The sequence below is a fragment of the Streptomyces sp. NPDC058464 genome (genome assembly GCF_042721035.1).
Lineage (GTDB): Bacteria > Actinomycetota > Actinomycetes > Streptomycetales > Streptomycetaceae > Streptomyces.
Genome location: NZ_JBHXMA010000064.1, coordinates 1 through 44,693, shown reverse-complemented (window position 1 = coordinate 44,693; position 44,693 = coordinate 1). Strand labels below are relative to the sequence as shown.

At 71.1% G+C, this 44,693-nt stretch carries 44 protein-coding genes; 15 read left to right on the top strand and 29 right to left on the bottom strand.

All coding sequences use genetic code 11. From position 1 onward, the window contains the following. The 3 genes from ACFWPQ_RS47565 to ACFWPQ_RS47555 all read right to left on the bottom strand — a co-directional run. On the bottom strand, nt 1-210 hold a 210-nt coding region (locus ACFWPQ_RS47565; RefSeq protein WP_384050219.1), incomplete at its 3' end, for a DUF2637 domain-containing protein. A gap of 72 nt (nt 211-282) precedes the next feature. After that, complete coding sequence (locus tag ACFWPQ_RS47560; RefSeq protein ID WP_361282456.1) at nt 283-1,182, bottom strand: DUF3558 family protein; 900 nt, start codon at nt 1,180-1,182, stop codon at nt 283-285. A gap of 117 nt (nt 1,183-1,299) precedes the next feature. Next, complete coding sequence (locus tag ACFWPQ_RS47555; protein ID WP_384050215.1) at nt 1,300-2,178, bottom strand: DUF3558 domain-containing protein; 879 nt, start codon at nt 2,176-2,178, stop codon at nt 1,300-1,302. 227 nt (nt 2,179-2,405) lie between these two features. On the opposite strand from ACFWPQ_RS47555, the gene ACFWPQ_RS47550 reads away from it, so the two are divergent. After that, nucleotides 2,406-3,599: an RtcB family protein gene (locus ACFWPQ_RS47550; protein ID WP_384050212.1), complete on the top strand. Its 1,194-nt coding sequence runs from the start codon at nt 2,406-2,408 to the stop codon at nt 3,597-3,599. On the opposite strand, the gene ACFWPQ_RS47545 is transcribed toward ACFWPQ_RS47550, so the two are convergent. The 6 genes from ACFWPQ_RS47545 to ACFWPQ_RS47520 form a co-directional block, all read right to left on the bottom strand. Continuing rightward, on the bottom strand, nt 3,509-4,474 hold the full coding sequence (locus ACFWPQ_RS47545; protein WP_384050209.1) for an LAGLIDADG family homing endonuclease: 966 nt from the start codon (nt 4,472-4,474) through the stop codon (nt 3,509-3,511). The two genes, ACFWPQ_RS47550 and ACFWPQ_RS47545, sit on opposite strands and share 91 nt — an antisense overlap. Nucleotides 4,475-4,774: 300 nt before the next feature. Further along, entirely contained in the window at nt 4,775-5,518 is a 744-nt protein-coding gene (locus ACFWPQ_RS47540; protein WP_384050206.1) for a phosphotransferase, read from the bottom strand. Nucleotides 5,519-5,542: 24 nt separating this feature from the next. Continuing rightward, complete coding sequence (locus tag ACFWPQ_RS47535) at nt 5,543-6,301, bottom strand: tyrosine-protein phosphatase (RefSeq protein ID WP_384050203.1); 759 nt, start codon at nt 6,299-6,301, stop codon at nt 5,543-5,545. An 11-nt stretch (nt 6,302-6,312) separates the two neighbouring features. After that, nucleotides 6,313-6,495 carry a hypothetical protein gene (locus tag ACFWPQ_RS47530; protein ID WP_384050200.1) on the bottom strand — a complete coding sequence of 61 codons (183 nt, stop codon included), beginning with the start codon at nt 6,493-6,495 and terminating at the stop codon, nt 6,313-6,315. Next, nucleotides 6,495-7,253, bottom strand: coding sequence for an SDR family NAD(P)-dependent oxidoreductase (locus ACFWPQ_RS47525; RefSeq protein ID WP_384050197.1), 759 nt, complete (start codon nt 7,251-7,253; stop codon nt 6,495-6,497). The genes ACFWPQ_RS47530 and ACFWPQ_RS47525 overlap by 1 nt, the downstream gene beginning before the upstream one ends. 160 nt (nt 7,254-7,413) lie before the next feature. Beyond that, entirely contained in the window at nt 7,414-7,746 is a 333-nt protein-coding gene (locus tag ACFWPQ_RS47520) for a YnfA family protein (protein WP_384050194.1), read from the bottom strand. 132 nt (nt 7,747-7,878) lie between these two features. Here ACFWPQ_RS47520 and ACFWPQ_RS47515 point away from each other — a divergent pair, with 132 nt between their 5' ends. Continuing rightward, nucleotides 7,879-8,343 carry a hypothetical protein gene (locus tag ACFWPQ_RS47515; protein ID WP_384050191.1) on the top strand — a complete coding sequence of 155 codons (465 nt, stop codon included), beginning with the start codon at nt 7,879-7,881 and terminating at the stop codon, nt 8,341-8,343. A 73-nt stretch (nt 8,344-8,416) separates the two neighbouring features. On the opposite strand, the gene ACFWPQ_RS47510 is transcribed toward ACFWPQ_RS47515, so the two are convergent. The 3 genes from ACFWPQ_RS47510 to ACFWPQ_RS47500 all read right to left on the bottom strand — a co-directional run bounded on the left by ACFWPQ_RS47510 (nt 8,417) and on the right by ACFWPQ_RS47500 (nt 11,360). Next, a complete protein-coding gene (locus ACFWPQ_RS47510) occupies nt 8,417-9,112 on the bottom strand; it encodes a type 1 glutamine amidotransferase domain-containing protein (protein ID WP_384050188.1) in 696 nt (231 codons plus the stop codon). Nucleotides 9,113-9,315: 203 nt separating this feature from the next. Continuing rightward, nucleotides 9,316-10,173, bottom strand: coding sequence for an alpha/beta fold hydrolase (locus ACFWPQ_RS47505; protein ID WP_384050185.1), 858 nt, complete (start codon nt 10,171-10,173; stop codon nt 9,316-9,318). Between the two features lie 146 nt (nt 10,174-10,319). Next, a complete protein-coding gene (locus ACFWPQ_RS47500; RefSeq protein ID WP_384050182.1) occupies nt 10,320-11,360 on the bottom strand; it encodes a thaumatin family protein in 1,041 nt (346 codons plus the stop codon). Between the two features lie 173 nt (nt 11,361-11,533). Between ACFWPQ_RS47500 and ACFWPQ_RS47495 the strand changes: the two genes are divergently transcribed. Next, nucleotides 11,534-13,498, top strand: a complete 1,965-nt coding sequence (locus ACFWPQ_RS47495) for a sigma-70 family RNA polymerase sigma factor (protein WP_384050179.1) — start codon at nt 11,534-11,536, stop codon at nt 13,496-13,498. Between the two features lie 43 nt (nt 13,499-13,541). Here the strand turns inward: ACFWPQ_RS47495 and ACFWPQ_RS47490 are convergent, their stop codons facing one another. Continuing rightward, a complete protein-coding gene (locus tag ACFWPQ_RS47490; RefSeq protein WP_384050176.1) occupies nt 13,542-14,576 on the bottom strand; it encodes a thaumatin family protein in 1,035 nt (344 codons plus the stop codon). Nucleotides 14,577-14,852: 276 nt separating this feature from the next. Here ACFWPQ_RS47490 and ACFWPQ_RS47485 point away from each other — a divergent pair, with 276 nt between their 5' ends. The 6 genes from ACFWPQ_RS47485 (at nt 14,853) to ACFWPQ_RS47460 (ending at nt 19,737) form a co-directional block, all read left to right on the top strand. Continuing rightward, a complete protein-coding gene (locus ACFWPQ_RS47485; protein ID WP_384050174.1) occupies nt 14,853-15,983 on the top strand; it encodes an LLM class flavin-dependent oxidoreductase in 1,131 nt (376 codons plus the stop codon). Beyond that, a complete protein-coding gene (locus ACFWPQ_RS47480; protein ID WP_384050171.1) occupies nt 15,980-16,576 on the top strand; it encodes an FMN reductase in 597 nt (198 codons plus the stop codon). Before ACFWPQ_RS47485 ends, ACFWPQ_RS47480 begins: the two co-directional genes overlap by 4 nt. A gap of 278 nt (nt 16,577-16,854) precedes the next feature. Next, entirely contained in the window at nt 16,855-17,616 is a 762-nt protein-coding gene (locus ACFWPQ_RS47475) for a response regulator transcription factor (RefSeq protein ID WP_384050168.1), read from the top strand. Nucleotides 17,617-17,673: 57 nt separating this feature from the next. Next, complete coding sequence (locus tag ACFWPQ_RS47470; protein WP_384050226.1) at nt 17,674-19,092, top strand: ATP-binding protein; 1,419 nt, start codon at nt 17,674-17,676, stop codon at nt 19,090-19,092. A 181-nt stretch (nt 19,093-19,273) separates the two neighbouring features. After that, complete coding sequence (locus ACFWPQ_RS47465) at nt 19,274-19,432, top strand: hypothetical protein (protein ID WP_384050165.1); 159 nt, start codon at nt 19,274-19,276, stop codon at nt 19,430-19,432. Between the two features lie 8 nt (nt 19,433-19,440). Then, nucleotides 19,441-19,737 carry a hypothetical protein gene (locus tag ACFWPQ_RS47460; RefSeq protein WP_384050162.1) on the top strand — a complete coding sequence of 99 codons (297 nt, stop codon included), beginning with the start codon at nt 19,441-19,443 and terminating at the stop codon, nt 19,735-19,737. Nucleotides 19,738-19,754: 17 nt separating this feature from the next. On the opposite strand, the gene ACFWPQ_RS47455 is transcribed toward ACFWPQ_RS47460, so the two are convergent. Together ACFWPQ_RS47455 and ACFWPQ_RS47450 are read right to left on the bottom strand one after the other, a co-directional pair. Further along, a complete protein-coding gene (locus ACFWPQ_RS47455; protein WP_384050160.1) occupies nt 19,755-21,554 on the bottom strand; it encodes a phosphatidylglycerol lysyltransferase domain-containing protein in 1,800 nt (599 codons plus the stop codon). A 131-nt stretch (nt 21,555-21,685) separates the two neighbouring features. Beyond that, a complete protein-coding gene (locus ACFWPQ_RS47450; protein WP_361282498.1) occupies nt 21,686-21,967 on the bottom strand; it encodes a hypothetical protein in 282 nt (93 codons plus the stop codon). A gap of 77 nt (nt 21,968-22,044) precedes the next feature. On the opposite strand from ACFWPQ_RS47450, the gene ACFWPQ_RS47445 reads away from it, so the two are divergent. Beyond that, entirely contained in the window at nt 22,045-22,875 is an 831-nt protein-coding gene (locus ACFWPQ_RS47445) for a M55 family metallopeptidase (protein ID WP_384050157.1), read from the top strand. 15 nt (nt 22,876-22,890) lie between these two features. Here ACFWPQ_RS47445 and pstB read toward each other — a convergent pair whose 3' ends face one another. From pstB to ACFWPQ_RS47400, 9 genes are all read right to left on the bottom strand, one after another. After that, complete coding sequence (gene pstB, locus ACFWPQ_RS47440; protein WP_384050222.1) at nt 22,891-23,679, bottom strand: phosphate ABC transporter ATP-binding protein PstB; 789 nt, start codon at nt 23,677-23,679, stop codon at nt 22,891-22,893. Nucleotides 23,680-23,849: 170 nt separating this feature from the next. Continuing rightward, nucleotides 23,850-24,764: a sortase gene (locus ACFWPQ_RS47435; RefSeq protein ID WP_384050154.1), complete on the bottom strand. Its 915-nt coding sequence runs from the start codon at nt 24,762-24,764 to the stop codon at nt 23,850-23,852. 77 nt (nt 24,765-24,841) lie between these two features. After that, nucleotides 24,842-26,833, bottom strand: coding sequence for an Ig-like domain repeat protein (locus tag ACFWPQ_RS47430; RefSeq protein ID WP_384050151.1), 1,992 nt, complete (start codon nt 26,831-26,833; stop codon nt 24,842-24,844). A 132-nt stretch (nt 26,834-26,965) separates the two neighbouring features. Beyond that, the gene (locus ACFWPQ_RS47425; RefSeq protein ID WP_384050148.1) at nt 26,966-29,581 is read right to left on the bottom strand and encodes a hypothetical protein; all 2,616 of its coding nucleotides are present in this window, start codon (nt 29,579-29,581) and stop codon (nt 26,966-26,968) included. Then, nucleotides 29,578-31,266, bottom strand: a complete 1,689-nt coding sequence (pstS, locus tag ACFWPQ_RS47420; protein WP_384050146.1) for a phosphate ABC transporter substrate-binding protein PstS — start codon at nt 31,264-31,266, stop codon at nt 29,578-29,580. The genes ACFWPQ_RS47425 and pstS overlap by 4 nt, the downstream gene beginning before the upstream one ends. Next, entirely contained in the window at nt 31,266-32,726 is a 1,461-nt protein-coding gene (gene pstA, locus ACFWPQ_RS47415; protein WP_384050143.1) for a phosphate ABC transporter permease PstA, read from the bottom strand. Before pstA ends, pstS begins: the two co-directional genes overlap by 1 nt. Nucleotides 32,727-32,728: 2 nt before the next feature. Then, nucleotides 32,729-33,703 (bottom strand): phosphate ABC transporter permease subunit PstC, encoded by a 975-nt coding sequence (pstC, locus tag ACFWPQ_RS47410; RefSeq protein WP_384050140.1) that lies wholly within the window; start codon nt 33,701-33,703, stop codon nt 32,729-32,731. Nucleotides 33,704-34,065: 362 nt separating this feature from the next. Beyond that, the gene (locus ACFWPQ_RS47405; protein WP_384050137.1) at nt 34,066-34,746 is read right to left on the bottom strand and encodes a hypothetical protein; all 681 of its coding nucleotides are present in this window, start codon (nt 34,744-34,746) and stop codon (nt 34,066-34,068) included. Nucleotides 34,747-34,901: 155 nt separating this feature from the next. Then, nucleotides 34,902-35,471: a hypothetical protein gene (locus ACFWPQ_RS47400; protein ID WP_384050135.1), complete on the bottom strand. Its 570-nt coding sequence runs from the start codon at nt 35,469-35,471 to the stop codon at nt 34,902-34,904. 155 nt (nt 35,472-35,626) lie between these two features. Between ACFWPQ_RS47400 and ACFWPQ_RS47395 the strand changes: the two genes are divergently transcribed. Beyond that, nucleotides 35,627-36,613: a cytochrome c oxidase assembly protein gene (locus ACFWPQ_RS47395; protein WP_384050132.1), complete on the top strand. Its 987-nt coding sequence runs from the start codon at nt 35,627-35,629 to the stop codon at nt 36,611-36,613. 151 nt (nt 36,614-36,764) lie between these two features. On the opposite strand, the gene ACFWPQ_RS47390 is transcribed toward ACFWPQ_RS47395, so the two are convergent. After that, nucleotides 36,765-37,676 (bottom strand): AraC family transcriptional regulator, encoded by a 912-nt coding sequence (locus ACFWPQ_RS47390; RefSeq protein WP_384050129.1) that lies wholly within the window; start codon nt 37,674-37,676, stop codon nt 36,765-36,767. A 98-nt stretch (nt 37,677-37,774) separates the two neighbouring features. Here ACFWPQ_RS47390 and ACFWPQ_RS47385 point away from each other — a divergent pair, with 98 nt between their 5' ends. Beyond that, entirely contained in the window at nt 37,775-38,533 is a 759-nt protein-coding gene (locus tag ACFWPQ_RS47385) for a nuclear transport factor 2 family protein (RefSeq protein ID WP_384050126.1), read from the top strand. Between the two features lie 50 nt (nt 38,534-38,583). On the opposite strand, the gene ACFWPQ_RS47380 is transcribed toward ACFWPQ_RS47385, so the two are convergent. Then, the gene (locus ACFWPQ_RS47380) at nt 38,584-39,006 is read right to left on the bottom strand and encodes a molybdopterin-binding protein (RefSeq protein WP_384050124.1); all 423 of its coding nucleotides are present in this window, start codon (nt 39,004-39,006) and stop codon (nt 38,584-38,586) included. A 96-nt stretch (nt 39,007-39,102) separates the two neighbouring features. Continuing rightward, entirely contained in the window at nt 39,103-40,386 is a 1,284-nt protein-coding gene (eno, locus tag ACFWPQ_RS47375; protein ID WP_384050121.1) for a phosphopyruvate hydratase, read from the bottom strand. 100 nt (nt 40,387-40,486) lie between these two features. Between eno and ACFWPQ_RS47370 the strand changes: the two genes are divergently transcribed. Next, nucleotides 40,487-41,404 carry a winged helix-turn-helix transcriptional regulator gene (locus ACFWPQ_RS47370; protein ID WP_384050118.1) on the top strand — a complete coding sequence of 306 codons (918 nt, stop codon included), beginning with the start codon at nt 40,487-40,489 and terminating at the stop codon, nt 41,402-41,404. A 52-nt stretch (nt 41,405-41,456) separates the two neighbouring features. Here the strand turns inward: ACFWPQ_RS47370 and ACFWPQ_RS47365 are convergent, their stop codons facing one another. Beyond that, on the bottom strand, nt 41,457-42,101 hold the full coding sequence (locus tag ACFWPQ_RS47365) for a molybdopterin-dependent oxidoreductase (protein ID WP_384050116.1): 645 nt from the start codon (nt 42,099-42,101) through the stop codon (nt 41,457-41,459). A gap of 135 nt (nt 42,102-42,236) precedes the next feature. On the opposite strand from ACFWPQ_RS47365, the gene ACFWPQ_RS47360 reads away from it, so the two are divergent. Together ACFWPQ_RS47360 and ACFWPQ_RS47355 are read left to right on the top strand one after the other, a co-directional pair. Beyond that, nucleotides 42,237-42,926, top strand: coding sequence for a M24 family metallopeptidase (locus ACFWPQ_RS47360; RefSeq protein WP_384050113.1), 690 nt, complete (start codon nt 42,237-42,239; stop codon nt 42,924-42,926). A gap of 118 nt (nt 42,927-43,044) precedes the next feature. After that, complete coding sequence (locus ACFWPQ_RS47355) at nt 43,045-43,833, top strand: SAM-dependent methyltransferase (RefSeq protein ID WP_384050111.1); 789 nt, start codon at nt 43,045-43,047, stop codon at nt 43,831-43,833. Nucleotides 43,834-43,933: 100 nt separating this feature from the next. Here ACFWPQ_RS47355 and ACFWPQ_RS47350 read toward each other — a convergent pair. Continuing rightward, a partial coding sequence (locus ACFWPQ_RS47350) for a tetratricopeptide repeat protein (protein WP_384050108.1) occupies nt 43,934-44,693 on the bottom strand: 760 nt, incomplete at its 5' end.

Genomic DNA, 44,693 nt, shown 5'->3' with positions numbered 1-44,693 from the left:
CAACAGGTCCAGGGCGAGCAGGACGCAGATGCCCGCGTCGATGCCGATCGGGAACACATAGGAGAAGTTCCCGAAGCCCTTCTTGATGGCCAGCTCACGGACGGCCGCGTACGAGCCGGCGAAGCCGATACCGGCGATGATCATCGCGCCGGTCACGACCACACCGATGAGAACGCGGTGCATCCGAGTCAGCTGTATTGGCGCGGCCACCCGTACTCCCCTCCCCTTGCGTGTTGTTGCGCGCAACAGGGTGGCACATCAGTGCGGCGCACGTATGGCCGGTCAGCTCTTCTTGGACGACGACTTCGATGCGGAGGCACTCGCCGAGGGCGACCCGGACGCCGACTTCGAGGGCGTCGCCGCAGGTGAACTCTGCGACGTACCCGAGCCGTTGGCCGTCGTGACGGACGCCACCGCCTCCTTGGCCGCCTTCTCCGCCACCTTCGTCAGAGTGTCCGCGTCCGGCGTCTTCTCGCCCGCCAGACCCGCACCGTTGTAGTCGAGGGTGACGACGACGTTCGCGACGCGTGCCACGACCGTCTGCTGCTTGAAGGCGCCCTCCTTCTTCTTCAGGTCGTAGCGCACGACCGTCGCCTGGTCGCCGACTCCGGCCACCGGCTCCGACTTGGTGTTCTTGGCGCCACTCACCGACTGGGCACCCTGCACCTGGCTCGCGTAGTACGCCTCGGCCTGCTTCTCGCCGGAACCACGGCTGGTGTCCGAGTCGAAGCGGAGGAAGGAGATGTTCAGCCAGCGGAACTGGGAACCCTTCACACCGTTGTTGTCCAGGCTGCTCCAGGAACAGCTGCCGCGCGTGGCCACGTCGTCCGACGTGCCCTCCTTGCCCGACTTCGCGCCCTTCGGCACCAGTGCGGTGAGCGTCGTCTTCGACAGCACCGCGCACGGCTCCGGCAGCTTCTGGTACTTGGCCGCCTGGACCGTGGGCGAAGCGGCCACCGAACCGTCCGCCGCGGTCACCGGATCCGAGCCGCCACCCGTCCCCTGCGCGGCACTGTCCGAGCCGGAGGAGCAGGCCGTCGCGAACAGCGCCACGGCGGGGACGGCGGCCGCGCAGACGAGGACGCGGCGCAGGCGCCCTGCCCGTCGCTGTGCGTTCCGATCGTTCCGGGCGCGCTGGTCGTCTGACTGGACTGCTACTCGCTGCATGGTTCCTTCACTCATACGTTCGGGGTTCCTGCGGTCGGATCGGGTCCGAGGGGCCACGGTACGCGGTGAGGGAGCTGTGCGGTTTCGGTTCGCGCCCTTTGCGGGTGGGGTGCAGAGGGTGTGCCAGGGCCCTCAGCCGTTGAGGGCCTCGGCCAGTTGTGCGGCCAGATTCTGCGCCCTGTCCTGCATTTCCTTGCTGTCCGGGACGGTCCCGGTGGCCATCGGCTGCTCCTCGTACACGATCGTCACGACGACGTTGGACGTGCGGAACACCACAGTCACCGTCCGCTGTTCGGCCGTCGAACCCGAGCCGCTGAGCTGGTCGTCGAGATACGCCTCGTCGCCGAGGTCGGAGAGCGTACGGGGCTGGAGACCCGACGGGGTGGTGGAGGACGACGCGGAGGCGGAGGCGGAGTCCGAGGAGGACGGGTCGCCGGATCCGGCGGTCGAGGCGGAGACGGACGCTGACGCGGATGCCGACGCGGACGCTGACGGGGAGCCCGATGCCGACCCGGACGGTGACCCCGACGGCGACTCCGACTCGGTGGCGCTCGGGGGCGCGGACTCCGGGATGTCGGCCGCCGCCTCCAGCTGCGTGTAGATCGTCTGCGCCTCGCTGTCGTCGCTGACCGCGTTGTCGTACGACACCACGCGCTCGAAGTCGACGGACAGCCGGTCCGTGGCGTCGGTGGACTCGATCTTCCAGTGGCAGCCGACCTTGCGGTCCGTGTCGTAGGTGAGCGTGGCCTCGCCCGCGTACGCCTTCTCGCGCTGCTCGGCGTCGGTGATCTGGGCGATGCCCGGGAGCAGCGAGTCGAGGGTGTCGTGGCTGACCGCGCTGCACGCCTCCGGGAGGGTGCGGTACTTGCCGGGCTGGGCGGCGACGGTGGACGTACCGGTGTCCGCGTTCTTGTCGCTGGTGTCCTCGCCACCGCTGGAACCGCTCGTGCAGCCGGCCAGCAGGGCCGCGAGAAGGGCGGCGATGCCGGTTACGTACGCCTTCCGCTGCACGGTCAGGCTCCTTCCGTTCACTGGTCCGCTCGGTCCTGCTCCAGTGTCCCCGCTGGTTAATCGCTTGCCGCAGCGGGGCGCCCCCTGGAGACAATGTGTATCGCACGCACTGCTGTGAACGCCGGTCCGCTGTCTGGTTTCTGGGTCTCTGGCGCCGCATTTGCGTTTTGTGTGATTAAAGCTCTTTGTATCTTTTGGTTTGTTGCCCGCGGGGGAATGAGGAAGACATGTCGTACGTGGAGATACCGGGCGCGAAGGTGCCCATCCGGATGTGGACCGACCCGGCGACCGTCGAGGACGTGGCGCTCCAGCAGCTGCGCAACGTCGCGACCCTGCCGTGGATCAAGGGCCTGGCGGTGATGCCGGACGTCCACTACGGGAAGGGTGCGACGGTCGGATCAGTCATCGCGATGCAGGGCGCGGTGTGCCCGGCGGCGGTCGGGGTCGACATCGGCTGCGGCATGTCGGCGGTGAAGACGTCCCTGACGGCGAACGACCTGCCGGGGGACCTGGCGCGGCTGCGGTCGAAGATCGAGCAGGCGATTCCGGTGGGGCGGGGGATGCATGCGGATCCGGTGGAGCCGGGGGACTTCCACGGGCTGGCCATGGTCGGCTGGGAGGGGTTCTGGGGGCGGTTCGACGGGGTTGCGGAGGCGGTGAAGTTCCGGGAGGAGCGGGCCGTGAAGCAGATGGGGACGCTCGGGTCCGGAAATCACATGATCGAATTGTGCCTTGATCAGTCAAACTCGGTCTGGCTCATGCTGCACTCCGGTTCTCGCAACATCGGGAAGGAGCTGGCCGAGTATCACATCGGTGTCGCGCAGAAGCTTCCGCACAACCAGGGACTGGTTGACCGGGACCTGGCGGTGTTCGTCTCGGACACTCCGCAGATGGCGGCTTACAGGAACGATCTCTACTGGGCTCAGGAGTACGCCAAGTACAACCGCATGCTCATGATGGCGCTCCTGAAGGACGTCGTCCGCAAGGAGTTCAAGAAGGCTAAGCCGACATTCGAGCCGGAGATCTCCTGTCACCACAACTACATCGCCGAGGAACGCTACGAGGGCATGGACTTGCTCGTCACCCGCAAGGGGGCGATCCGGGCCGGCTCCGGCGAGCTCGGGATCATTCCTGGCTCGATGGGCACCAGCTCGTACATCGTGAAGGGGCTCGGGAACGAGAGGGCCTTCAACTCGGCGTCGCATGGTGCCGGTCGGCGCATGAGCCGTAACGCGGCAAAGCGCCGCTTCACGACCAGGGACCTGGAAGAGCAGACGCGTGGTGTGGAGTGCCGTAAGGACTCCGGGGTGCTGGATGAGATTCCGGGCGCCTACAAGAACATCGACCAGGTGATGGAGCAGCAGCGCGACCTGGTTGAGGTCGTGGCGAAGTTGAAGCAGTTCGTGTGCGTGAAGGGATAGGACGGTGATGGGCGCGATGATTGCGCGCCGCGCCCATCATGTGCCGCACAGTCCGGCAGCGGCACTACGCCATGCAACAGCTTCCAGCGGCGGTTCTGGCAAGGACTTTTGGAGTAGCCAAGTTCCGCTGCCGCGTGGGCGATGGTTGGTGCCTTGAGTAGGATCCGGTCCATTTCGCGAGTCCACTCGATGCGTGGCGGCCTGCGATCCATGCCTGACGGGCGCACCCAGGTCACAAGGGAATTCGCGGCCGCTCGTTTTCTGTCCAGTGAGAGACAGCCGGGGTAATAGAGGTCGGCTGCCAACTCCTGCGCACTTTCGTTTGTGTAGAGGACGTTGTAGATGCCGTCGCGCGCGTTGCGCTTGAGGCTGCGCTCGGCTCCCGTCACGTCCTTGCTGTACTCGCGCAGATAGGCCGCGACGCTGCTGCTGGCCGTGGTGAGCGAGACGAAGGGAAGACCCTTGCTGGTGAAGCCGACTGACCCGTCTGCGTCGATCAGGCCTCGCAGATAGTCGCGGCGGGAGAACTCGACGGTCGGCGGCGCGATCGTCTTGGACTTGCGGCCGTACGGAAGCCCGAGTTCGTTGATCCTGGTCCTGGCTTCCAGGGAGCACATGCTCCAGAGGGCGGTGGTGTGGGTCTCGGCGAAGTTGGTCGAGCGGGTGCGTTCGGTGATGCTGCTGTAGTAGGGGGTCAGCTTCTGGAATGTGCACAGGAGATCGACATCCCGTGCGCTGATCTCGATGGTCAGGCGGCCCTTTCGGCCCACTCGCTTTGCCAGGTGCCCATCCGCCTGCAAGAACCCGAACATGTACGCGTACTCCGGGACCGTGAGGTCCATGAACTGCTGGGCGTTAGGCTCGCATTCAGCCACAGGGAAGCTCCACTTCCATGCTGGTCAGGCCCTCGGCTGGGCTGCATCCCTGCCGAGGGCCGTCGATTTGATGGTGTGGTGCGAGTCTGGGTCGGGTGTTCAGGCGGCGTTCGGGTGATCGACGATGTTCACCCTTGTGAGTTTTCGAGCCGCAGCACTTCCTCCCTGAGGATGTGGCGGGCCGGGCGGAAGCCGGTGCCGAGGGTGAACGCTGCCTGCATGACGTCGGCGTGGGGGATGCCGAGGGCTCGCCGACCCACCGCGACCGCCCCATGATCCGGCGTGACCCTCCCCGCGCGATCACCGCAGCGCGCGTTCCAAAGCAGTCTGGTGGTCGGAAACCCACTGGTAGGCCCGTTGGACTTCCCTCACCACCCCGGCGTCACGAAGTCGGATCATGGCGGCATCTCCCGCGTCGGCCGCGGTCTCGATGCCCCGCCAGCACCGGTCCTGCCACCACAGGACCGTGACCACGAGACGTTGACGTTGCCGGTCGGACAACTCGTAGGTGTCGGCGATCAGCCTCATGCGCCGGGACGCCTCACCGACGTCGGCCACGGCGGGGCCGAGACCGAGGTACTGCCAGCAGACATGAGCGATGTCATGGATCCGGGCGCCCGGTGCCGCCAGGTCCCAGTCGATGAACGCCGCCGGCCGAAGCGCGCCACCGGCCGGCCGGTACACCGTGTTCTTGGGCGACAGGTCGTTGTGACAGACGACCTCGTGGTCTCCGGCCAGCCGGGTGCCGGCCGTCAGGTCGTGGAACTCGCGCACGAGCCGGGCGACCGCGCCCAGGCTCTCGTCCGACGCCACGGAAGCAGGTTGTCCCGCTTCCCACGCCACATGGCCGTCGAGGTAACTGAGCACTTCGCGGCCCTTGTCGTCCACGCCGAGATACCGCGGAGCTCCGTTCCAGCCACCGGCTTCGAGCAGGTTCAGCAGATCTCCCACGAACTCCGTGTGAGCAGACGCAGGGCGGCGCACCGTGTCGCCGACACGGACGACGGCATTGACGAAACCTCCGGGCAGGGGCGACTCGGGCATCGCTCCATCCTGCCCGAGCCGCGGTCAGGTGGTGGGGCGGGGTTCGAGGAGGGTCGTGCGGAGGGTTTCCCGGAGCGCGTTCGCGTCCAGGCCGACTGCTCGTGTCACGTACTCCTCGGTCGAGCCGTAGCGGGCGTTCAGCGCGGACAGGAACAGGAGCATCGCCGATGCCGGGGCGCGGCCGAAGCCCAGCCAGGTCGGCTCGCGGCCCTCGTTCCGCGCCTTCCAGTCGGCCAGCAGGGCGGGCGTCGCCCGTTCCGTGAGGGTGAAGTCCTCGACGACCGTCGGTTCGGGTACTCCGGCCAACGTCAGGATCAGCGCCGCCAGTTGGCCGGTGCGGTCCTTGCCGGACGCGCAGTGGAAGACCAGGGGGGTGTCCGATTCCGCCGACAGGGCCACCAGCTCCAGTGCCCTGCGGATCTCCGTCACCCCGTCCTCCGCCACCTCCATGTAGCGCTCGGCCAGGTACGGGCCGGGGTCGATGTCGGGGGCCAGGGCCGCCTGGTCGTAGGGGCGGTGCTCGATGCTGAGGTTGTGGTACGTGAAGGAGGGGTGGGACGGGACACGGCCCCGGCCCTCGGCCTCCCAGGGGTGGCGGAGGTCGACGACCGTGCGGATGCCCAGGGACAGGAAGCGGTCCCAGTCCCGCGTGCCCTCGCGCAGCTTGCCCAGCGAGTCGGCGCGGTAGAGCCGGCCGGGGCGGATGCGGCGGCCGTCGGCGGTCGGGTAGCCGCCCAGGTCACGGAAGTTGTGCAGCCCGTCGAACGGTATGTGTCTGTCCACGGGCCGCGAGCCTACTTCGCGTGCCGTACCGCGTAGATCATCACGAACGCGATGAGGTGGATGCCGAAGAGGAAGTAGGCCAGGAAGTACCAGACCTGGCGTTCGTTCTTCGTTTCCTGTTCCAGGCGGCGCTCTTCCAGCCGGCGTTCCAGGGCGGCCGTCGGGTCGTCGTCCGGTGTCGCGGAGTCCGGCATCACAGTTCCCGGTGGACCTTGGTGTTGGAGGCCTGGGCGCGGGGGCGGACGACCAGGAGGTCGATGTTGACGTGGCTGGGGCGGGTCACCGTCCAGGTGATGGTGTCGGCGACGTCGTCGGCGGTGAGGGGCTCGGCGACGCCCTGGTAGACCTTCGCGGCCCGCTCCTCGTCGCCGCCGAAGCGGGTCAGGGCGAACTCGTCGGTCCTGACCATGCCGGGGGCGATCTCGATGACACGGACCGGCTTGCCGACGATCTCCAGGCGGAGGGTCTCGGCGAGGACGTGCGCGCCGTGCTTGGCGGCGACGTAGCCGGCGCCGCCCTCGTAGGTGGCGTGGCCGGCGGTGGAGGAGACGACGACCACCGTGCCGTCGCCGCTCGCCTCCAGCTTGGGGAGCAGGGCCTGGGTGAGGTTCAGGGTGCCGATGACGTTCGTCTCGTACATCGTGCGCCAGTCGGCGGGGTCGCCGGTGGCCACCGGGTCGGCACCGAGCGCTCCGCCGGCGTTGTTCACGAGGACGGCGACCGCCTTGAAGGCCGTCGCGAACTCGTCGACCGCGGCGCGGTCCGTCACGTCGAGGGGGTAGGCGGTGGCCTGGTGGCCGGCCTCGTTGATCTCCTTGGCCAGCGCCTCGATGCGGTCCGCCCTGCGGGCGGTGAGGACGACGCGGTAGCCGGCCTCGGCGAGCCGGCGGGCGGTGGCGGCGCCGATGCCGCTGCTGGCGCCGGTGACGACCGCGATGCGGGACGGGGCCATGGGGGTTCTCCTCAGCAGGTGGGTCACGTATACGGGTGTGTCGCGGCAAGGATATGTGCGGTGATTCGTCGGCTGCGGGCCGGTGGGGGTTGTTCGCGCCCACGCGGCGGAGCCGCATATCGATACAGCCCCGCGCCCCTTTCGGGGCGCGAACCTCACGTCAGTTTCTGGGCGCCCACATGATCACGGCCATGCCTGCGAGGCAGATCGTCGCCCCGGTGAGGTCCCAGCGGTCCGGGCGGTAGCCGTCGGCGACGACGCCCCACAGGATCGAGCCGGCGACGAAGATGCCGCCGTAGGCCGCCAGGATGCGGCCGAAGTGGGCGTCGGGCTGGAAGGTGGCGACGAAGCCGTAGGCGCCGAGGGAGAGGATGCCGCCGGCGACCCAGAGCCAGCCGCGGTGCTCGCGTACGCCCTGCCAGACCAGCCAGGCGCCGCCGATCTCGAAGAACGCGGCGACGACGAACAGGGCGGCGGAGCGGAGGATCAGCATGCGTGCAGGGTGCCACGCCCGGCGGTGTCACCTGATGGGGGGCGCCTGGGGCGGGGCACGGGTGGCATATATCCGTATGTATGCCGGAGCGTGGATACCGGGGACGGACGGGACGGGACGGGTGGTGTGGCGATGCGTCGTGGTGGGTTCGCAGTGGTCGGTGCCGTGGCGGTGGGCGCGTTGGTCGTGGGCGGCGGCGGTACCGCCTGGGCCGGGAACGCCGATCTGGAGGTGCACGGGTCCGCCGTGCTGAGCGGGGACCTGCTGGAGGTCCGGGTGTCCTCGCTCAACCACGGGCCGGACGGTGTGACGGCTGCCAGTGTGCGGCTGGTCTCGTCGGCGGCGCTGGCGGACACCCAGGAGCTGCCGGGCGGGTGCGCGCGCACCGGTGACCGGGAGGTGGTGTGCGACACAGGGCCGCTGGCGGTCGAGGTGCCCGGCACGGAGCTGGTGGTTCCGGTACGGCTGCTGGGTCAGCCGTCGGAGATGAGGCTGGAGGTGGACGTGGCGTGGGGCGGCGGTGCGGTGGACCAGGACCGTACGAACGACAGGCAGCGGGTGCTGGTGCTGGCGACGGGGGATGCGTACGCGTTCTGATCCGGGTCGGTCGATCGGGTCGATCGGGTCGATCGGATCTATCGGGTCGATCCGGTCGATCGATCGACCGGGCTCATGGCAGTGCCGCGACGAGTTCCTGGGCGAGCGGGCCGGAGGACGCGGGGTTCTGCCCGGTGAAGAGGTTGCGGTCCACGACCGTGTAGGGCTCCCAGGCGGGCCCCCGCGAATACTCGGTGGGCAGCTTCTTCAGCTCGTCCTCCAGCAGCCACTTGGCCTTGTCGGCGAAACCGACACCGGCCTCCTCCTCGTTGCAGAAGCCGGTCAGCCGGTAGTTCGCGAAGGGGGTGTCACCGTTCGCGTCCCGGGTGGCGAGGATGGCGGCGGGGGCGTGGCAGACGATGCCGAGCGGACGGCCGGAGGCGAGGGCCTCGCGCAGCAGCGCGCCGGAGTCCGGGTCGCCCGAGAGGTCCTCCATCGGGCCGTGGCCGCCGGGGTAGTAGACCGCGTCGTAGTCCTCCAGGCGGATGTCGGTGATAGGGACGGCGTACCGCAGCTCCTCGGCCTCCTCGATGACGGCCTCCTCACGGAGGGCGTTCTCCTCGCCGCCCGCCATGCGGGGCCGCAGGCTCATCGTGTCCACGACGGGTACGACCCCGTGCGGGGTCGCCACGGTGACCTCGTGTCCGGCGTCGGTGAACACGCTGTAGGGGGCCACGAACTCCTCGGCCCAGTAGCCGGTGGGATGTCGGTGCCCGTCCTTGAGGGTCCAGTAGCTCGCGCCGGTCACCACACACAGGATCCTGGCCATGGGACGCTCCTCCGGGACACGTTTCCGGAACACCTTCAAATGTGCCCATCAAGTCTGGGCGGGTATTCCGGAGGCCGCAACTCGTGGCCGCCGTGCGGGAAATGCGCGGGCCATTCCTGTGAAAGGTATGGCGCGGATTTCCCGGCGCGGCGGTGACGCCGGGGTGCCTGCCTCGGCGCCGGGGAACTCCTCGGTGTCCCGCTCTAATTCCACATGTAGTTCTCGGCGGCGTCGACGATCAGGTCCTTGACCGCCTGCGGGTGGGAGACGAGGGACACGTGCGAGGAGTTGATCTCCACGGTCTTCCGGGCGTGCGCGCGTTGCGCCTCGAAGCGTTCCAGGGCCGGGTTGATCGACTGGTCCTGCTTGCCGACGAGGACGTAGACGGGTCTGTTCCGCCAGGCGGCGCCGGTGAGTTTGTCCCCGAACGCCGACATCGCGATCGGGCGCTGGGTGGCTGCCATGACGGCGGTCTGGCTCGCGGGCAGGTCCGCGGCGAAGACCTGGCGCAGGAGGGCCGGTTGTACGTACACGTCCGTGCCGGTGGTGCCGTCGCCGTTGCGGAAGGGCACCTGCTTGAGGGCCTTGGTGAGCGGGGCGGGCGCGAACTTCGCGGAGAGGGTGGTGAACGACTCCCCTCTGTCGGGCATGGCCGCGTTGATGTAGACGAGGGCCTTGACGTTGTCGTTTCCGACGGCGGCCTGCGAGATCACCTCACCGCCGTAGGAATGGCCGACCAGGACGATCGGCCCGCTGACGGACTTCAGGAAACTCGCGAGGTAGGCCGAGTCCTCGGGGACGCCGCGGAGCGGGTTGGCCGGTGCGGCCACCGTGTAGCCGTTCTGCTGGAGGCGCTGTACGACACCGGTCCAGCTCGACGCGTCGGCGAAGGCGCCGTGGACGAGCACGATGGTGGGCTTCTCCCGGCCGGGATCGCCGCTCGGACCTCCGGCCTGTGCCGTGGTGGGGGCGAGGACGGCAGTGGTTCCCGACAGTGCCAGGAGAGCGGCGCCCCAGCGGACGGCGTTCACGGTACGACGGGACTCGCGCGGTATTCGCATGCTGGTCCTTCGGTGCGAGGCGTCGGGCGACGCCCGGGATTCCAGCGTCGGGGACACGTGTCGGCGTGTCCCCGTGCGCGAGCCGTCCGGGTGAACGGGAGGAGGGGGGAAGGGGGAGGGGGGAAGCGGGAGGGGGGGAAGAGGGATCAGGTGGAGCCGGCCGTCGTCCCGAAGGTCACCCGGTAGTAGCAGGCCCCCTTGCAGGGCATGGTCGCCCCGTCGTCGAAGGCGTAGGAGTAGGCGTACGGCTCGGCGCGCTTGAAGACCTGGGTGTAGTCGACGGGCCACTTGGAGGGGATGCAGTTGTCGCGGCCCGCCCAGGCGCCCTGGCAGCAGTAGGTGTCGCCGCCGAACGCCGCGCACGGCGGTTTGCAGCCGATCTCCTGGCCGCCGGAGAGGGCCTGCATGGCCTTGGGGCAGTCGACCTCCGTGGTGCAGGTGCCCTTGTAGCAGCCCGTGGAGCCGACCGGGTCGGTGGTCGTGGTGTGGGAGACGTTGATGTACATGGGCAGGTTGGAGCCGTCGACCATGCTGACGTCGTAGAAGTCCATGCTGTCGAAGGCGTCGAAGGTGAACTCGCCGAGGGTGGTGGGCGGGTTGCCGCCGCTGCAGACGCTGGTGCAGTCGCCGGAGGCGCAGGGGCCCGCGGCGGTGCCGTCGGTGCATCCGGTACGGCCCCAGATGCGGCCGCCCCAGTTGTTCGCGACGGTCACCGAGAGGCTCTGGCCGGGGGCGAGCTTGCGGCCGTCCGGGTAGACGGAGGTGTTGGTGACGACCGCCCACACCGTCTTCTGCGTCTTGTTGACGACGGTGATCAGGCGTTTGCCGGCGGGTGCGGTGGTCGGTCGCGTGGTCTGGGCGGCCTGGTGGGACGCGGCGGTCGTCGGCTTGCGCGTGGTCTTCGCCGACGCCGAGGCCTTGGCGCTCACCGAGGCGGAGGCGGAGGCGGAGGCGGAGGTGCTGGGGCTCGCTGACGGGGAGAGCGGGGTGCCGGACGGCCCGGACTGCCCGGATTGGAGGGCCGCGGCCGTCGTGCGGCGGTCCGGGTGCGCGGCCTGGGGGCCGGCCGGGGTCCACCACCCGTAGGTGACGAGTACGGTGGCGGTCGTCGCGAGGGCGGCCGCGCCGGCGTACCACCAGCGGCGTCGCGGTGGTCTCGCGCCGTGTCTCCTGCGTCCTCGTGCCATCCTTGTGCCTTCCTCGGGCTGTGCCAGATGTGTGCCTGCCTTTCGGTGACCTCCTCGACGGGGGCCGTACAACACAAATCGCGAAGCCGACCCGCCGGTTTTTCTGTTGTCCCCGCGTCCTGCGCGGGGTCTCCGTTCCGACAGCCGGACTCTGCGCGGAGGAACAGACCCACATGACCGACAACCATCGGAGCGGACCCGACCCCGGCGTGGTGACGGCCGCTCGCGCGGGTGACAGAGCGGCCCTGGAACACCTCGTGACCGCGTGTCTGCCGCTGGTCTACAACATCGTCGGCCGGGCCCTGAACGGTCATGCCGACGTCGACGACGTCGTACAGGAGACGCTGTTGCGCATGGTGCGCGGGCTGGAGAAGCTGCGGGATCCGTCCGCGTTCCGGTCGTGGCTCGTCGCCATCACGATCCGGCAGGTGCGCAACCGTGAGCAGTCGCGGGCCACGGACCGGGACCGCAGGGCGCGCCTGGACGACGCGGAGGCGATCACCGACCCGGCGCTCGACTTCGCCGGTCTGACCATCCTGCGGCTGGGCCTGACCGAGCAGCGCCGGGAGGTCGCCGAGGCGACGCGCTGGCTCGACGCGGACGACCAGGAGCTGCTGTCCCTGTGGTGGCTGGAGGAGACCGGCGACCTGGAGCGCGCGGACCTCGCCGGTGCGCTGGGGCTGTCCGACCGGCATGCCGCGGTGCGGGTGCAGCGGATGAAGAAGCAGATGGAGGTCTCGCGGTGCGTGGTGCGGGGGCTGGGGGCCGAGCCGCGCTGTGCGGAGCTGGACGAGATCGCCGGGCCGTGGGACGGCACGCCGAGTCCGCTGTGGCGCAAGCGGTTCGGCCGTCACATACGTGGCTGCGGGGTGTGCGCGGGCCTGGAGCGGGGGCTGCTGCCGATGGACCGGCTGCTGAGCGGCCTGCCGCTGGTGGCGGTGCCGGCCGGCCTCGACCCGGCGCGGGTGCTGGCCCAGGTCACCGCGCACCACACCGCCGCGTCGCATGCCGGCGGGGCTCATGGAGGCCCAGGCGCCGGGTCCGCCGATCCGAGCGGCGGGGGCGGCGGGGCCGGCGGGGGCCGGGCGCTGCGGCGGCGGCACGGGCGGGCGGCCAGACGGGCGGGCAGCCGTCTCGTGGGCAAGCAGGCCGTGGTGGGCGGGTCGGCGGCGGTCGCGGTCGTCGCGGCGGTCGCGCTGGTCGCGGCCCGGATGACGGCGGGTCCGTCGGTCCCGGCCGCGGAGACGCAGGCGCCGCCGACGCCGGTCGCCGTGGCGTCCCCGAGCCCGAGCCCGACCCACTCCGCCTCCCCGTCGCCGTCCCCCTCCCACAGCGCGTCGCCGAGACCGTCGGTCAGGCCGACCCCCTCGAAGCACACCGCGGCCCCGGTGCAGGTGGTCTCCGGCGCGAAGAAGGGCGTCGGCGTGTGGACGTTCAACGGGGTGAGCCAGGCGCTCGCCGCGAGCGGGGCGAGCTGGTACTACACCTGGAACACCCAGCACCAGGGCGTGACGACCCCGTCCTCGGCCTCCTACGTGCCGATGATCTGGGGTGCCGCGTCCGTCACCGACGCGTCGCTGGCGCAGGCGCGGGCGGCGGGACCGTACCTCCTGGGCTTCAACGAACCCGACATGGCGCAGCAGTCGAACATGACCGTCGACCAGGCGCTGGGGCTGTGGCCCAAGCTGATGGCGGCGGGCAAGGTGCTGGGCAGCCCGGCGGTGGCGTACGGCGGGGACACGGCCGGCGGCTGGCTGGACCGGTTCATGTCCGGGGCGAGGGCGAAGGGCTACCGGGTCGACTTCATCACGCTGCACTGGTACGGCGGTGACTTCCGCACCCCGCAGGCCGTGCAGCAGCTGACCTCGTACCTGTCGGCGGTGTACGCGCGCTACCACAAGCCGATCTGGCTGACCGAGTACGCGCTGATCGACTTCTCGCAGGGGACCCGTTTCCCGTCGGCGCAGCAGCAGGCGGACTTCGTCACCGCGTCCACGAAGGCGCTCGACGCGCTGCCGTACGTGCAGCGGTACGCGTGGTTCGGGCTCGGTGCGGACCCGGCGAAGCCGAGCAGCGGGCTCTTCACGAGCGGTACGGCGGCCACGGCGGCGGGCCGGGCCTTCCAGGCGGCCCGCTGAGCGGAGGGGGCCGGTGCCGGCGACCGTACCGGCCCCCTCCGGGTCATGGGCTGACGCCCCAGGTGACGCGGTAGCCGCACTCTCCGGAGCAGGTGAGCACGCTGGTCGCGTCGTCGTTGACGTAGGAGTAGGCGAAGGGCTCGGCCGCCTTGAAGACGGCGGCGGAGTCGACCGGCCAGGAGGACGGGACGCACTGGGGGCGGGCCGCGTAGGCGCCCGTGCAGCAGGTCTTGTCGGTGTTGAAGACCAGGCAGGCGCTGAGGCAGGCGACGACGTGGCCGTCGCGGACGCGCTGCAGCTTGGCGGGGCAGGTGGCGTTGGCGTCCCGGGTGCAGCCGGCGGCGGAGCATCCCTTGGCGTCGATCCTGTCCTTCGACGTGCCGCCGTAACTGTTGATCCACATCGGCAGGTTGTTGCCCTCGACCAGGCTGACGTCGTAGAAGTCCATGCCGTTCCAGGCGTTCAGGTTGAACTCGGCGAGGGTGGAGGGGAATTCGCCCCAGGTCGAGCCGCACTGGAAGTGGCCGCAGCCGCCGGTCAGGCAGTCGCCGTCGCCGGCGGCGTCGAAGGAGCAGCCGGTGCGGGCCCAGAGGCGGACGTCCCAGTGGTCGGGGATGGTGAAGCTGAGGCTGGCGCCGGGGCGCAGGACCCAGCCGGTGGCCTCGACCGGGTGTTTGGGGTCGGCGGCGATGGCCGGCCAGATGGTCTGGTCGAGTCGGTTGACGAGGGTGATGGTGCGGTGGCCGGGGGCCGCGGCGGCGGTTGCCGGCTGCTTTGCGGTGCGGGAGGGCGAGGAGGCCTTGGCCGAGGGCGAGGCGCCGGTGTGCGGGGTCGCCGAGGCCGAGGCCGAGCCGGACGGTGACGGCTTCCCGGAAGGACTGGCGAGGGGGGTGGCGGCGGCCGTCGTACGGGGTGAGGCCGCCGGGTCGGCGGCGGTGGTCCGCCGGTCCGCGGCGGGTCCCGACTGCATACGGGCCAGCACCACGGCGGTCACCAGGGCGAGGCAGGTGAGGACTACGGCGGCGGTGGCGGCGAGGCCGGAGTACCGGCGGGTTCTGCGGCGGCGGTGGTGCTGCATGTCACGGGGCTCCTGTCCGTTCCCACGGGTGTGGGCTGTCGTAGGGGAGACCCGGACGGGGGTGGCGGGACAACGGAAATGCAAGGGGGTGGCTGATGGGTGTGCTCCGGCTGAGGGTCCGATGTGGCTGGTCGCGCAGTTCCTCCCCCAGCCTTCGGCCGGGGGTACCCCCAGCGTCCCTTACAGGGCGCCGCAGCCGAAGCCGGGAATAGGTGGCCGCGGGGTCTCGTTCTGTGGGTATAGTTGAATCGTAAACAACCTGGAGGGTGAGCGAGCATGCAGTTCGGGATCTTCACGGTCGGCGACGTCACGCCGGACCCCACCACGGGGCGGACGCCGAGCGAGCGGGAGCGCATCAAGGCGATGGTCGCGATCGCGCTGAAGGCCGAGGAGGTCGGCCTGGACGTGTTCGCGACGGGTGAGCACCACAACCCGCCGTTCGTGCCGTCGTCGCCGACCACCATGCTCGGTTACGTCGCCGCGCAGACGGAGAAGCTGATCCTCTCCACCTCCACCACCCTCATCACCACCAACGACCCGGTGAAGATCGCCGAGGACTTCGCGATGCTCCAGCACCTGGCCGACGGCCGGGTGGACCTGATGATGGGCCGCGGCAACACCGGGCCGGTCTACCCGTGGTTCGGGCAGGACATCCGCGAGGGCATCAACCTCGCCGTCGAGAACTACGCCCTGCTGCGCCGCCTGTGGCGCGAGGACGTCGTCGACTGGGAGGGCAAGTTCCGCACGCCGCTGCAGGGCTTCACCTCGACCCCGCGGCCGATGGACGACGTACCGCCGTTCGTCTGGCACGGCTCGATCCGCTCGCCCGAGATCGCCGAGCAGGCCGCCTACTACGGCGACGGCTTCTTCCACAACAACATCTTCTGGCCCGCCGACCACACCAAGCGGATGGTCGAGTTCTACCGGAAGCGGTTCGCGCACTACGGGCACGGCACTCCCGAGCAGGCGATCGTCGGTCTCGGCGGCCAGGTGTTCATGCGGAAGAACTCGCAGGACGCGGTCCGTGAGTTCCGGCCGTACTTCGACAACGCGCCGGTCTACGGGCACGGCCCGTCCCTGGAGGACTTCACCGACCAGACCCCGCTGACGGTGGGCTCGCCGCAGCAGGTGATCGAGAAGACGCTGGGCTTCCGCGAGTACGCGGGCGACTACCAGCGCCAGCTCTTCCTGATGGACCACGCGGGGCTGCCGCTGAAGACGGTCCTGGAGCAGCTCGACATGCTCGGCGAGGAGGTCGTGCCGGTGCTGCGCAAGGAGTTCGCGAAGGGCCGTCCGGCGGACGTCCCGGAGGCGCCGACGCACGCGTCGCTGCTGGCCGCCGCCGCGGAGGAGAAGAAGGCCGACAAGGCTTCGGACAAGTCGGACAAGAAGGAGGCCGGGGTATGAAGCTCGTCGTCGTCTCGGCGGGGCTGAGCGTGCCGTCGTCCACCCGGCTGCTGGCCGACCGGCTGGCAGCGGCGGTGGGCCGGCAGGCCGAGGCACGGGTCGAGGTCGAGGTGGTGGAGCTGCGCGACCTCGCGGTCGAGATCGCGCACAACTTCACCAACGGGTTCCCGGGGCGGAAGCTGGCGGCCGCGCAGGAGGCGGTGACCGGGGCGGACGGCCTGATCGCGGTCACGCCGGTGTTCACGGCCTCCTACAGCGGGCTGTTCAAGTCCTTCTTCGACGTGCTCGACAAGGACGCGCTGGCGGGGAAGCCGGTGCTGATCGCGGCGACCGGGGGTACGGCACGGCACTCGCTGGTGCTGGAGCACGCGCTGCGGCCGATATTCGCGTACCTGCGGGCGGTGGTCGTGCCGACGGGTGTCTACGCGGCCTCCGAGGACTGGGGAGCGGAGGGGCTGGACGGCCGGGTCGAGCGGGCGGCGGGGGAGCTGGCGGGGCTGATGCAGGGGCTGAGCGGGGCCGGGCGGGAGGAGCCCGAGGCTCTGCCGGTCGTACCGTTCGCGGAGCAGCTGGCGAGGTTGGCCGCGAGCTGAGGTGAGGCGGGGCGGGGGGTGGGGACGCTTACCGGCGCTTGCCGGGTACCGCTGCGCCCACCCGTGCCGCCCCAGCGGCACGACTGCCCGCAGCTGGGTAGGACACGACTGGGAAGCGCCCCGTAAGGGGCGCGGGGAACTGCGCGAGCAACCCCCACCCGCCCGCAGCCGAATCGCGACGCCCGGTTGCCTCTGTGACGGTGAGAGGCAGGTAAAAAGGGTGATCGTAGGCCCGCTCACCACGGCAGAACCGCCGGAGGCCTTGGCAGACTGGGGACGTGCCCCAGACTGTGCTGCTCGCCGAAGACGACCGCGCCATCCGCCACGCCCTGGAACGGGCCCTCACCCTGGAGGGATACGAGGTGACGGCGGTCGCTGACGGTGTAGAGGCCTTGGCGCACGCCCACCGCACCAGCCCCGACGTCCTCGTCCTCGACGTGATGATGCCCGGCATCGACGGCCTCCAGGTCTGCCGCGTCCTGCGGGCGGAGGGGGACCGGACCCCGATCCTCATGCTGACCGCGCTGGTCGAGACCGCCGACCGGATCGCGGGACTGGACGCCGGCGCCGACGACTACGTCGTCAAGCCCTTCGACGTCGAGGAGGTCTTCGCCCGGCTGCGGGCACTGCTGCGCCGGACCCTGCCCGTGACCACCGGCGGAGGCGCCGTCGGCGTCGGCGCAGGCACCACCGGCGGCGGTGCCCTCGCCGAGCCCGGCCGGGAGCCGCTGGTCTCCGACCGGCAGGTCGAGGCGGCCGGCCTGCGGATGGACCTCCAGGCCCGCCGGGCCTGGCGCGGCAGCCGCGAGCTGGAGCTGACCCGCACCGAGTTCGAGCTGCTCGAACTGCTCGCGCGGAACGCGGGCATCGTCCTCGACCACTCCACGATCTACGACCGCATCTGGGGCTACGACTTCGGCCCCGGCTCCAAGAACCTCGCCGTCTACGTCGGCTACCTGCGCCGCAAGCTCGACGAGCCGGGCGCCCCGCAGCTGATCCACACCGTGCGGGGCGTGGGTTACGTGCTGCGGGAGGACTGAGTGGCCCGCCGCCCCGGACGGCCGGGGCGGTTCGGGCTGCCCGCGCGGCTCTGGCGGATGCTGGCCCGGCGCCGGCCCAAGCTCGTCTCCCTGCGCACCACCTTCGTCGTCTCCTTCGCGGCGATCACCGCCGCCGTCACCATCGTCGTCGGCATCCTGTCGTACAACGCGGCCGCCCGGCTGGTCCGCGTCGACCAGCAGTCGGTGTTCACGCAGGTCGTCTCCGACGTCCAGGACGAGGTCAAGCAGCACAAGATGGTGCCGGAGGAGTTCTCCTCCTCGAAGCCCGGGCATGATCTGGTCCGGCCCGCGCGCACCGACGTCCAGGTGCTCGGCGCGCAGGGCGAGATCGTCGACCACGGCACTCCGGTGCTGCCCGTCACCGCCGCGGACCGGGCGGCCGCCACCGCCGCGGAGGCCGGGAAGACGGTCCAGCACAAGGACGTCCAGGCCGGCGAGGATCTGTTCCGGATCGCCACGGTCTCGCTCGGCGGCGGGCGGGGCGCGGTGCAGGTGGCGCAGGAGTTCAGCGACACCGAGGACCTGCTCAACGCGCTCCAGCAGCGGACGCTGCTGCTGATGTCGGCCGTGGTGGTGGCCGCCGGGCTGTTCGGCTGGTGGCTGGCCCGGCGGATCACCCGCCGGCTGGTGATCCTCACCTCGGCCGCGGAGAACGTGGCCCGCACCCGGCAGCTCGGCATCCAGGTGCCGGTGACGGGACTGGACGAGGTGGGCCGGCTGGGCCGCGCCTTCGACCGGATGCTGGGCCGGCTCGCCCAGTCGGAGGAGGACCAGCGGCGCCTGGTCCAGGACGCGGGCCACGAGCTCCGCACCCCGCTGACCTCGCTCCGTACCAACATCTCCCTGCTCCGCCGGATCGACGAACTCCCGCCCGCGACCCGCGACGAACTGGTCGCCGACCTCGGCCAGGAGGCGCGTGAGCTGACCGACCTGGTCAACGAGCTGGTCGACCTGGCGGCCGGGCAGTCCGACAACGAGCCCCCGCAGCACGTTGACCTGGCCGACATCGCGGAGGACGTGGCGGGGCTGGCCCGGCGTCGTACCGGCCGTGAGATCGTCCTCCGCGCCGTCGGCGACACGACCACCGACGGCCGCCCGGGGATGCTCCAGCGGGCTCTCTCCAACCTCGTCGAGAACGCGGCCAAGTTCGACCGGGACGGCAAGGCCCCCATCGAGATCAGCGTGACCGGCCCGGCGCGGCCGGGCACGGTCCGCGTCGAGGTCCTCGACCGCGGCCCCGGCATCGCCGAGGGCGACCTGATCCGCATCTTCGACCGCTTCTACCGCGCCGCCGACGCCCGCTCCCTCCCCGGCTCCGGCCTCGGCCTCTCCATCGTCCGCGAGGTCGCCATGGCCCACGGCGGCGCCCCCTTCGCCTTCCGCAGGGAGGGCGGCGGCGCGGTGATCGGGTTCACGGTGGGCGGGGGGTTCGCGGGCGGCACGGTCCGCGTCTGATCCGCCTGGCCGGGAGGGTCGTCGGCACTCCGGCCGACCACGTCTTCCGATACGGCATGACGCTGACCGCCGCGCCCGCCCTGGCCCTCCCGCGACCGCGCCGCCCAACAAGTCGAAGTTCGCGGACTGGGCGACGTCGGCCATGATCCGTAACTGGGCCAGGCCGGCGATGACGAGGCCGATGGACAACTTGAACATCGGCACCGGCTCCTCCCGCCGGCATTACCTTCAGATCAACAGCATCCATCCGGTCGGCTGCGACGTGAACGACGACCCGCTGTACAACATCGCGGTCCGGGTGCTCGACGGCCAGGTCGACACAGTTCATCCGGAGCAATGAGGTAGCCGATGATCACCATGCAGGTGCGAGGCGAGACCGGCGACATCGTGGTGCACGGATCGTCCCAGCTGGACTGGATGAAAACGCTGCAACATGTGAACGCCGACAGGTTTCCCTTCCTGGGAAGTCTGCTGCCGTTCGCGGACACGATGTTCAATTCGCGGCAGACGGTGCGGCTTCGGCAGGAGATCGCTGACCTGTCCGTGCAGGAGCTCCTCGGACAGGCTGCGGCGGCGGAGATCGAAGGACTCTGCCGACGGGTGGAGCGCGGCTCCCATCTCTACCTGTGGTTCCTGGGGGACTGACGCGGCACCCGGCCTCGTCACGACCCCCAGGGAACCGTGAGGAAGCCCTCCGCGCGGGCGCTGGCCAGGCCGATGCGGGGCAGGTCGCTGCTCTTCGTGAAGAGGATGTAGCGGGGCTCCCACACCGGGCGGTACTTGGCGTTCGCGCGGTACAGGGACTCGATCTGCCACCAGCGGGAGAAGAACGTCAGGGTGGCGTGCCAGAGGCGGAGGACCGGGCCGGCGCCCAGGCGGGCGCCGCGTTCGAAGACCGAGCGGAACATCGCGAAGTTCAGGGAGACGCGGTCGACCTTCAACTCGGCGGCGCGGAGGAGGAGTTCGACGACCATGAACTCCATCAGGCCGTTCTCGGAGTCGCGGTCGCGGCGCATCAGGTCCAGGGAGAGGCCCTGCTCGCCCCAGGGGACGAAGCTGAGGAGGGCGCGGGGGGTGTCGTTCGCGTCCCGGCACTCCAGCATCACGCAGCGGCCGTCCGCCGGGTCGCCGAGGCGGCCGAGGGCCATGGAGAAGCCGCGTTCCGTGGCGCCGTCGCGCCAGCCGTCGGCCCGTTCGATCAGGGTCGCCATCTCGTCGGCCGGGATGTCCTCGTGGCGGCGGATGCGGACCGTGTAGCCGGCGCGGCGGACCCGGTTGTGGGCCTGGCGGACGACGCGCATCGCGCGGCCCTCCAGGGTGAAGTCGGCGATGTCGACGATCGCCTCGTCGCCCAGCTCCAGGGCGTCCAGGCCGTGCCGTGCGTAGACGGTGCCCGCCTCCTCGCTCGCGCCCATGACGGCCGGCGTCCAGGCGTGCTGCCGCGCCTCCGTCAGCCACGCGTCGATCGCGCCGGGCCACGCCTCCGGGTCGCCGATCGGGTCGCCCGAGGCGAGGCTGACGCCGCCGACGACGCGGTAGGTGACCGCCGACTTGCCGGTGGGGGAGAAGATCGCCATCTTGTCGCGGCGCAGCGCGAAGTAGCCGAGGGAGTCGCGGGCGCCGTGCCTGTCCAGCAGGCACCTCAGCTTCGTCTCGTCCTCCGCGCTGAGCAGGCGGCGGCCGCGCGGGGAGCGGAAGCCCGCGTAGAGGACCAGGCAGAAGGCGGCGGCGAGGAGGACGTTGATGACGATGTCGGTCCAGCGGGGGGCGTGCACCGCGGTGACGTGGTCGGCGAGCGGGCCGACGCTGACGCCCCTCAGGAGGGTGTAGGCGATCTCGTCGGGCAGGGTGGCGCCCGGGATCCTGTTCGTGGCGTGGACGAGGAGGGTGCCCAGGCCGCCGGTCACCAGGACGCCGGCGGCTCCCACCGCCAGTGCCGTCTTCGGGTTCGACGGGTCGCCCACCGCGTTGAACTCCCGGCGGCTGACCAGCAGCGCGGCCACGAAGAGGCCGGTGAGGGCCGCCGAGACCCAGTTGAAGGCGTGGGCGCGGTACTCGTGCTGGGTGAGGGCGAGGGCGTAGAGGGCGAAGAGCGGGGCGGACAGGAGCAGGTTGACCACCCAGGCCGCGCGCTTGCGGCGGCGCATCACCAGGACGAAGAAGATGGCGAGGGCGGCCGAGACCAGGCCCGCCGTGGCCAGGTACGGGGTGAAGAACTGGCCGCTGTGGTGCGCGTGCTGCCGGTGCAGGTGCAGGGTGATACGGCCGTTGTTGTGCTCGTCGACCTCCTCGCGGAACGGGAGCGACACCACCGCCACTATGTTCAGTACGGCGATCACGCGCAGGTACCAGACGGTGAAGTCGGCGGCCCGCCTGCGCAGGGCGCCGCCGGAGGCGCCGGTGGGGGCGCGGAGGGCGGCGGAGACGCGGGGCGGGATCAGGGTCGACAGCTGTGCGGGCATGGGGACCGGTCACCTTGGGGACGGGGAGCGGGTTGACGGAGGGCTGACCCTACAGTCTGTAAGGTAACGGTGGGGGACGAGGGAGGGATCCGCCCCGGTACGGAATACGGTGTGAAAGGCCGTACCGCCTCTTACGGACGCACGGGGGCCTGCGCCCGTTCCCGCTCCACCCGCCGCCGGGCCGCCAGCATCCACGCCAGGTTGCCGATCGCCGCCCCGGCCGCCACCGCCGCCACGATCACCCCGCCGGTCGCCAGCCCGTCGCTGAACAGGTGCGGGCGCCGGTCGAGGCTGTGCAGGCCGAAGCCGGACAGCTCGTACACGCCCACCGCCGCGACCAGCAGACTCGCCACCAGCACCGCCACCGTGGGGGCGAGACTGCGCCGCGCCTCCTGTGTGTCCGTGCCCTGCATGAGTACCCCCGTGAGCTGACGAGCCGCCGTGGCCGATGGGGAACCTACAATACGTAGGGTCCGGATAGCCTCAGGACGTGCGTATTTACATCAGCGTGGATATGGAAGGCATCACCGGGCTGGTCGACCGGGACGATGTGCAGCCGGGCGGCCGGGACTACGAGCGCGGCCGGTCGATGATGGCCGAGGACGTGAACGCGGCGGTCCGCGGGGCGGTGGCCGCCGGTGCGACCGAGGTACTGGTCAACGACGCCCACGGGCCGATGCGGAACCTGCTCCCCGAGCACCTGCACCCCGCCGCCCGCCTGGTGCGCGGCAAACCGAAGAAGATGATGATGCTGGAGGGGCTCACGGCGGAGTACGACGCGGCGATATGTGTCGGATACCACTCCCGGGCCGGTGCCCTCGGTGTGCTGAGTCACAGCTTCATGGGCCACGAGATCGAGGACATGTGGCTGGACGGGAGGCCGGTGGGGGAGATCGGTCTCGCGCACGCCACCGCCGCGGCCTTCCGCGTCCCGGTCGTGGCCCTCACGGGTGACGACGCGGCGTGCGCCGAGATGACGGCCTGGGACGAATCGGTGGTCACCGTGCCCGTGAAGTACGCCCGGGACCGGTTCGCCGCCGAGCTGCGCCCGGCGGAGGAGGCCCGCCGGGCGATCGAGGAGGCGGTCGTGGCGGCCCTGACGCCCGTGCCGAAGCGGCCCGCCGCGCCCGAGGGCGAGTCGGTGCTCGCCGTGCGCTGGCAGTCCGCCTCCGTGCCCGCCGTCCTCCTCGGGATCCCCGGGGTGACGGCCGTGGACAGCCGTACCGTGCAGGCCCGTGGCCCGCTGCCCCCGCTCTACCGCCAGTTCGGCGTCTGGATGCGGGTCGCCTCCTCGCTCACCGACCAGCCGCCGTACTGCTGACCCCCGGCAGCCGGCTCAGCCGAACCGGCCCGCCACGTAGTCCGCCGTGCGCTGGTCCTGCGGGGAGTTGAAGACGGCCTCGGTGTCGCCGTGCTCGACGATGCCGCCCGGGGTGCCCTGCTCCGCCAGGAAGAACGCGCACTGCTGGGAGACACGCGCCGCCTGCTGCATGTTGTGGGTGACGATGACGATCGTCACCTGCCCGGCCAGGTCGTGGATGGTCTCCTCGACGCGGCGGGTGGAGGTGGGGTCCAGGGCCGAGCACGGCTCGTCCATGAGGAGGACCCGGGGACGGACCGCGAGGGCCCGCGCGATGCACAGGCGCTGCTGCTGGCCGCCGGACAGGGCGCCACCGGGCTGGCGGAGCCGGTCGCGGACCTCCTTCCACAGGCCGGCGCGGGTCAGGGACTCCTCGACCAGCAGGTCCTTCTCCCGGCGGTTCACCTTCGTGCCGGTCAGCTTCAGGCCCGCCACCACGTTGTCGTAGATCGACATCGCCGGGAACGGGTTCGGCTTCTGGAAGACCATGCCGATCCTGCGGCGGGCGTCGGTGAGCCGCCAGGACGCGTCGTAGATGTCCTCGCCCTCGAAGAGCACCTCGCCGCCGAACTGCGCCGACGGGATCAGCTCGTGCATCCGGTTGAGGGTGCGCAGGAACGTCGACTTGCCGCAGCCGGAAGGGCCGATCAGCGCGGTCACCTCGCCCGAGGGCATGGTCAGCGACACCTGGCTGAGCACCTGGTGGGAGCCGAACCAGGCGGAGACGGCACGGGCTTCGAGCGTGGCGGGGGCGGGGCCGTCCATCACGGCGGTGGCGGTGGGGAGTACGGCGGTGTCGGTCATCTCGACGGTTTCGGCGGTCACAGCAGTCTCGGCAGTCTCGGCAGTTTCGGCGGTGTCGGTGGTTTCAGATGGCTCAGGTGCTTCGGTCACGTCGGTTGCCTGGGTAGCTTCAGTCACTTCACTCACCTCGGTCACAGCAGGTTCGGCAGCAGTTCGGTGGTGCGAGTCGCGACCTGGAGGCCGAGCACCGCGACGACCGGGGCGAAGACGATCCACGTCTGGTGGCGGCCCCAGCGGTGCCAGGTCCAGACGGCGGCCACGGCGGTCAGGAGCAGCGCCTGCAGCCACATCACCAGTGGCCACGGCACCCCGGAGGGGCGGGCCAGCGGTTCCTCGGAACTCGGCAGGGTGCCGGCCCGGATCACGGCCGACGGGGTCTGGAACGGCGCGGAGACCAGGTCGGCGTCGACGCGCAGCACGCCCGAGGGCATGAACTTCGGGCCCGTCGCGGTGATGAGGACGATCCGGCTCTTGCCCGAGGCCAGCGCCGTCGGCGCCGGGTCGCCGGCCCGCCGTACGTCGATGACCTGGAACTTCGCCTTGCCCTGGCCGGTGGTGACGGAGAACGTGTCACCGGTGGCGAGCTGGGAGAGCTTGCCGAACGGGCCGCCGTACGCGGCCGCCCGGCCCATCAGCACGCTGGTGCCGGCCTGGCCGGGCATCGGGGTGTCCCGGCGGTGCCCGGGGCCGTCGATCGTCACGGAGGAGTCGGTGCCCTCCAGGACGACCTGGCTCAGACCCAGCTTCGGTATGTCGATGAGCGCGACCGGCGTGCCGGGCGCCAGCAGCTTGCCGTCCTGCCCGGTCTGCGCCACCGGGGCGGTGCCGAGGGCGAGTTGCTCGCGCAGCTGGTCGAAGTCGGCGTGCTGGGCCGAGTGTTCCTGGGCGGTGCTGAACACCAGCAGCTGGGCGGTGATGCCGAGCAGCAGGGCGGCGAGGCTGAGCAGTCCACCGCGCGAGAGGTGGCGGACGAAGGTGAGGCTGCGGACGGGCCTGCGGGGCACGGCCGGAGCCAGAGCTTTCGGTGTCGGTACGGCGACGGTCATGGCGGCCCGCCTCCTTCGAGGAATGAGTGAGGGGCCGCCGGGAGCCGTACGAGGCTCCCGGCGGGCCCGTCAGACGGTCACTTGGAGGTGATGGTGAAGTTGGCGCCGGTCTTCGAGTTCACGGTCGAGGAGCCGACGTAGAAGGCGTGCAGGGTGTGCTTGCCCTTGGCCAGCTTCGGCAGGGTGACGATGACCTTGCCGCTGCTCAGGGTGCCGGTCGCGATGACCTTGGTGCCCTGGTAGATGCGGACGGTGCCGGTCGGGGTGGTGCCGGTCGCGGTGACCTTGACGGTGACCTTGGCCTTGGCGGTGTGGCTCACCGAGGTCGGGGCGGAGGTGGAGACCGACGCCGTCGCCTTGGTGATCTTCAGGGAGACGGTCGTCGAGGACGCGTTCAGGCTGGAGCTGCCCGCGTAGGAGACCGACAGGGAGTGGGTGGCGACCTTGAGGTGGTTCGACAGGCCGATGGTGACCTTGCCGGACGAGTCCAGGGTGCCGGTGCCGAGGACGGTGGTGCCGTCCTTGACGGTGACCTTGCCGGTCGGCTTCACGCTGTGCGTGTCGGTGACCGTGACGGAGACCTTCGGGGTCTTGCCGTACGCGGTGGTGGCCGTGGTGGCCGCCGTCTTGCTCGCGTACTTGACCGCGCCGGTCCAGGTGGCGGCCGCGCCGGTGCCGTTGACGTTGTTGGCGGTGACCGTGGCGGTGTAGGTGCCGGTGGCCAGGCCGGTGAAGGAGTACGACGTGGTGGAGGTGTTGACGTCCTTCGTGGCGACGACGCCGCCGTCCGCGTCGGTCAGCGTGATCCGGTAGTCGGTCACCGGCATGGCCGGGACGGTGCTGCTCGGGGTCCAGCTGAGCTTGAGGCTCGCGTCGCCGACCGTGGACTTCAGGGTGGGCGCGTTCGGAACCGAGTGGTCGAAGGAGCTGGACTCCTCCAGGCCGCCGAGCTTGGCGTGCTTGGCGACGGAGATGGAGCCGTTGTAGGACTCGTTGACGAAGCCGAACTTGGCGATGACCGACTCGGCGGCGTCCGACGCCAGCTCGGCGGTGTGGCTGCCGCTGGTGACGAAGACGTCGTACAGGTCCTTGTCGTAGAAGATGCTGGTCGGGTCGATCGACCGGCTCGGCACGACGTTGTAGACGTCACGGCCGAACGTCGCGTTCTCGTAGTAGGCGTTGACCGGGGCCAGCTTGCCGTTCACCGTGGTGATCGGGCTGGTGGCACCGTCGTCGCCGGGCAGCTGCACGGAGGCCAGGTGACCGCCGGCGGCGGCCGCCGTCTTGCTGTAGTCGGGGGCGACGCCGTTGTTCTGGGCGATCCAGGAACCGACGGAGAACGGGACGAGCGCGCCGTCCTCGGTGAGGGCTGCGTTCGCCTGGTTCTCCTGGACGACGCCGATGCTCGCGGGGACGTCGCTGTCGGCCACGCCGATCGCGTTCAGGAAGAACTTGCGGGTGCCGGAGCCGGACTGCGGGATCTTCGGGTGCACGGTCTGGCCGTTCACCTCGGTCAGGCGGCCGATGTAGATGTCGTGCAGCTGCTGCACGGTCAGGGTGTCCAGCCCCGAGCCCTTGACCGCGACGCCGACCGCGTCACGCGCCATCGGGATGTAGGTGAGCGCGGTGCCGGAGGCGGACGGACCGCCGGAGGAGCGGGCGAAGTCGACCTGGCCCTTGACCGAGGCACCGGAGGCGTCCAGGTCACCGGTCAGCGACTCGCTCAGGGCGGTGCGGCCGGCGCCGGAGCCGTTCGGGCGCAGGAAGGTCGTGCCGCCGGTGCGGGTGGTGATCTTCGTGCCGGTGGCGCCGGTGCCGGGCTGGATCGCGTCGTACGACGCGATGCCCGCGCCGTTCGTCGACTTCACGGCGGTGGCAGAGTAACTGGTGCTGTTGACGGTGTCGCCGGCCAGGGCATTGAGCACGTCCTGGGTGGTGTCCGAGCCCACGCCGACCAGCTGGCGGAAGGCACCGGCGTCCGGGTCGGCGACCGCCGGGCTGGCGAGGGCGATGCCGCCGGCCACCACGGCCGCGGCGACGAACGCCGCCTGAGAGCGCAGTCTGCGCATCGAGAGTCTCCTGACAAGAGCTAGCTAGCTGGGGTGTTGCCAGAGGATCTGGCAGGGTGGTGCGGGCCGTCCGCCCCGACTGCCTTTCGGGGCGGGCGGCCGTCTGTGGGGAGCGCGCGAGGCGCTCGGGGGCTACGGGAGCAGTCGGCGCAGTCGCCGTGACAGCTCCGGTAGTTCGGGTACGACGGTCACGGTCCGCCCGCCGGGCAGCGGGAGGCGCAGCGGCAGCCGCAGCCGGTTGCCGCCCGCGAAGGGGGCGCCGACCCCGGCGACCGCACCGAGCGCGGCGCCGACCGGGACGGCGTACTTCAGCGGGTTGGCCGGGTCGGCCGGGGTGTTGCCGGCCGCGGTGGTCTCCAGCGCCTTGCCGCCGTCGAAGGACGGCTTGGCGCTGGGCGAGGTGCTGGAGCCGTCGGTCGGCGTGCCCGTGCCGGTGCCCCCGGTCGTGCCGCCGTCGACGCCGTCGGTGCCGGACGGGGCACCGCCGCTGGTGTCGGTGCCGCCGCCGTCGGCCGAGCCGCTGCCGGTGGAGGTCGGTCCGGTGTAGGCGAGCAGCGCGTTCGCCGCCTTGGCGGTCTGGGCGCGCAGCTTCGAGGAGAGCGGGGCGTAGCCCTCGGGCAGTCGGCCCGGGTCGGCGCCCGGCGTCTGGCCGGTGGCCGAGGCGTACCGCAGCAGGGCCGCGTAGTCCTGGCGGGCCGCCTTGGTCACCTTGCCGGGACGGACCGCCGCGTAGACCAGCTCGGCCAGCGGGTAGGCGTCCTTCGCCGTGGCGTTCGCCGGGGTGATCTCGGCGACGCCGGTGCCGGTGGCGGTCGCGGCGGCCGCGGTCAGGCCGGCCGTGGTCGGGGCCACGTACTTGCCCGCGGAGTTCTTCAGCTCGGCTGTCTGGAGGCCGTAGCGGGCGGCCGAGGCGGCGTCCGTGATGGTGATGACGAAGCGCGAACCGACGATCTGCGGGCCCGCGGTCTTGTACGTGGGCGGGGTGGCCAGCGGGTCCCAGGTGGACTTCCACAGGACGTCCGCGCGGCGGGCGTGCAGGGCGCCGGCGTGCATGTCCTCCACGTAGGGGTGGAAGTCGATCATGCACTGCTTGTTCGTGGAGGGTGCGTCCGAGCCGGGCGGGACCGTGCACCACGGGTCGCTCTTCGGGTACTCGTCGGTGTTCGACGGGTCGAAGGCGATGTTGAGCGGGTTCAGATCCGCGTTGGTGCTGTAGTACGGGTTGACCCGCATGCCGTCGTCGTCGGGGACACCGGCGAGGAACTGCCGGGCGTCCTTGTCGGCGTAGATCCACTGCCAGATCGCGCGGGCGGTGTCGGAGTGGCCGAGCGAGGTCAGCAGGTCGGTGTCGGTGGCCGGAGTCTCGGCGACCGACAGGTACGCGAACTCCGGGTTCAGCGCCAGGAACTCCGGGTCCGTGGCGAGTCCGGACGGGTTCTTCTTCGCCCAGCCGTATCCCTTGGCCGCCGTGCCGTTGATGACCGAACCCCAGGTGGAGCTGCGGTACGACTCGGTGAGCAGCTTGGCGACCAGTCGGGGGTTCAGCTTGATGGACTCGACCTTGGTGCCGTCGAGTTTCTGTTCGGACTTGGGTGCGTCGGACGAGGATCTGCGTTCGATCGTGAACCCGATGACGGCTCCGGAGAGCGCGACCGGCGCGTACGTCGTCGTACCCGACGGCGCCGGCGCGGCCGGATCCGCCCCCAGTTTCCGGGTGGTGAAGGCGAGTCCGGAGGAACCGTCCGCGATCACCCGGGACCGGGTGTCCGGCTCGCCGAGCTCGGTGTAGCCGAACACCTTGCCGACCGAGCAGAGCTGGGCCTGCCAGCTGGTCATCGCGTCGGCGGCCAGCTCGCTGCCGGTGGTGGGGCGTTCGTCGGCGCCGAGGGCGCAGTTGTTGCCGACGCTGTTGAAGTTCAGCTTGACCGCGATCCGGTTCTTCCAGTTGGTGGAGGAGACCGGGGAGCCCGCGTTGACCTGGCTCTGGTCCGCGTACGGCTTGCCGTCCAGGTCCAGATGGCCCTGCGGCACGATCACCAGCCAGCAGGAGCGGGGCTTGGTGACGCCGTTGGTGGTGACGGGGACGCCGCAACCGAGGTGGGGTGCCTCGTTGGCGGTCTGGACCTCGAAGAACTCCTTGCCGGTGCCGCCGGCGCCGGTGCGGGCGAAGTCGATCTCGTTGGTGGTGTTGTAGCTGTAGTAGGCGTTGTTCTGGGTGTTCGTGGTGATCGTGGTGCCGTCGACCGACTTGAAGGGGACCTCGCCGCCGGCGTTCGGGTTGGCAGCGCCGTACCGGTTGTCCTGGCCGTAGTTGGTGGGGTCGGCGTTGTAGAAGACCTGCCGGGTGTCGTCCTGGCCGTTGCCCGGCCAGGTGGAGCGGCCGGTGGTCGGCGAGGCGCCGTACTGGCACTGGGTGCGCGCCGGGCCCGGGTTGGACGGGACCGTGCCGTCGTCGTCGCCCCAGCACTGCATGATCTGCACGAAGTCGGTGTTGAACTGCGTGCCCGCGAACGTGGTCGGCGTGCCGCCGGTCCAGCTCACCGTGACGGCCTGGCTGGTGAGGTTCTTCGTCTGGCTGACCGTGAACTTCATGTCCTTGAACTCGCCGCGCCCGGAGACGGTCACGGCGGAGTCGGTGGCCGCGGCGGCCGTGGGGGCGGTCTGGGCGACCGCGAGTCCGGCGAGCGCGCCGACGGTGGCGCCGGCCAGCAGGCGTATCAGCGCGTTGCGTATCCGGGTGCGTCTCATCGCGAACTCCCGTCGTCGGAGCGGCTGTTGCCGGTGCCGTTGGCCTTGGTGCCGACCAGGCGGGAGACCAGCGAGGGCAGCAGGAGCAGGCCGAAGACCAGGACCGCGGCCAGCAGCATCAGCGTCTGGGTGCCGGTCCAGCCGTGCGCGGTGGCCACGGCGACCGGCTGGGCGAGGGCCACCGTGCCGTCGGCGCCCGCGCCGGTGCCGCCGGAGGCGGAACCCGTGGTGCCGTCGGGAGAGATGGTCTGGCCGGTGTCGGGGTCGACGGAGGGCTGGGCGCTGTTGCCGCCGGCCGAGCCGGAGCCGCCGGTGGAACCGCCGCTGGAGCCGGTGCCGGTGGAGCCGGTCGAGCCGCCGGTGGAACCGCCGCCGCCGTTGCCGGAGCTGGTCGTGGCGCCACCGCTGCCGCTGGTGCAGGGCGCGGCACCCTTCTTGTCACAGGCGGCCGGGTAGGGCGCGGTCTGCGCGAGCTTGTTCTCGCCGTTGGCCGTGAAGGTCGGGTTGTTGCAGTTCTTGATGTTGACGTTCTGCGCCTGCACGCCCGGGATCCGGCGGATCTGGTCGAAGCCGGCCTGGACGAGGTTGATCGGGAGCGGCGAGTAGCCGAGCTTCGGCGCCTGTTGCTGGCCCTGGCACATGAAGTAGTACGAGAACGCCCCGAGCGTCTTGCCCTTGGCCTTGGTGAAGGTGCCCTGCACCTTCAGCGGCAGGATCATGTACGAGTAGCTGGACAGCGGGTAGTTGCGCCTGTCGCTGTCGTTGTAGACGCCGTCGAGCTGCTGGGTGAGGTAGTCCGCGGAACTCTTGTTGGTGTTGATCTTCGCCTTGAGCAGCGAGACCGCCACGTTCTGCGGGGTGGGCTCGGTGTAGTAGCCCGCGTGGTTCAGGATCTTGGCGACCGGGTAGTGCGCGTTGAGCGCGTACGAGTAGTTGACGTACCCGATCGCGCCCTCGCCGTAGTTCTGGGCGACGTAACCGGCGACGCCGAGGTCACCGGACTGGGCGATCATGCCGGAGACGGTCGGGTAGTACGACGTCTGCCCGCACGCCCCCGAGCGGCCGACCTTGGCGCAGTAGGCGTTCCACAGCGACTTGTGCTGGTTCGCCATCCACATCGTGAACTGGGCGGTGGAGCCGGAGCCGTCGGAGCGGACGACGGGGACGATGGTGCGGTGGGGGAGTTGCAGCCCCGGATTGTCGGCCTTGATGACCGGGTCGTCCCAGGTCTTGATGACCCCGGTGAAGATCTTGGTGACCACGTCGCCGGAGAGGCGGAGGTTGGTGACCTTCTTGCCGTTGACGGTGAGGTGGTACATGAACACCGTGCCGCCGGCCACGATCGGCATGTAGGCGTACGACCCGGAGGCCGGGCGCTCCGCCGCGCTGCCGTCGGTGGGGTTCGTCTGGAACGGGATGTCGGAGACCGCGAAGTCGACGGTGCCGGAGAGGAACTGGCGGCGGCCGTCGGAGGAGCCGGTGCCGGCGTAGCTGATGCGCATGCCGTACTGGTTGACGGCGCGACGCCATTCGTCGACGGCGTTCTCGGCCCAGGTGGAGCCGGCGCCGGCGATGGGCGTGTAGCTGTCCGCGACGGCCGGGGTACCGGCGATGGTGCCGAGGATGCCTATGAGTGCGGCCAGGATGCCCAGCCGTCGGAGGGCGTTGATGACTTGGCTGGACATCAGTGACTGTCTCCTGAAGCGGGGTCTGTGTTCCCATCCGCACGGGAATCGCCGTCGGCGGGTGCGGGTGCGTTGTCTTCGGGGGCTTGCTCGCCGTTGTCGGCCGCGGGTGCGTCGGGGCTGGTCGCGCTCCGCGGCGGAGCCGCTGATTGATGCAGCCCCGCGCCCCTGGGTTCGTTGCTCTCGCCGGAGTCGTCACGGTCACCGGTCTCGAACAACTGCAGCCCCGGCGTGTGGAGCTCGGCGAATCTCGTGGTGTCCCGGCGGGACGCCCTCGCCGCTCGCCTCGCCTGGCGCTTGTTCTGGTGGCCGGGGCCGCGGCCACCGATCACCCGGGCGATGACGAAGAGGACCAGGACCAGCGCCATCAGGACCGCCGCCGCGCCGAAGCCGCGCGCGATCATCGTGGGCTCGGGGGACTTGACGAAGTTGAAGACGGCCAGCGGGAGGGAGACCATCGGGCCGCTCGTCGGGTCGCCGTTGAGCGCCGCCGTGAAGCCCGCCGTGAGCAGGACCGGGGAGGTCTCGCCGATACCGCGGGCGGTGCCCAGGATGACGGCGGTGGCGAGGCCCGAGCGGGCCGTCGGCAGGACCACGTGCCACACCGTCCGCCAGCGCGGGGCGCCGAGCGCCTCGGACGCCTCCGTGAGGGTGCCGGGGACCAGGCGCAGCACGACGTCCGCCGCGCGGATCACGATCGGCAGCATCATCACGCTGATCGCGAAGCCCGCCGCCAGACCCGACTTCTGCATGCCGAGGTTGAGGATCCAGACGGCGTACACCATCAGACCGGCCACGATCGACGGCAGCGCGGTCATCGCCTCGACGATCGTGCGGACGAAGCGGGAGAAGCGGCCGGGGATCTGGTTGAGGTACACCGCGCAGGCCAGGCCCAGCGGGACCGTGATCGTCAGCGCGATCGCGATCATGATGAGCGTGCCGAGCATGGCGTGCGCGATGCCGCCGTGCGTCAGCGGGTCGAGCGGGCCCGCCGCCTGCATGTCCTGGGTGAAGAAGTTGGCGTGCGGCAGGGCCTCCCGGCCGCGCCACGCGGTGAAGCCGACGACCATCGTGAGCGCGGCGAACATCAGCCCGCCCGCCGACCACAGGACGACGGTCATCACCCGGTCCCGGACCGCTTGTCCGTCCTCCTCAAGCCCTGTCAACACCGCGTAGATACCTAGGAAAGCCAGGTAAACGGTGACGAAGAACCCCAATGCGCCGGAGAACGGTGCGAGTTCGCCGAAGAGCAGGACGGCGACGCACAGGCCGGAGGCGGCGGCGCCGAACACCGACAGCACACCGGAGCGGGTGACCCCGCCGATCCGGCGCGGCACGTCGGGCGACGCGGCGACCCCGGTCTCCGTGGAAGCGCTCGGGGCGGCGTCCTGCGGAGCGTCCTGCGGGGCCCCCTGCGGGGCGTCCTGGGGAGCGCCCTTCTCAAGGTCTACGACGGTCATCGTCACGCCTCGCTCTGTGCGCCGGACCGTGACCGGGCCACGATCGAGGAGGCGGTGAAGTTGACCGCCAGGGTGAGCAGGAACAGCGCCAGGCCCGCGGCCATCAGCGCCGACATGCCGAAGGTGGAGGCATCGCCGTAGTGCAGGGCGATGAGGGAGGAGACGGAGTTCGAGCCGGTCTGCAGGATGTGCGGCTGGATGGTGAAGACCGGGGAGATGATCAGGTAGACCGCGATGGTCTCGCCCAGGGCCCGGCCAAGGCCCAGCATCGTGCCGCCGATGATCCCGCCCATGCCGTACGGCAGCACGACCGCGCGGATCATGCCCCAGCGGGTGGCGCCGAGCGCGTAGGCACCCTCCCGTTCACCGGCCGGCGCCTGCGCGAACACCTCGCGCATCACCGAGCACTGGATCGGCGCGACCATCAGGGCCACGACGATGCCGGCCACGAAGGTGGAGGCGGTGTAGACGCTCTGGGAGGCGAGCGGCTCGCCCGGCTGGGTGCCGTCGACGTGCAGGAACGGGATCCACCCGAACCAGTCCGACAGCCACCGGGACAGCCCGATCACATGCTGCTGGAGGAAGAAGAGGCCCCACAGGCCGTAGACCACGGACGGCACGGCGGCCATCAGGTCGACCATCGAGACCAGCGTGCGGCGCAGCGGGCGGGGCGCGACGTCCGAGATGAACAGGGCGGTCCCGAGGGCCAGCGGCACGCTGATCGTGACGGCCACGGCGGCGATGAGCAGGGTGCCGGTGAGCACGGCCGCGATACCGAAGCGGTGGACGTCCGGCTGCCATTCGGCGGTGGTGAGGAAGTCCCAGATCCCTCTGGTGCGCAGCGCCTGTCCGGCCCGGAGCAGCAGGAACAGCCCTACGGCAGCCATAATGGCGAGGACGATGACGCCGGAGGCCGTCAACTGGACCCGGAAGATCCGGTCCCCGAGCCCCCGGGCGGCCGACAGCTGCCTGGGCACGGGTCTTTCGGATTCCGCCCCGGCGGAACCCTTGAGCGCGGACACCACGGTGCCCCCCCTATACGAAGCGATGACTCCCCACGCGGCTCCGAATCGGGGTGCCGCGACCGAGAGTCAATGGCCGGTTCCTTGCGCACCAACGCGTCGAACATGGAGAACAGGTGAACTGTTCATGCCATTTCGGTGGGGGAGATGTGGGTGGCTGTGTACTGGAGGGTCAGGCGGGACGAGGTCCCCGAGGCGCCCCCAACGCTCACGTGGCGTGCGGGCAGGGCGAGTTCGGTCGGATCGCGCGCCCTCGGCCTGGGGGCGGGGAGGTCGGGCCGGCCTGTGGCCGGATTCGAACGGGCGGCGGGCGAGGTTCAGCCGCGGCCGGCGCGGTCCAGGGCGCTCTTGACGGCCTGCTCGTCCTGCCCCAGCAGCGCCTTCTCCAGACTGTGGTCGTCGTGCCGGGAGAAGCGCTCGCCCTCGGCGACGTCCTCCTTGCTCAGCACGCGTCCGCACCACTCGCCCTGGTCGCCGGTGTGGTCGTCGAAGGGCACGGCCCCGCCCTCGCCGAGGACCACCCAGCCGCCCTCGTGCCAGCGCAGGGCGAGCAGATAGGTGTGGCCGGCCTGGAGGCGGGGCGCGTCGGTCGCCATCTCGGCGACGCGGGTGCCGGAGGACCGGTAGACCTCCCAGCCGGGGGCCACCATGTCGAAGCCGGCGCCGAGCGCGTGCCGGGGCGAGCTGCGTGACCAGAGCCTGCTCTCCGTCCGGAAGCTCACCAGCCGGTCCGTCGCGTAGGCCACGGCCCCCTTGGCGTAGGTCCGTCGGTTCGTCTCCCGCTCCCCGGTCGGACTGGCGACGACGACGTGGTCGGCGTACGACACCCAGTCCTTCGCGGTCTGCGACGGATACGGGTCCCCCGACGTCCCGCACCCCGCCACCGACTCCAGCCCCGGCCTGCCGACCAGCACCCCGGCGACGATCCCGGCGGCGGCCAGCAGCGCGGCGACGGGCCGCGTCCGCAGGCGCCGGGGCATGACGAATCGTTCCCCCATGATGAAAAGCCCCCGTGATCTCTGCGTCCCCTGTGCGGCGGCGGAGAAGGTGGTCAAGATCCGCAGGCCGCGGTGATCACCTTAAGCACGGTCGAACGAAAGCGAACAAGGATCACCGCGGCCCGGCACAGAACTGTGACGCGGCGGCGGACGGCTCAGCAGCCCTCGGCGACCGGGGAGAACTCCAGCCGGGCGCGGTCGTCCGCGGCCCGGGCGTCGCCGTAGACCGAACGGCCGACCTCGTACCAGACGTCGTCCCGCCGCTTGTCGCCGTTCACGTCGTCCAGCTCCACGCACCACTTCTCGGTGCGGACGGTCTTCCGGTACGTCTCGGTGCCGCTGCGGACCTTGGTACAGGACCGGTACCGCTCGGTCGTGTACCAGGTACGGGTCGTGCGTCGGCTGCCGGTTCCGCTGCTGGAGGTGTGCCGGACCCGGCGCGTCGCGGTGGAGCACTTCCTGACCGGGTGGGGCCGGGTGGCCCGGACGGTCTTCGCCGCGACGTGCCGGACGGAGTCCTTCAGGCCGTGGACGGTGTCGTCCGAGGCGGAGCCGGTGCCCGTCCCGCTGCCGGTGGCGCCGGTTCCCGTCCCCGTCCCGCTGCTGTCCTGTTCGTAGCCGATGCCGTCGTCGACTCCGTTCCCGTCCCCGCCCCCGGAACACGCACCGAGCGTGCCGATCAGAATCGCAATTGCTCCGCTCACTATGAGCCGCTTTCCGAACATGGATCCCCCACCTTTGTGAACTGCGCCGATCACCGTCCGGCGATCCCGCCGATTCTGCCCGAGCCCCGATGCCGGGCCGGGGCAGGTCGGGTATACCGTCGCGCAGTGGACCTGACCTGACCCGTTTCGTCCCCGATCGAAGGAGGGTGTGCCGGATGGCCGAGCTGACCGTGGGCCGGCTGCTGACGTCGTGGCAGCTGGATCTGCCGGCGCTGCTACTGGTCCTGGCCCTGGGCGGGCTGTACGGCTGGGGCGTGCTGCGGGTGCGCGGCGGGGGCGGGTCCTGGTCGTCGGCCCGGGCCGCCGCCTTCGCGGCGCTGGGCCTGGGCGCGCTGGTCGTCGCGACGATGTCGGGCCTGGCCGTCTACGACCATGTGCTGTTCTGGCCCGCGGCCGTGCAGAACATCCTGCTCGACCTGGTGGCCCCGCTCGGCCTGGCCCTGGGCGACCCGCTGCGGCTGGCGGTGGCGGCGCTGCCGGCGGGCGCCGCGGCGCGGGTCCGCCGTGCGATGACCGGCCGCCTGGTCCGGCTCCTGACCTTCCCCCTGGTCAGCACGGCCCTCGTGCTCGCCACCGAGCTGACGGTCTACTTCACCCCGTACTTCGCCACCGCGCTGCGCGTGGGCTGGCTGCACGAGCTGATGTACCTGCACCTGCTGGTGGCGGGCAGCCTCTTCGTCGTACCGGTCCTGACCCGCGAGGAGACCCTGCCGGCCTGGTGCACCCATCCGGTGCGGGCGGCCCTGGTCTTCCTGGACGGTGTGATCGACGCCGTCCCGGGACTCGTCGTCATGACGCACGGCACGCTGATCGCCGGCGCGTGGTACCTGCACCACCACCCGTCCTGGGCCCCCGACGTCCGGTACGACCAGCAGATCGGCGGCGGCGCGATGCTGGGCATCGCCGAACTGGTCGCGCTGCCGTTCCTGCTGGCGATCCTGTTCCAGTGGGCCCGCACGGAACGCGTCCAGACGGCGGCCCTCGACCGCCACCTGGACGAACAGCTCGCGGCGGTCCCGGCGACGGCCACCTCCGCCTCGGCCCCCGCCCCCGCCCCCGCCGCCGACCGGGTCCGCCCCTGGTGGGAGACGGAGGAGAACGAGGTGGCAGCGAGAATCCGCCGCCAGCACGGCGAGAAGTGACCGTCCGGCCGCGCCCCCAGATCGGCGGCGCAGCCGCCGCCTGGGGGGCGCGGGGCTGTATTGCATATGCGGCTACCGCCGCGTGGGCGCGACCAGCCCCCACCGCGCCGCAGCCGAACGACGACCCACCACGGCCACCCCAGCGAAGCGCCTAGCGTTGGTCGGCCCGGAAGGCCCCCGGCGTAAGCCCGGCCTCCCGGGTGAAGAACTTGCTGAAGTTGGTCGGCTCGGTGAAGCCGAGCCGGTGGCTGACGGCGGCGACGGGCAGGTCGGTGTGGGCCAGCAGCCGCTTCGCCTCCAGGGCGACGCGGGCGTCGACGAGCTGTTTGGCGGTGTGACCGGTGGCGCGCCGGCACGCGCGGTTGAGGGTCTTGAGGGAGTAGCCGAGCCGGTCGGCGTACTCGTGGGCCTGGCGCAGGGTGGTGAAGGAACGCTCCAGCTCGTGCTGGAAGAGGCGGTACGGCTCCTGCGCGGCCGGCACCGGCGCGGGCCCCCCGGGGCCGGGCAGCCGCGCCGTGCGCAGGAGCACGGCGGCGAGGAGCTGGCGCAGCAGCTCCCTGGTGATCTCGGAGTCCTCGTCCCCCGCCGTGTACGCGCCGTATTCCCGGGCCAGTTCGGCGAACGCGTGGCGGAAGCGGTCGTGGTCGGCGGGGTCGAGCTGCCAGGCGGCCGGGCCGACGGGGTCGTCGGTGACGCGGGCGGTCGCCGGGAGCCGGGGCGGGAAGTCCGGGGTGAACAGGACCAGGGTGGCGTCGAGGTCGGCGGGGGTGCCGTCGGCCGCCGTGGGCAGGCGCTGCACCTGGCCGGGGCGGATGTGCAGCAGGGTGCCCGGCCGGCACGGACGGTCGACGAAGTCGACCATGGCGGTGCCGTGGCCGCGGTGGACCAGGGTGAGGTGGTGGAAGTCGGGCCGGTGGACCCGCCGGTACTCGTCGCCCGGCAGTCTGCGGCGCAGGTCGGCGAAGGCCAGCAGCTCCAGACCCAGTCCGGGCCGGGTGGGGTTGCGATAACCCCGTTCGAGTACCGGCGGCACCGAAGGTTGTCCCGTTTCGACCATGGCCATGCCCGACTCTACCGTGCGCGCGGCCCCGCCCGCCGGGAGAGTGGGGGACGTGCCGACGGACGCACGTCGGCGAGAGTTCCCAGATCGGAGACATGGTCATGAGCAGCAAGGACATCGTCCTCAAGGCCGCAGGCGAGTTGTTCGGGGACCGCGACCCGGGCGCGGTGGACCGCTGGGTGGCCGCTGACTACCGTCAGCACAGCAGTCTGGCGGCGGACGGCCCGGAGGCGCTGCGCACGCTGGTGGCGGGCCTTGCGGAGGACTTCCGCTACGAGGGTGCTCGGGTGATCGCCGACGGTGACCTGGTGGCGCTGCACGGCACGTACCACGGCTTCGGCCCCGTACCGCTGGTGGCGTTCGACCTGTTCCGGGTCGACGCGTACGGACGGCTGGCCGAGCACTGGGACGCGCTGACGCCGGTGGTCACGGACACCGCCTCGGGTCGCTCCCAGACGGACGGCCCGAGCGCGCCGGCGGACCCGGACCGGACGGAGGCCAACCGCGCGCTGGTGGCCGAGTTCGCGCAGAAGGTGCTCGTCGGTGCCGACTACTCGGTCCTGACCGACTACATCTCCACCGACACCTACCGCCAGCACAACCCGGAGGCCGCCGACGGCCTGGACGGCTTCGGCGCGGCGGCCGCCAAGTGGGCGGAGCAGGGCAAGAACCTCGTCTACAAGACGGTCCACCAGGTCGTCGCCGAGGGCGACCTGGTCCTGCTCCAGTCCGAGGGCGAGTTCGGCGTCCCGGTCGCCTACTGGGACCTGTTCCGGGTGGCGGACGGCAGGATCGTCGAGCACTGGGACGTCATCGCCCCGATCCCGGCCGAACTCCCGCACACCAACGGGCTGTTCTGACCGGCCCCGTCCCGGACCGGGCGCGGTCGCGCGGCCACGTCGGCACGCGGTCACACGGTCGCGAGGGACACCTCGGTCGCCTTGATCAGCGCCACGACCGGCGCACCGGCCGTCAGGCCGAGGTCGCCGACCGCGTCCTTGGTGATCGCCGCGGTGAGGGCCTGGCCTCCGGCCATGGCGACCTTGACCGTGGCCATCGCCCCGCCGGTGGCCACGTCGCTGACCGTGCCGGGCAGCTGGTTGCGGATGGAGACGCCCGGCACCCGGCCGGTGGCGAGCGCGACCTCGGTGGACTTCACCATCGCGCGTACGGCCGAACCCTCGGCGAGCCCCAGCTCCCGGACCGCCTCCAGGGTGATCGCGGCCGTGAGCTCCTGGCCGCCGTCGAGCCGGACCTTCACGGTCGCCATCACCTCGCCCGGGGTGACGGCGGTGACGGTGCCGGGGATCTGGTTGCGGATGCTCAGGCTCATGACGCGCCGCCTCATGGGGATGGGAAAAGAGCTGGTTCGGTGGAGTTTGTGACGACTCCGGCTCCCCAAGTTAGCGGGTTCGGCCGCCGGGCCGGTTCAGCGGCGCAGGCCCAGTGCCGCGGCGCCCGCGTAGCGGGCCTGGGAACCCAGGTCCTGTTCGATCCGGACGAGCTGGTTGTACTTGGCGGTGCGGTCGGCACGGGACAGCGACCCGGTCTTGATCTGGCCGCAGCCGGTGGCGACGGCGAGGTCGGCGATGGTGGTGTCCTCGGTCTCGCCGGAGCGGTGGGACATGACGACGGTGTACCCCGCCCGGTGGGCGGTGGCGACGGTGGCCAGGGTCTCGGTGAGGGTGCCGATCTGGTTGACCTTCACCAGGATCGAGTTGGCGATGCCGTCGCGGACGCCGGCCCGCAGCAGGGTCTCGTTGGTGCAGAAGACGTCGTCGCCGGTGAGCTGGCAGCGGTCGCCGAGCCGGGCGGTCAGGTCGCGCCAGCCGGCGTGGTCGTCCTCGGCCATCGGGTCCTCGACGGAGGCGACCGGGTAGCGGTCGACCAGCGAGGCCAGGTACCCGGCGTGCTCGGCGGGGGTGCGGCGGACGCCCTCGCCGGTGTAGTCGTACACCCCGTCGCGGAAGAACTCCGAGCTGGCCGGGTCCATGACCAGGGTGATGTCGGTGCCGGGCTTGTAGCCGGTCTGCTCGATGGCCCGTACGACGAAGTCCAGGGCCTCCTCGGCGGTGCGCAGGTCGGGGGCGAAGCCGCCCTCGTCGCCGACGTTCACGCTGTGGCCGGCGGCGAGCAGGTTGCCGCGCAGGGTGTGGAAGACCTCCGAGCCCATCCGGACGGCCTCGGCGAAGGTCGCCGCACCGATCGGCGCGATCATGAACTCCTGGAAGTCGAGCGGGTTGTCGGCGTGGGCGCCGCCGTTGACGATGTTCATCATCGGGACCGGCAGGAGGCGGGCGTCGACCCCGCCGACGTAGCGGTACAGCGGGAGGCGGTGGGCGGCGGCCGCGGCCTTGGCGGTGGCCAGGGAGACGCCGAGCAGGGCGTTGGCGCCGAGCCGGGACTTGGTGTCGGTGCCGTCCAGCTCGATCATCGTACGGTCGACGACCGCCTGGTCCTCGGCGTCGAGACCGACGACGGCGTCCGCGACGCTCTCGTTCACGGCGTCGACCGCGCGCAGCACTCCCTTGCCGTGGAAGCGGGCCGGGTCGCCGTCCCTGAGCTCCACGGCCTCCCGGGCGCCGGTGGAGGCTCCCGACGGGACGGCCGCGCGGCCGAGCGAACCGTCCCTGAGTTCCACGTCCACCTCGACGGTGGGGTTGCCCCGGCTGTCGATGATCTCCCGGGCGACGACGCGGCTGATGGCGGTCACGGTGCAACTCCTCACGCAGGGCCCGCGGTTCTCGCACCGGCGAGCGATAAGTTCCATTCAGAAACAAAGTGAGTCCCGAAAGGGAACTTACTATGGACGCATGAGGATGCACAACGCCGACGAGACGTGTGGCGTCGCCCAGGCCGCGCTGGTCCTGGGGGACTGGTGGAACGTGCTGGTGCTGCGGGAGGTCGCCCGCGGGCACGTCCGGTTCGACGCCCTGGCCGCCGAGATCGGCCTGTCCCGCAAGGTGCTCACCGAGCGGCTCGGCGGGCTGGTCGCCCAGGGCGTCCTGCGGCGCAGCCTGTACCAGCGGCGCCCGGTGCGCTACGAGTACCTGCTCACCGACGCCGGTACGGCGCTGCTCCCGCTGCTCGTCGCCATGCAGGACTGGGGCGACCGGTGGGTGCTCGGCGACGGCACCCTCACCGCGACGGCGGACCCGGACGGCGCCGAACACGCCCGCGTCCACGCCCTGCCCGGCACCCGCCTGCCGGACGGCCTCGAACTGCCCGGGACGGCGGAGACGGCGGGGGCGGCGGGGACGGCGGGGACCGGTCCCGGTCCCGGTCCCGACGGCGGGGATGTTCCCGTGATCTCACCGGACGCCCCCGCCACCGTGCTGTTCACCTATCCCGGGACCGGCGTCGAATGGGGCCCGATCCCCGGCGCCGCGGGCTGCACCCTGGAGAACCGGCTCTTCCGGGACGCCTGGCCCGACTTCCGCCGCGCGGGCGTGCAGCTGCGCGGCACCAGCACCCAACTCCCTTACGAACAACAGGAGTTCGCCCGAGCCGAGCGGCTCCCCTACCCGCTCCTCTCCGACGCCGCCCAGCAGCTGGCCGCGGCGCTGCGGCTGCCGGTCTTCCGCGGCGCGGGCCGGCTGCGGCACAAGCGCCTGATCCTCGTCGTCGACGCCGGACGGACCGTACGGCACACGCTCTTCCCGGTCACCGACATCCCGCACGCCGTCGAGGAGAGCCTGCGGCTGGCCGCGGACTGCGCCCGGACCCGCTGAGCCACCGGACCGGGGGCGAGCCGCCGAATCGTCGGCTCGTCGGCTCAGTGACTCAGCGGGAGCCGGGCGGCGGGCCGTGCGGGCCGTCGCCCTCCTCCTCCTGGTAGGAGTAGCGCTGCTGCCGCCAGACGTCGGCGATGTTGTGGTAGCCGCGCTCCTCCCAGAAGCCGCGCCGGTCCGCCGTCATGTACTCGATGCCCCGCAGCCATTTGGGGCTCTTGTAGCCGTAGAGGTGCGGGACCACCAGGCGCAGCGGGAAGCCGTGCTCGGCGGTGAGCGGTTCGCCGTCGTGGTGGGTGGCCATCAGGGTGTGCGGTGACGTGAGGTCGGCGAGGCGGAGGTTGGCCGAGTAGCCGTACTCCGCCCAGGCCATGACGTGCGTGACCCCGGGCGCCGGCGGGATCACGTCCAGCATGGTGGCGGCGGGGATGCCGTACCACTCGTGCCCGGTGGACGTCGGTCCGCTCGCGCAGTGCAGGTCGGCCACGACCGTGACGTGGGGGAGCGCGGCCAGGTCGTCGAAGGTCCACTCGTGCGTGCCGCCGGAGGCGGTGGCGCCGAAGACACGCAGGTTCCAGCGCTCGGGGCGGAAGCGGGGCACGGGGCCGTAGTGCGAGACGGGCCAGCCGTGCACCAGGCGCTGCCCGGGAGGGATGCGGCCGGAGATCCCGGCCCCGGAGGACGGCCCGTCGGCCACGGTCGGCACCTTCTTCTCTTCGTTCGCTCTTCGTCTGCTCTTCGTCGCGCCCTGCTCGACCTGCGTGTCTGCCCGTGCAGCGTAAGCGGAGGAATCCCGTTGCCGTGGAATCCCCGGCTGGTTAGGTTCGGCGCCATGGCGGACGACGAACCCACGCGCGCGGCGCGACTGCTGGATGCCCAGGCGAAGGCCGAGCGGCTCTTCACGGAGATCGAGGAGCGCGGGCTGGTCGCGCCGGGCGAGGGGGAGCGGGCGGTCAGCGACCGGGTCCGCGACCTTGCGAACGAGTTGTTCGGCACGACCCGGCACTGGCACAAGCGGATCGTGCGGTCGGGGCCGAACACGCTCAAGCCGTACCGGGAGAACCCGCCGGACCGGGTGATCGCCGCGGACGACATCGTGTTCGCCGACTTCGGGCCGATCTTCGAGGAGTACGAGGCCGACTTCGGCCGGACCTTCGTCCTCGGCGACGACCCGGTCAAGCACCGGCTGCGGGGCGACCTGCCGAGGATCTTCGCCGCGGGGCGCCGCTTCTTCGAGGCCGACCCGGACATCACGGGGAAGCAGCTGTACGCGGAGGTGGAGCGGCTGGCCGCCGAGGCCGGCTGGGAGCTGGGCGGCTGGCACGCCGGGCACCTGGTCGGCGAGTTCCCGCACGAGACCATCGACGGCGCCGACACGGAGTCGTACATCGCCCCCGCCAACGACACCGCCCTGTGCCGTACCGACAAGGCCGGGCGCGCCTGCCACTGGATCCTGGAGATCCATCTCGTCGACCGGGAGCGGGAGTTCGGCGGCTTCCACGAGGAACTGCTCACCCTCTGACCGGGAAGCGTTCGGCGTGCCTCTCAAGTCGCCCCTGACGCAAGGCAGATGGGAAGCGTGAGTACGATCATCGCGCATTCACTCGCTCTCTGCCTCTCACCGGCGCGATGGAGTTGCCATGACGACCGACCCACAGCCGTCTCCGCCGATCGACACCAGCAGGGCCCACCCCGCGCGGGTCTACGACTGGCTGCTCGGCGGCAAGGACAACTACCCGGTCGACGAGGCGGTAGGTGAGAAGCTGCCGCCCGAGGCGCGGGACGCCGCCCGGCAGAACCGTCAGTTCATGCACCGGGCGGCCGCCTGGCTCGCCCGGCAGGGCATCGACCAGTTCCTGGACATCGGCACCGGAATCCCCACCGAGCCGAACCTGCACCAGATCGTGCAGAACGTCGTGCCGTCGGCCAAGGTCGTCTACACGGACAACGACCCGATCGTCCTCCGGCACGCCGAGGCGCTGCTGATCAGCCGCCCGGAGGGGGCCACCGACTACATCCAGGCCGATGTGCGCGACCCGGAGGCGATCGTCCGGCACGCCCGGCACGTCCTGGACTTCGACCGCCCGGTCGCGCTCTCCCTCATCGCCCTGATGCACTTCATCAGCGACGAGCAGGGCGCCCACGGCATAGTCCGCGCCCTGGTCGACACGCTCCCGTCGGGCAGCTACCTGATCCTGTCGCACGCTGCCTCGGACCTGTACCCGGACCTCGTCGAACAGGTCGTCGCCGAGTACGCCAGGGGCGGCATCCGGCTCGCCTTCCGCACCCGCCCGGAGGTCGAGCGCTTCTTCGACGGCCTGGACCTCGTGCAGCCCGGCCTGGTGACGGCGACGGAGTGGTTCGCCACCGCCCCCGCCCCGGAACCGGAGGGCAGCGGCATCTACTCGGGAGTGGCCCGCATCCGCTGACGCCGAGGAGGGGATCCCGGCCGACCCTCCCGACTGAAGTGCCGCTTCGAGCCACGGTCCGGTCGGCCGCACGGCGGGATTCTTCCTTGCGGTCACGTCATCAGCCGGTACCTGCCCCGCCCTCTCCGCCTTCCTCAGCCCCCCGCTGCCCGAGGTCGAGGTTGTCCCGGGTGGCGAGGGTGTCGGGGTGGTCGGGTCCCAGGACCCGTAGCCGGTCCTCCAGCAGCTCGGCGAACGCGGCGGCGGCGCCGGCCGTATCCCCTGCCTCTCCCCGCCAATGGGCGTGGTTGTGCCGGGTGGTGAGGGTGTCGGGGTGGTCGGGTCCCAGCACCCGCAGGTAGTCGTCCAGCAGGTCGGCGTACGCGGCGAACGCGCCGGCCGGATCCCCTGCCTTCCCCTGCCAGAAGACGAGGTTGCTCCGGCCGGCGAGGGTGTCGGGGTGGTCGGGCCCCACCACCCGCAGCCGATCGTCCAGCAGCTCGGCGAACGCGGCGGCGGCACCCGCCGGATCCCCCGCCTCTCCCCGCCAGAAGGCGAGGTTGTGCCGGGCGGTGAGGGTGTTGGGGTGGTCGGGTCCCAGCACCCGCAGGTAGTCGTCCAGCAGCTCGGCGTACGCGGCGTACGCGTCGACCGCATCTCCCGCCTCTCCCCGCCAACGGGCGAGGTTGTGCCGGGCGGTGAGGGTGTCGGGATGGTCGGGTCCCAGGACCCGTAGCCGGTCCTCCAGCAGCTCGGCGAACGCGGCGGCGGCGCCGTCCGGATCGCCCGCCTCTCCCCGCCTACGGGCGAGGTTGCTCCGGGTGGTGAGGGTGTCGGGGTGGTCGGGTCCCAGGACCCGTAGCCGGTCCTCCAGCAGCTCG

Bases quoted from the DNA above. Each gene is read 5' to 3' on its own strand.
- ACFWPQ_RS47560 (WP_361282456.1), bottom strand. From the start codon at position 1,182: ATGAGTGAAGGAACCATGCAGCGAGTAGCAGTCCAGTCAGACGACCAG.
- ACFWPQ_RS47550 (WP_384050212.1), top strand. From the start codon at position 2,406: ATGTCGTACGTGGAGATACCGGGCGCGAAGGTGCCCATCCGGATGTGG.
- ACFWPQ_RS47540 (WP_384050206.1), bottom strand. From the start codon at position 5,518: ATGCCCGAGTCGCCCCTGCCCGGAGGTTTCGTCAATGCCGTCGTCCGT.
- ACFWPQ_RS47530 (WP_384050200.1), bottom strand. From the start codon at position 6,495: ATGCCGGACTCCGCGACACCGGACGACGACCCGACGGCCGCCCTGGAA.
- ACFWPQ_RS47525 (WP_384050197.1), bottom strand. From the start codon at position 7,253: ATGGCCCCGTCCCGCATCGCGGTCGTCACCGGCGCCAGCAGCGGCATC.
- ACFWPQ_RS47520 (WP_384050194.1), bottom strand. From the start codon at position 7,746: ATGCTGATCCTCCGCTCCGCCGCCCTGTTCGTCGTCGCCGCGTTCTTC.
- ACFWPQ_RS47515 (WP_384050191.1), top strand. From the start codon at position 7,879: ATGCGTCGTGGTGGGTTCGCAGTGGTCGGTGCCGTGGCGGTGGGCGCG.
- ACFWPQ_RS47510 (WP_384050188.1), bottom strand. From the start codon at position 9,112: ATGGCCAGGATCCTGTGTGTGGTGACCGGCGCGAGCTACTGGACCCTC.
- ACFWPQ_RS47505 (WP_384050185.1), bottom strand. From the start codon at position 10,173: ATGCGAATACCGCGCGAGTCCCGTCGTACCGTGAACGCCGTCCGCTGG.
- ACFWPQ_RS47500 (WP_384050182.1), bottom strand. From the start codon at position 11,360: ATGGCACGAGGACGCAGGAGACACGGCGCGAGACCACCGCGACGCCGC.
- ACFWPQ_RS47495 (WP_384050179.1), top strand. From the start codon at position 11,534: ATGACCGACAACCATCGGAGCGGACCCGACCCCGGCGTGGTGACGGCC.
- ACFWPQ_RS47490 (WP_384050176.1), bottom strand. From the start codon at position 14,576: ATGCAGCACCACCGCCGCCGCAGAACCCGCCGGTACTCCGGCCTCGCC.
- ACFWPQ_RS47485 (WP_384050174.1), top strand. From the start codon at position 14,853: ATGCAGTTCGGGATCTTCACGGTCGGCGACGTCACGCCGGACCCCACC.
- ACFWPQ_RS47480 (WP_384050171.1), top strand. From the start codon at position 15,980: ATGAAGCTCGTCGTCGTCTCGGCGGGGCTGAGCGTGCCGTCGTCCACC.
- ACFWPQ_RS47470 (WP_384050226.1), top strand. From the start codon at position 17,674: ATGCTGGCCCGGCGCCGGCCCAAGCTCGTCTCCCTGCGCACCACCTTC.
- ACFWPQ_RS47465 (WP_384050165.1), top strand. From the start codon at position 19,274: ATGGACAACTTGAACATCGGCACCGGCTCCTCCCGCCGGCATTACCTT.
- ACFWPQ_RS47460 (WP_384050162.1), top strand. From the start codon at position 19,441: ATGATCACCATGCAGGTGCGAGGCGAGACCGGCGACATCGTGGTGCAC.
- ACFWPQ_RS47455 (WP_384050160.1), bottom strand. From the start codon at position 21,554: ATGCCCGCACAGCTGTCGACCCTGATCCCGCCCCGCGTCTCCGCCGCC.
- ACFWPQ_RS47450 (WP_361282498.1), bottom strand. From the start codon at position 21,967: ATGCAGGGCACGGACACACAGGAGGCGCGGCGCAGTCTCGCCCCCACG.
- pstB (WP_384050222.1), bottom strand. From the start codon at position 23,679: ATGGACGGCCCCGCCCCCGCCACGCTCGAAGCCCGTGCCGTCTCCGCC.
- ACFWPQ_RS47435 (WP_384050154.1), bottom strand. From the start codon at position 24,764: ATGACCGTCGCCGTACCGACACCGAAAGCTCTGGCTCCGGCCGTGCCC.
- ACFWPQ_RS47430 (WP_384050151.1), bottom strand. From the start codon at position 26,833: ATGCGCAGACTGCGCTCTCAGGCGGCGTTCGTCGCCGCGGCCGTGGTG.
- ACFWPQ_RS47425 (WP_384050148.1), bottom strand. From the start codon at position 29,581: ATGAGACGCACCCGGATACGCAACGCGCTGATACGCCTGCTGGCCGGC.
- pstS (WP_384050146.1), bottom strand. From the start codon at position 31,266: ATGTCCAGCCAAGTCATCAACGCCCTCCGACGGCTGGGCATCCTGGCC.
- pstA (WP_384050143.1), bottom strand. From the start codon at position 32,726: ATGACCGTCGTAGACCTTGAGAAGGGCGCTCCCCAGGACGCCCCGCAG.
- ACFWPQ_RS47405 (WP_384050137.1), bottom strand. From the start codon at position 34,746: ATGGGGGAACGATTCGTCATGCCCCGGCGCCTGCGGACGCGGCCCGTC.
- ACFWPQ_RS47400 (WP_384050135.1), bottom strand. From the start codon at position 35,471: ATGTTCGGAAAGCGGCTCATAGTGAGCGGAGCAATTGCGATTCTGATC.
- ACFWPQ_RS47395 (WP_384050132.1), top strand. From the start codon at position 35,627: ATGGCCGAGCTGACCGTGGGCCGGCTGCTGACGTCGTGGCAGCTGGAT.
- ACFWPQ_RS47390 (WP_384050129.1), bottom strand. From the start codon at position 37,676: ATGGCCATGGTCGAAACGGGACAACCTTCGGTGCCGCCGGTACTCGAA.
- ACFWPQ_RS47385 (WP_384050126.1), top strand. From the start codon at position 37,775: ATGAGCAGCAAGGACATCGTCCTCAAGGCCGCAGGCGAGTTGTTCGGG.
- ACFWPQ_RS47380 (WP_384050124.1), bottom strand. From the start codon at position 39,006: ATGAGCCTGAGCATCCGCAACCAGATCCCCGGCACCGTCACCGCCGTC.
- ACFWPQ_RS47370 (WP_384050118.1), top strand. From the start codon at position 40,487: ATGAGGATGCACAACGCCGACGAGACGTGTGGCGTCGCCCAGGCCGCG.
- ACFWPQ_RS47360 (WP_384050113.1), top strand. From the start codon at position 42,237: ATGGCGGACGACGAACCCACGCGCGCGGCGCGACTGCTGGATGCCCAG.
- ACFWPQ_RS47355 (WP_384050111.1), top strand. From the start codon at position 43,045: ATGACGACCGACCCACAGCCGTCTCCGCCGATCGACACCAGCAGGGCC.